Consider the following 57,671-nt stretch of genomic DNA (forward strand, 5'->3'; position numbering starts at 1 on the left):
GGCAGCCCCTGTGAGGCTGCTGCCGCTGTCCGTGATGTCCGTCATCAGCTTGCCTTCCGTAAGACAGCTTGATTATTATATCACCTTGGATCCGCTCTGTCAAGCACTTTTTTCTGCAGCTTCCTGCATGTGCCTGCCGCCTCTCTCTGACAGCTTGATTATTCTACCATCTTTTCCTTACTCTGTCAAGTGCCTTTTTAATATCCTTTTTCACCGCTTTCCGGTGTGGATATTTGCACTGACCGTCTCTCTCAGACAGCTTGACTAGTTTACCATCTAACACACCCTTTGTCAATAGAACAATTCAATAAAAAATAGAAAAATATTATTTGCATGTTTCCTACATTATATATGAATTTCTTATTTTTTTTATTTTTTGCTGTCAGTCAGTCATGTCCGAAAAATAAGATTCCTTATTTTTCAACGATTTTACCCCTTTTGCATTTTCACGTTTTATTGTATGAAAGTCCTGTGATTATGAGGTGACAGAAAATTCACATAACCTTGACAAATTTGAATTTAGCAAATATAATTAAGATGTGCTTGGGAAAGCACGGATTTTATTTTATTTTACTTAATTTTATTAAGGAGGACTTATTATGGGTAGAAAGATTCCTTTATGGCAATGTTTCGTTGTCATCTTAGCAATGGTTGGATTACTAATGTGGTCCATTTTAGTTGACAGAGGCGGAGAACCTCATATTGCACTTATCTTAGCTGCTTGCGTTGCAGGTATTATTGCAGTTTTAAATGGTTGGAAATGGGCCTATCTTGAAAAAGGTATTCTGGCAGCGATCAACAGATCTATGCAGGCCTGCCTGATTCTGGCAATCGTAGGGTGTATGATTTGTTCATGGATGGCTGCAGGTACCATTCCTTCCATGATGTACTATGGCATCAAGGTTATCAGCCCTGCTGTTTTCTTGGTTACAGCTTGCATCTTGTGCTCCATCGTATCTCTGGCGACAGGTTCATCCTGGTCCACAGCAGGCTCTATGGGTGTTGCCCTCATTGGCGTAGGTACCGCTTTAGGATTCCCTACGGCTATGACCGCAGGAGCTGTCGTATCTGGCGCATACTTCGGAGACAAGATGTCTCCATTATCAGATACAACAAATCTGGCACCTGCTATGGCAGGTTCCAACCTGTTCGACCACATCAAGCACATGATCTACACCACTGGTACATCACTGATTATTGCGCTAGTCGCATACACAGTAATGGGATTCATGTATTCGTCTGACAAAGAGGTTGACATGAGTACCCTGACAGAAATTACACAGTTTATCGAACGTTCTTCTAACATCAGTGTTTTGACTCTGATTCCGCCGGTATTCGTAATTGCAGCAGTTGCTCTGAAACTACCAGCACTGCCAGCACTGCTCGGCGGGGTGTTCATCGGTGTACCGTTCATGTTTTGGAACAGACCGTATATCGAGACTGCTTTGGATGGTGATAGTTTAGTTAATAACGTTTTCAATATCATGAACAACGGTATCCACATGGGTAATGTACCTGAAGGTGCTTCCGCAATCATCGAAGAATTATCAGGACTTCTCGGTCACGATGGTATGCAGAAAATGTTCTGGACCATCTCCATCATTCTCTGTGCTATGTGCTTTGGCGGTATCGTAGACTGCACTGGTATCATGGGATCCTTCGCAAATCTTCTCTTGAAGGTTGCTAAAGGCAGAGGCGGACTCGTACTGGCAACAGAATTCAGCTGCATCTTTGTAAACGCTATCTGCTGCGACCAGTACTTAGCACTCGTACTGCCTGGCAGAATGTTCAAAGAAGCATTCGAAGATATGAGATTGGCTCCAAAGAACCTGTCCAGATGTCTGGAAGACTCCGGAACCATCACATCCAACTTCTTCCCTTGGAACACCTGCGGAGCTACCATGAGAGATTTCCTTGGTGTAGGAAGCGGATACATACCGTATGCCATTTTGAACTGGTTGAATCCAGTTGTTTCTGTCATCTTCGGTTTCACAGGAATTACCATGACCAAGATGAGCGAAGAAGAATATGAAAAGATTCTGGAAGAAAGAGAAAAAGAAAAAGAAGAAGCTCTTGCAGCTTTGGAAGCTTAGCACTAAAAATCATTGAGAATAGAATAAAATCTATAAAAACAGGATGCATTTTTTATGCATCCTGTTTCTTACTCTTTATTGCAGAAATTCCCGATAAGTGATTATTTACGGAATCCGGCATCCAGTCTTCTATTAACCGCTCCATGCAAACTATGCCGATTCTATTTGCAGTAGGTTCTTTGGTTGGCACCTGGATATCAGACGCCGTCATACCAGCCATGATTTATTATGATTTGATAAGCCTAAACCTCCCATTCTTCTGATGGCCAGCTGCATCCTTTGCAGTATCATCTCCCTGTCTACATGTTCTTTTTGGATTACTGCAGAGAAAGCTTACGAAGATAGAAGACCGGCTCCGAAGAATCTGTTCTGATGCCTAGAGGACTCCGGAACGCTCATACCCAATCTGGAGCCATGAAGCACCTGCGGTGTTACCATGAGCACCTTTCTCAGCGTATCTCAGTGGGGTGCAGGCAGATATTGACCCTATGCTATCCTATGTCGGCTAAATTCGCTCATATTCATCTTCTATAGATTCACAGGAATCTCAATGGAGAAGACGAGCGACGAAGAATATGAAAAAATTCTGGAGTGAAGACAAAAAGACAATACGGATGCTTTGCAAAATATGGATGCTTAACAAATAGATGATAAATGAATAAAAATAGAGTGGCAGAATTCTGTCACTCTATTTTTATTTAATAGGGATTTCACTTATTCATTTTTTCCAAAGTACAATTGTCGTTAGGTTTCTAATTCTGATAAATAAAGATAAAGTCTATCAATTGTCTTTCGGAACAATTCAATTGGGGCAGCTAGGGATATCCTTAGCCAGTAATCATTTTCATTTGCCTTTTTTAGTGCAAATCCCGATTCAGTGAATACTGCGATCCCGGTTTTCTGAAGAAGATCTTTGCAAAACTCCAGTTCGCTAATGTGACAGCATGGCTTTAGCTTCACTAAGTAGTTAAAACCACCGTCCATCTGGGTGGATTCATATAAAAAAGGGAATAATTTTCTTTCTACATACTCCTTATTAGAAGCAAAAATTTTTCCCTGTGCAAGCATTTCTTCTTTGTATTTCTCATATTCATTCAAAAGGTGCTGATCCATTAATTCTAATACATAGTCTCTGATGACTTGAGAACATAACACTGTGGTGGAGAAAAAAATTCGCTTAAAGCAGCAAATGAGTCTTTTACACTCCTTCTCTGTCCGCCCATATTGTTCACTCAAATACAAGCAGCGAAAGAGCAATGTAAGCCATACAGCAATTGTTGGCGTATTGGGAGGATTCATGATACTGACTTGCTTCAATCTAACAAACTGCATCAGATCGTAGCAGCCCGCGATATAACCGATTCTGAAACCGGGAACACTTTCAGTTTTAGAAAAAGATGTTACAATAATGCTCTTTTCCAGCATTCTGTTTTTTAGAATGGACGGTTCTGGCGCAGTCACCTCTTTTTCGGACATGATAATATTACAAACGCAATCAAAGATACAGTATATTCCTTTTTGATGTAATATTTGCATAATCTCATCAAGTTCTCCATCTGTGTATTTTTCACCAGATGGATTACACGGATAGGAAAATACGAGAACATCGGGTTTAAATTGTTCAATATCCTCCTTCAATTCACTTACTGTAGGCATATCTCTATCAGACAGAGCAGACCGACTTTCTTGAAGCTGATAACCATATTGCGTCCCAAGAGTCATATAAAGAGGGTAAGTCATCCCAACCAGAAGCAGCTTTTCCTTACTGATCGAATGAAGGTAGGCAAGGGCAAGGTCTGCTGCCTGGCTTGCACCAATTGTCATACTGACGTCAAGGTCTGCTTTGAGAAATATATCTCCTCTTGAATACAGGAACCGCTCATAGAGAATGGCCGCATACTTCACCGTCTGAAATCCATCCAAAGAGGTATACTGTTGATACAAAAAATTCTCTTCAATTTCCTTCTGCATGGTCTCCTTCCATATTGTCGGTATGGGAAGATGATTGACGCCTGAAGAAAGCATCATATATTCATTTCTCACCGGGAGGTAAAACACTTCTTCATGGATTCTGAATTGACTGGATAAAAATAGATTTGGATTCCAAGGTTCCTCACTTTGTTTCCTTTTACTCATCTTTCCCTCCTCAAAAATTAAACTAGCTGAATATTCTGGTCAATAATTTGGTACATGTAATCCCCAATTCCCATCAGACTTTTTCTATGAGTGATGACAAGAATAGTTTTATTCTTCAGCTCTCTGATGGTATCAAAGATAATTCGTTCCGTTTCTTCATCTAGAGCAGAAGTCGGTTCATCAAAGATGATAATCGGTGCGTCTTTCAGCAATGCTCTAGCAATAGCCAATCGCTGCCGTTGTCCGCCAGAAAGCGTGTAACCTCTATCCCCCAGTTCGGTGTCCAGTTTACAAGGCATTTCCATGACTTCTTCTAACATTCCAGCTTTTTTCAGTGCTGAAAAAAGTTCTTCGTCAGTATATTGGTTCTGTTCCTCAGCCAAATTATCCCTAATGGTTTCATTGAAAAACAGGTTATCCTGAGATACTAAGGAAATATGTTTCCTCAAATAATCTAGATTGATATCTTCGAGAATATGTCCTCCGATCGAGAGCGATCCTTCCGTGGTATCCCAAAGACCAGTGATCAGATGAATCATCGTTGTTTTACCTTGACCGCTTGCGCCGACAATAACATGTGTTTTACCCGATTTCATCTTAACCTGCACCCTATCAAATATTTTCTTACCTGTTGGGTAAGAAAACCCCATATTATGAAACTCAATATCAAATTGCTCAAATACAGGCGTCTTCTGTCTATCCTGTATATCCACAGCACAATAAATCTTATCAATTCGACGGAGTGACGGCATCAGTTTATTTCCCTGAACTCGTAACGCTGCAACAATTCTACCAGGCTCAATCAAAAAATCCGAATACTGAATAAAGGCCACCAATACGCCAATGGTTGCCATTCCCTTAAATATTTTATATCCTTCATATGCCATAGCCGCTGCGATGGAAAGAATAATGAATCCTTCCAGTACACCATAACTGACATGGGATAAGGTCACAATCTTCTTATACGTCATTGACAAATTCTTTAACATCTGTCCATATTTTGTCCTGCACTTTTCCTTGATGCCGTGAGAAGCAATTAGCGCCGCATTGGAAACGAATTCTTCTGTCAATGAATTCTCTCGTGCCATTTCTTCCCGTAGCTTAGTATAATGATCATCTAATTTCCATTCCAAGTTATTTTGAACAAGAAGAATAAAGGGAATGAATATCAACAGAATCAACACTAAATCCCACTGTAGATAAGTCAGAATAGCAAGAATCGCCACTGATGTCGTTAAGTCCGCAACTGTTCTGTACACCTGATAAGTAAAAGAGGCTACTTCCATATTATCCTCCATAATCACTTCCATCATATCGCCGGTTTTGTTTTTAATATAGAATTCTCCCTTTTTCTCAAAAAAGAGATCCATTGTAATCTTTTCTAATTTTTTTGCGTATTGAAACTCCCTCTTTGATGTATAAATATTGATGATTGCACGCAGGACTGCTTTGGTTATGTTAATAACAAAAAACAACAAAGCGAGCTTAAAGAACCGGGACAAATCACCCGCATCCACCAAAGCATCAATCACATGTACTGTAATTAAGGGTAACAAAAACGTAACTCCGGCATAAATAATGAGTAAAACTAAATACCCACTCATAGTTTCATCATATTCTTTGGCAATCTGATGTGTACGTTTCAGCGCTTGCATAAATGTTCCACTACCACGTAATTTCATAATGTCATACTCTCTATTTATTAAGCATGAATCGGTGTATAAATTTGATATAGTTCATACACTGACCCACTTTCATATTACAACTCTACTGTACTTTGCAAAGGCCTATAGCTAGGCGGTGCACGCTCTAAACAAAAGGCCATTATCTCGTTGATTACTACTTTTCTATGGTCATCTTTATTATATCTTCATCAACTTTTAAAAGCAAAGGGCAGCGTATGAATTATAAGTGAGTCTATACACTGCCCCGCCTTCATGTTACAACTTTAATACACTGTGCACTTATGTCTACAAGGCGATGGATCACGCTTTAAACAAACAGCCATTTTTCCATCAATTACAGCTGGCTCTACGATCATCTTCATTGTGTGTTCCTCCTTTCTTCAAAACTTATAATACAATTTGTACTATCGTTACCCAAAAGCATCGCACTTCAGCTTGATGTATTCCTCTATCTCATATTTCCAGCTTTCACAAATTGGTTCACCCGCTTCTCGTCCGTTATATTGGCAGCCACCCATGCAAATCGGCAGAATATTGCATTCTCTACATTTTTTGAAGTCAAAAGGAGACCAAGTCATGTATTTGGTATAGTTTCGATTTGGATTTTGTGTTAACTGACTAAAATCCTCCAAGTCTTCTATATTTCCGATACTGTTTTTCTTGATACCGATATCATTCAGGCATTTATACATGTCTCCACCCGCATCTATGACAAAAGAGTAAAGATAGTCGGCACCGCAATTTATGCGAGTTGGCGCAGGATAGTCCGTTTGCATCTTCTTTGAAAACAGCAATTTTTCATAATTTACATAAGTACGGGCAAATTCTTCTGCACTCAGGCAGTTTTCAGAACACTCTTTGCTGCAATCTGTATTTGCCTCCACATGACCTAAGTAAAGGTTCTCCCCGAGTTTTTTTTCCATCATCAGTTCCAAAAGCTGTTCCAGTTCACCTTCCGTTTCCTTATCTACATTTATTCGAATCGATGTACAAATTCCTTGACTCTTTACAAGAAGTATATTTTCTACAATGCGGTCAAAGGTTGGTTCACCGCTGTTATTTATCAACTTCCGCTTCTGGTTATGTGTCTTCGGGAGTCCATCCAAAGTAATCTGTATAAAGGTTACTTTATATTCTCTTAACTTCTGAACAGTTTCTTCATCCAAGAGATAACCATTTGTAACCATCCCGGCTTCATAATCTACGTTTTCCTTTAGACAGATTTCTATCAACTGCTCTGACATACTGTAAATAGTTTTCTTTGCTAAAAGTGGTTCACCACCAAACCAAGTGATATTTATGTTTTGACCGTTCTTTGCAAAATTTGACGCCATAGAAATGATTTTTTTTTGAAGTTCCTTTGACATAATGCCCTTCTGTGTGCCTTCAAAACAATATGGACATGCAAAGTTGCAAGCCATAGTTGGCGCTATAACCAATCCCAACCCACTTTTTTCGTATTTCCCCAAGTTATAATTCATTTCAAGCTGCTGTAATTCATCGGTAGCGTCATCCACTAAAAAGCCTACTCTTTTCATTTCCTTCACCAGATCAGTCTCTTTCACCTCATTTCCTTGCCGAACTGTATCCAATATGTCTAATGCTGGTCTATCCAAGGCAGCAGTGGCTATCGTTCGGCTGTTAAACATCAAGTGTTCACCGTTATATATCACACTGATATTGTATCTTGATTCTTTCATGACGTACTCCTTCAACTAATATGAATGCTCCCAATGTCATAGTAAATAGCAACATATAAGAACTTCGTTTTTTTGCATGGGTGGCAAAATATATATTCAGAATTATTTACCAATTATACTATTGTCCGACTTGCATGGTTACTTTTTTGTCTAAATTTCAACATTTATCTAAATATTACGACATTTATCTTTAAATTAACATAGTTTACTGATGTGTTTTTTTTATGTTGTTAATGCTAAAATACTTGTCAATTTTTATAGGTAAAAGCTACTTTGTACATGAAAAAAGAGCAGGATTTCATACTGATGAAATTCTACTCTTATATAATTTAGTTTATATTATCTAAAGCTATAAAGACATTGAATAGATTCAAATCTGGATAATCAACTCACTCAGTGACCGCAGCTTTTCATTGCTCATTGGCTCCAGCCCCTTCAGTCTATAGTCGAGTCCCAGCTTCTCATACTTGTTTTCAGCCATGTTATGATATCCAAGCAATTCTACTTTCTTAACCGTCTTCATGTTGCTCAGAAAGCCATTTAAATCTTCGATATACGCTTTCGTATCATTCAGTCCCGGCACGATGACCTGTCTCACCCAGATCGGTTTTTCCAAACGGTTAATGACTTCAATCAATTTAAATAGAGGTTCTTGTCCGCGCCCGGTCAGCTCTCTGAAAACCGCAGCATCGGTATGCTTGATATCGAGAAGAAGCAAATCCGCCTCTGCAATAGCCGCCTCTGAATCTTCATCAAAGTAAGTTCCGCTGGTATCGATTGCACTCCCAATCCCCTCTGCCTTCAGCGCTATGAGCGCTTCTCTCAGAAATTTTCCCTGCAGCAGCGGTTCACCGCCAGAAAAGGTTACACCACCGTCCTCACCATAATAGGGTTTGCCTCGCTTTGCCCGGCTGACAATCTCGTCAATATTGACCTCTCTGCCTCCGCCGGTATTCCACGTATCTGGATTATGACAATAAGAACATCTGGCTGGACAACCCTGGAGAAAAAACACGGTGCGAATACCTGGTCCGTCCACTGCACCAAAGGTTTCTATCGAATGTAATCTGCCTTTATCCATTTTACGCGATGCTCCTATAATGCTTCATGGAAGGTTCTCTCGATGACTTCCTTCTGGTGTGCTCTGGACAGTGCGTTAAACCGCACTGCATATCCGGAAACACGAATCGTCAGGCTCGGATATTTGTCAGGATGATCATAGGCATCGAGCAGAAGCTCCCGGTTGAGCACATTCACGTTCAAATGGTGCGCGCCCTGTCCAAAATAGCCGGCAAGCAGCTTGACCAGCGTCTCCTTCCTGCTCTCCATATCCTTACCCAGCGAATCCGGTGTAATGCTGAAGGTATTGGAGATGCCGTCCTGACAAGTGTTCCAATCCAGTTTTGCCACAGAGTTAAGAGACGCGACTGCGCCCATTTCATCTCTGCAGTGCATCGGATTTGCACCTGGGGCAAATGGCGTTCCTGCCCTTCTGCCATCAGGGGTATTACCAGTTTTTTTACCATACATCACGTTAGAAGTAATCGTCAGCACAGAGAGAGTCGTCACTGCGTTACGATAAGCTGGCTGTTTTCTCAGTTCTGTGATAGCTTTTTCCGTAATCGCCACGGCGATGTTGTCAACTCTGTCATCGTCATTTCCGTATTTTGGGAATTCACCTTCCGTCTTGAAGTCGACAATAATACCGTTCTCGTCTCTGATTGGCATCACCTTCGCATGTCTGATTGCTGACAACGAGTCCGCCGCTACCGATAGCCCTGCAACGCCAAAAGCCATCAGTCTCTTTACTTCCGAATCCAGAAATGCCATCTGCGATTTCTCATAGTCGTATTTGTCGTGCATAAAGTTGATGATATTCATAATTCTGGCGTAAATACTTAACAGCCACTCAAGGTATATGTTGTATCTTCTCCATACCTCTTCATATTCCAGAGGGCCGTCGCCCAGGGGTTCCATCTGCGGCCCAACGTGTTCGCCAGTCCTTTCATCTATACCTCCGTTAATTGCGAGGAGTAAGCATTTAGCCAAGTTACATCTGGCGCCGAAAAACTGCATTTGCTGGCCCATCTGAATGGCTGATACACAGCAGGCGATAGAATAATCGTCGCCATAATGCGGTCTCATCTTGTCGTCATTTTCATATTGAATAGAGTCGGTGTCGATAGATACCTGCGCACAGAATTTTTTAAATGCGGCCGGCAGCCCTTTCGCCCACAGGACAGTTAAATTCGGTTCTGGTGCGGAACCTAAGTTGTAAAGGGTATGTAAAACTCTATAAGTATTCTTCGTTACACGGTGTCTGCCGTCAGAGCCCATTCCTGCCAGACCTTCCGTAATCCACATCGGATCACCGCCGAAGAGTTCGTTATATTCACTAGTCCTAAGATGTCTGGCGACTCTCAGCTTCAGGATAAAGTCGTCTATGAATTCCTGAATCTGTTCTTCTGTATATCTTCCTTCCGCCAGATCTCGCTCCGCATAGATGTCCAGGAAGGTGGAAATTCTGCCGATGGACATGGCGGCTCCATTTTCCTCTTTGATGCCTGCCAGATATGCAAAGTAGGTCCACTGAATCGCCTCTCTGACGTCAGTTGCAGGCTTGGAAATGTCGTATCCATATCCCTCGGCCATTTTCTTTATTTCTTTCAGCGCCACTATTTGATTGGAGACCTCTTCCGCAAGCCTGATGTTTTCTTCACTCATAATCGGCCGGGAAGAGATTCCGTCGTGGTCCTGCTGCTTTTGTTCGATTAATCGATCAATACCATAGAGGGCACATCTGCGATAATCGCCGATAATTCTTCCTCTGCCGTAAGCATCAGGAAGACCTGTGATATAGCCTAAATGGCGGGCTTGTCTCATTTCTGAAGAGTAAGCTTTAAAAACACCGTCGTTATGGGTAGTAATATAATCAAACATGTGGTCGATTTCCTCTGGTAGTTTTTGACCAAATTCTGCCAGTTCTTCTCTCACCATCTTGATTCCGCCAAAAGGACAAATACCTCTCTTTAACGGTTCATCGGTCTGTAAGCCTACGATCAAATCTTTGCCCTCGATAATATATCCCGGGCCAAAGGCATTGACTCTCATAATTCTGCTCGAATCGACCTTTAAAGTTCCGCCCGCTTTTCGTTCCTCTACAAGGAGTTCTTTGACCTTTTCGTTGCATTCCACAGTTCTTGCTGTTGGTCCTGCAAGAAAACTTTCATCTCCGTCATAAGGTGTATAATTCAGATTGATAAAATCATCCACGTTGACCGTATCCACCCATACGCCCTGTCTAAAACCTTCCCATGCTTTCTCCATTTTACTTCTATTCTCCTTTTCAATTCCAGCGCTTTATTTAATTAACGTATTAATGTATTCTGCCAAAAAATTACGGCTACTACAGCGGATCGTATTCCCTTACCGACGGTAACCGTTATTTCTATTTCATACTACCGTAGAAGAAGGCCTTTCGTCAACACCCTCTCCCAAAATTTTTATATTTTTTCCACATTATCTAATTATCGTTCGATACGTTACTAACAATATATCCTTATTATCATTTTTCCTTCGGATATTTTGTCTTTTATCTTCTTTATCTTCAAATTCTCGCTTTCCGGAATCAAGGTTACCTGGCTGCTGAAATCTCTTCTCACGATTTTGATCCGTTCTTTTTTCCGGTCAATCAAACGTGAACCCTGCAGCTCGTGTTCCGTAATCATCAGAGGAAATGCGCCCAGTCCGTCATCGAGAATCTCCAGGCTGTCCATGCAATGCCTCAGTCCCAGAGAGCAGTAAAGTCCCCGTGAAAAAGCGTTACAGATGTTCAATCCGTAATCCCCATAAACCGGCACCCCTGCCGCCAAAAACGCCTGCAGCCAACTGAGATTCCCGATATAGATTCCCCGGTCCCTATAATGCTCACAGATCGCATCAAAATGCGCCTCGATAAACTGGTCTTCTTCGCCCTTAGAAATGTTGGTAATGTACGGCAGCACCATCTTCTCCCGAGGAATTTCAGCGTAATGCTTCTCGTAGTCGACCAGCGGAATCAGTGCTACCTTGTCCACATCCAGAGCATTGAGATCGTCAGGCATTACGTAATTGCAAAAGGACTCCCAGTCATAAAAGTAAAATTCAAGGGTATTGCCGTGACTTTCTTCACTTATAAAATATGCCGAAAAGTTCCCTCCGCTGCGCCGCAGTACCAAGGCTTGTTCCATCTGTTCCAAGGCTCTCCTCCGCATATCGTTTATCGCCGATATTTGTATAATTCTGTCGATACCTTCCTCAAGGCGAATAGTTCTCGCCTCAAAAGGCGTGTTGCCGGTTTTTCGCAAAGCCTTCTCGATCCGCCCGCTATCCATCGCGCGATCTCGGCTTTCTTCAAAAGTCCCTTCCTTCACCGTAATTTCTTTGTCCGTCAGGGCGCTGTGCAGCGTCAGCTGTGCAAACCCTTCTTCGTCACAACAAAACTCCATGTCCACCGGCGTTCTGCGAAGATATTTTCCTTCTCTGAAGGTTTTGTTCTCAAAGGTCTTCCTAGCTGCTGCAAGCTGCTCCTTGGACGAAATCCTGTAAAGAGGATCGCCGTGCTCTACGTGACCTTTGATATCACCGATGCGGGTGAGACCGCTTTTTAGTTCTTTATAATAGGTGACCACATTGCCGGTCACGTTCTTCCCCTGTATTTCAACTCCATCGCCTATCGACAATTTATGATATAATTTGACATCGAAGAGGCTGCTCCCCTGCACTTTCTTCACGACCTTGCCAATCTTTATGCCGCGATGTTTAGGAATCTCTCCTGCCATCAACTCCTTGCCTGGATTTTCATAAAAGTAGCCTTCTGTAAAACCGCCTCGATTGAAAATCTGTTCCAATGCCTCTCGATCTTCCGCCGTGACGGTATAACTGCCCTTCACATAAAACTGATCCAAATACTTCCTGTAGATGGAGGTGACAATGGCTACATACTCCGGTGATTTCATGCGCCCTTCAATTTTCAGCGAAGCCACGCCTGCCTCAGCCAGTTCGCCGATATGATCGATCAAGCATAGGTCTTTGGGGCTGAGAGGGTGTTGAAAGATCTTGACCAATCTGCTGTCTTCATCAAAGCTCTTATACGGCAGCCGGCAGGGTTGGGCACACTCTCCTCTGTTTCCGCTCCTGCCTCCAAAATAACGGCTCATCTGACACTGTCCCGAATAGCAGATACAGAGCGCTCCGTGAACAAAAACTTCTATCTCTACTTCCGTATTCTGGCATATCTCTTTTATTTCCCCAAAAGACAGTTCTCTGGCCAAAACAACTCTCTCGTAGCCCAAACGTCCTGCCATTTGGACGCCGCGAAGATCGTAGACGGAACCCTGGGTTGATAAGTGCAGAGGAAAATCAGGCAGGTTTTCTCTGATCACGGCTCCCAGCCCTACGTCCTGTACGATTAAGGCATCCACGCCGATTTCGTAGAGAAACAAGACATACTCTAACGCCTTTTTCATCTCATCATCGGCAATTAGGGTATTCATGGTCACATAAACTTTTACACCTCTTTTATGGGCAAAGTCCACAGCATCTGTCAATTCTTTATCATCAAAATTTCCCGCGTTAATACGAGCGTTAAACAATTTTCCGCCCACATAGACGGCGTCCGCTCCGTTTTCTACCGCAGCAATAAATTGTCTCTCTCCGCCTGCCGGAACCAATAGTTCACATTTTTTCATCAAATTCGTTCCTATTCTTTCAATAATTTTTCACTATTTATATCATACTATTTCCAGGAGGTTCTGGCAACTATGTTAAAAATTCTGATTATCTTAGTTTTACTACTGGTCATCTTTTTATTGCGACATGCATTAGTACCGCTCTGTGTAGGCATTACCATTGCATATATCTTAAATCCTTTTGTTGACTATCTGGAGAAAAAATTTGGAGGGAAGAGATTCCTCTGCGTCATCGTCTCTTATCTGGCCGTAATTACGGCCGTCGCTTTTTTGATCTGGGGATTTGCCGATATTATTGCTGGCAAGATGGCAACAGGCTCTCTGCAGGAAGCCATCTCTTCACTGCAAGTCTATTATAATGAGTACAAAGGTGTGCTCAACGAACTCTTCGGTTTTTCCATCGAAGGCCCTAACATCAGCCATCTTCTCCAAAGCTTTGGCGGCGGGGCAGTAAAATTCCTCATCGGTATGATTGCCGGAATCTATCTGCTGAAGGACAAGGAGTTTTTCTTACGTCTGATGAATAAAGCCATGCACTTGCTTCTGGGGCAGAAAGTACATGGGGTGGTCAGAGAGATTCTCTTTGAAATAAACGATGTCATATCAGCGTTCCTGCGGGGCGTCTTTGTCGATTCTGTCATTGTCGCCTTCTTATCTTCCCTGGCTCTGGCCTCCATCGGCATCGATTTTGCGGTGTTTATCGGCTGCTTTGCCGGAATCGCCAACGTGATCCCCTATTTTGGGCCCATCATCGGCATCATTCCCGCAGTGTTGGCCGGCATGGCGGACGGCGGTATTTCGAAGGCCATACTGGCAGCCATTGCTTTGTTTGCCGTGCAGCAAGTGGAATGCAACTTCATCTATCCGCGTATCATCGGCAAATCAACTGGATTGCATCCGCTCTTTGTTCTAATTGCTGTTTCCATAGCGGGATACTTTGGCGGCCTGCTGTGGATGGTGCTGGCAGTACCCATAGCGGGCGTGGCGCGCGTCTTAATTTGTAAGTGGGCAGAAGAACAATAGCCAAAACAAAAGCTGTCCGTTGCCGGGCAGCTTTCTTTGTTCGGAAATATTATCTCTTGTTGCTCTTGCGCCAGATATTCTGTTCTTCTGCGGCTTTAATCAGCTCGTCGCTGAAATCAGGATGGGCAATGTTGATGAGCGCTTCTGCTCTCTCCCATGCGGTCAGTCCGGACAAGCAGGCTACACCATACTCCGTTACCATGTATGGCGCCTGGGTTCTCGGCGTCGTGATGACATCTCCGCCCGTAAACTTTCCGATGATGTTGGACGACATGCTGCCGTCTTTGTTTTTGTGCACAGAAGGCATTGCCAGGAAGGCCTTGCCCTGTTCGGACATATATGCGCCCGTAACAAAGTCTAGCTGTCCGCCCGTGCCGCTGATGTGGCGGGTTCCTGCGGTCTCTGAGCACACCTGTCCATAGAGGTCCATTGCGATGCAGCTGTTGATCGAAATGAATTTCTTAAACTGTCTGATGGTACATGGATCGTTGACATAGTGCATCGGCGCTGATAAGATATTCTGGTTGTGATCCAGGAACTCATAGAGTTCTGTGGAACCGTTACAGATGGAGAAGATTCCCTTGCCAGTGTTCAGTTCTTTTTTCCTGTCAGTCATCTTGCCGGATTGATACAGCTTCAGATATCCATCGGACATCAACTCGGTGTGCATACCCAGGTCCTTCAGGTCGGAATCTGCAATCAATGTGCCCAGAGCGTTAGGCATGCCGCCGATTCCGAGCTGCAGCGTGATACCGTCTTCCAGGTACGGAAAGATGTATTCCGAAATCTTCTTGTCAATATCGCTGGCAGGCGCAGCCGGTGCGATGCCAATCGGGCAGTTGTTTTCTACTACGTGGTCCACTTGTGAAATATGGATATGGTCAGCCTGTGTTCCAAAGATCGTCGGCATATTCTCATTGACTTCCAAAATGATGTGCTCTGCGCTTTCCAGCATCTCCTGCATGCAGCAGTTGGTCAGTCCGTAGTTAAAGTTACCCTGGCGGTCCATCGGTGAAACAGTGATCATCGCCACGTTGACCTTTGCAAAGCCTCTGGTGTAATAGGAACCGCAGTTTCTGAACAGCATCGGCTCGTAGTAAGTGTTACCCATAGCAGCGTATTTGCGGTCCAACCCCGAAAAATGCCATAGATTATATGTAAATGCTTCCCCTTCAGGATCCTGTTCTACGACTTGAACAGGCTTCATAGAAATCGCATGTCTCACCTTGACGTCTCTCAGTTCATCTTTCCTGGCGGCTAAGGCTGCATCCAGCGCTGCCGGGAAGGAACAAGTCTGACTGTAATCTACCCAATCCCCATCTTTCACAAGCTTGACAGCTTCCTCCGCTGTGCACAGCTTGGCCTTGTACTCATCATAAATACCCATAATAGTGGTTTCCTTTCTTATTGGTTAAATTGTTAACGGCGATTAGTTATAATTATAACAAATCGTGCATAAAAGTCAATGTAAATTCCATGTATACATTGAAATTTAGGCTTCTAAGCGCATTTCTTGGGATATCCGTCTGGTGCCCGCACAGTACACATTCCCAAATTTTCCAGATACGGTTCCTCTTTTTAGGCAATCATTGCGATGAGCATTCTTCCATCCAGGCTCTTCCATTCTGCCCTGTTTGCAAATCAGAGCCTGCTGGCATGCGAAGATATTCTCTGCCACGACGTAAGCCTTTGGAGTGCCTCCGTACCCTCGCCTTGTTAAATTGTTAACATTGTACGATACTAATTATAGCAAACTGACTCTATAAGTCAATAGACAGGTTTGTATACTTTGAAAATTTTCTGAACAATGCGCGATTTCTTCTGTGGCTGAAGCATCTGATTGGTCGGATATGGCAGCCCGCCATGTTAGGGGATTATATTCCAAAGCGACTTGCGCACCAAGCAGATTTTGAAAGCTTTTCCACCATGTTCAGGCGGAATAAGGCAGAGATACTTGCGCGACTCCCTTTGCAAAACCGGGCAAAATCCGATAATTTTACAAAAACTTCCAAATGTTGCGCATGTAAATTTCTGAAAATCGAAGAAACATGGCACTTTTGCACTCAGATTTGATAATCTGCGCAGGTGGCGGGTTGTAAACCAGGAAAACATGGCACAGAGGAAGTCAAGTCCAAATTTGTGTGTAAATTAATATCGGTATATGCAGGCGGCATTTGCCGCCTGCGAAGTTAACAACACTACAGCTTATCGGGCTGTAAGCTTCTTCATTTCATAATACTCCGTCATATCAAAGAGCTTCTGCGATGATGACCAGTCATTGTGGTCGTCAAGCAGGACGGCGCCTATCAGCCTGAGGGCAGACTCACGATTCGGGAAGATCCCGATGACCTTCTCCCTCCTGCGTATCTCCCGGTTCTCCCTCTCGATGATGTTGCTCGTCCTCAGTGAAACCCTGTATTTGCTGGGGAGGTTCATCACCGCCATCGCGTCCTCGAAGCCCTCGCTCAGCAGCTCCACTGCCTTTCCTGCCACATCCGCATAATCTGCAATGATCGAGTCCCTCTTCCCGCGTGCCATCTTTATGCTGGGTGCGGTGAACATCTCGCGCAGCTCGCTTGACAGGCCCTGCTGGTATTTCTTTGGCGTGGCGTCCATCAGGCTGCGTAGGAAATGGACCTGGCACCTCTGCCACGTGCTCCCCTCGAAGCTTTCCCCGGCAGCCTTCCGCAGCCCCTTGTGCGCATCGGAGACCACCATGTCCACCCCCGACAGGCCCCTGTCCTTCAGCCCTGTGAAGAAGTCCCTCCATGTCCCTTCCGTCTCCGCCCCGCATACGTCAAATCCCAGGACCTCCTTGCGGCCGCCCGGATTGATCCCCACTGCGATGAGCACCGCCTTGGAAACGATGCGCTGTTCCTCCCGCACCTTTATGTAGATTGCATCCGCCATGACGAACGGGCAGCTGGTGCCAAGGGGCCTGTCACGGAATTTCTTCACTGGCCCGTCAAGCTCCCGGCACATTTCCGAGACGGCTGATTTTGAGAAGGATTCGCCGCACAGCTGCTGGGTTATCTTCTGCACGTTGCGCGTCGAGACACCCTGGACCACCATCTCCATCATGGAAAGGATCAGGCCCTGCTCATTCCGCTTGTACTGGTCAAAAAGGACCGTTTTGAAGGGGAGGTCCCTGTGCCTGGGCACTTCCAGCTGGATCTTCCCGATCCTTGTCGTAAGGCTTCGTATACGGCTCCCGTTCCTGTAATCACTGCGTCCGTCGCTGCGTTCATAGCGCTCAGCGCCCAGCTGCTGCCTTGATTCGGCCAGCAGGGTCTGGTTCAGGATTTCCTCCATGATTTTTGCAAAGGCCTCTTCCTTCGAATCTTTAAAAAGCCCTACCAAAAAATCGTATTCTAGTGTAAAATTAATCTGAGCCATATCTATTACCTCCGGTTTTGTTTTTGTCGTTATTAACATTTTAACCGATTTAATAGATATGTGCTCTATTTTTTTAATTTACACCATTATACAGACTCTATCCACAGAGGACCTTTCACACATCCAGATAGTCCGCATTCTCTTCTCTCAGAAAAAATGTCGCAAACATTTTTTCAATACTGGCTGGTTGCGGACTGCGAAAACTGACAACTCAGCTCTTTGCCGAGAGGCTGCCAGCAACACATCTGTTTCTTTTTGCTCAGCGAGAATTCTGAGATATTTTTATGGTATAATAGTTCCACAATCTGTGCGGCGTTGCCTTTTTGCCCCGCAAGCGTAGCGAGTGGCCAGGCAAAACGGACAGCGCAGCGAACAACGTGAGCGGAGGAGTATGCGAAGCATACGTTGCCGTAAGGTAGGAACCATTGAATCATGACGTTCGATTCTATTTTCAGAGGTATCGTCATGGTATAATAGTTCCACAATCTTACGACGTTGTCGCAGAGAAGCGTTCATTGAATCATGTGCTGCGATTCTATTTCCAATGGAATGCACATGGTATACTATCCCCAAAGGAGACTTTGCCATGAAAAAAATCTTAGTGGTCGAAGACGACCTGATTTTAAATAAAACACTATGCTACAACTTGAGGAATTCGGGTTACCAGGTCCACTCTGCCAATACCGCAGGAGCGGCGGTCAAAGAAGCCGGCGCCGCCCATTTTGATCTGGTCGTATTGGACGTCAATCTGCCCGATGGCAGCGGCTTTGACCTCTGCCGCAGAATCAAGGCGGCAAATCCTGCGCCTGCCGTCATCTTTCTGACAGCCCGGGACATGGAAGAGGACATGCTGAGCGGCTTTGAACTGGGCGCTGACGATTATGTGACAAAACCTTTTCCGATCAGCGTCTTACAGAAAAAAATCGAAATCCTGTTGCGCAAAAATCCGCATCGCGCCACTGATGAAATCTATGACGATGGCGTTTTGTACATCAACTTTTCCGAAACGAGTGCCACATTGTCAGGCATCCCCATTACTTTTACCGCTACAGAATATCGCATACTCAGACTCATGACTGCCAATTCGGGCATCGTACTGACCCGGCAGGTTTTGCTGGAAAAGCTCTGGGACGTCAATGAAAACTTTGTTGATGAGCATGCACTGACTTCTGCCATCAGCCGAATCCGCAGCAAGCTTGAGAAGAGCGGCGGACAATATATCAAGACGGTGTACGGGATGGGATACATGTGGATCGGAGGTCTCAAAAAATGAGTTATTTATTTGCTGCAATCGCCTATTTCCTGACCAGCGGGCTGACGATCATCCTGCTCCGCAGACATTTTGTTCAATTTGCAGACGATATCATCAGGCAGCTGGACGAACTTCTCGCTGGCCGCCTGGAAGCAGATGCACTCAAATATCAAGACACGTTATCTGACAAAGTCCATCATCGAATGGTAAAACTGCATAAAATCATCACCAGCAGTCAGGCCCGCATGGCCGAGGAGCGAACACAGCTGCAAGAACTGGTATCCGACATTTCTCATCAAGTCAAAACGCCGATTGCAAACTTGAAGATGATCAACTCCACTCTTCTCGACAACGAAATGTCCTGCGAACAGCAACGAGAATTTCTCAAAACCGCTGACGGCCAGTTGGACAAGCTGGACTTTCTGATGCAGTCTATGATCAAAACTTCGCGGCTGGAAACCGGCGTCATCGCTTTGAAAAAGACGATGCAGCCGCTCTACGACACCCTGGCTTCTGCCCTAGGCGGCATTCTTTTCTCTGCAGAAAACAAGCGCATCCGCGTAACCGTGGACTGCCCAGAAAACCTGGCCGTCTCTCATGATCGGAAATGGACTGGTGAAGCCCTCTTTAACATTTTGGACAACGCCGTCAAATATACAGAAGAAGGCGGGTGCATCACGGTAAAAGTCCTCGATCAGGAGATGTACGTCAAAATAGAAATCTCCGATACAGGCAAGGGCATTGCCGAATGTCATCAGGCTGATATCTGGAAGCGATTTTACCGCGAAGAAGATGTCCACGACGTGGACGGCATCGGCATCGGTCTTTACGTGGCAAGAAAAATCATCACGCTACAGTCCGGTTATATCGTCGTCAGCTCCCAGCCTGGCGAAGGCGCCGCCTTTTCCGTCTATCTGCCAAAAAATTTTTAATTTCTTAAGGATTGCGTGATAATTCTGCGAGATTTTCCTTTTATAATGAGGCCATCAAAAGAAAGGTGGTATTGTTTATGAATATCCTACAGACAAAAAATCTAAAAAAGTATTACGGCATGGAGCCGAACATCACCAGGGCCCTGGACGGTGTGGATTTTTCCGTAGCAGAGGGAGAGTTCACAGCCGTCGTCGGCACGTCAGGTTCTGGCAAATCCACTCTGCTCCACATGTGCGGCGGCCTGGACGTGCCCACAGCAGGTGACGTGATTGTCAGCGGGCAGAATTTATCCCAGATGAATGACGAGGAATTGACTATATTCAGGAGACGCAATATCGGATTTGTATTCCAAAACTACAATCTAATTCCCATCCTCAATGTCTACGAAAACATTGTCGTGCCCGTCGATTTAGACGGCGATGAAGTCGATAAAGCCTACTGCGACGAAGTCATCTCCCTGTTGGGACTGACCGAAAAGCTGTCCGAAATGCCCAGCAATCTGTCAGGGGGCCAGCAGCAGCGCGTAGCCATCGCCAGAGCTTTGATCACAAAACCTTCTCTGATTTTGGCAGACGAGCCGACTGGCAACCTGGACAGCAAGACCAGCGCTGATGTACTCGGTCTTCTGCAAAGCACCAGCAGGCGGTTCAACCAAACCATCGTCATGATCACCCACAACAACGAAATCGCCCAGCTTGCCGACCGCATCGTCCGCATTGAAGACGGCACAATCGTGCAGTAAGGAGGCGGACAGGATGAAAGACATATTAAACAAAAACAATAACAACGGCCTGATCAAAAAATTAGCGGCACGGAGCTTGAAAAGCGCCAAGATGCGCAATACCTTTACCTTATTGACCATCATCCTCTCAGTCGCATTGATCAGCGGACTCGCTCTCTTCGTCTTCGGCGTCAGGCAGGCAGACAAGAACCAGTTGGACACGATGCAGCACGTCCTCTATCAAAATTTGAGTAACAGACAGGCTGAACATCTGCAGTCCGATGAACGAATTGCAGATTCTTTGATTTTAAAATCTGGCACCCGTGTCGGAGTGGATGATTACACCATTCAGCCTCTTTATATACAGCAAGCCGAAAGCACGATCGCTTCCCAAAAGGTGATAGAGGGAAGCTACCCCGAAAAGCTGAACGAAATCGCAGTCGATCAGACGTATATGAAGCAAATCGGCAAGGCGGCGAAACTCGGAACTGTCTTGGAACTGCAGAACTTTGACGGCGATACAGAGAATTTCCGCGTCAGTGGATTTTGTGACAGCGGTTCGTCATCCCGTATATATCCTATCCTGTTTTCTAAAGCTTACGCCGAAAAGGGACCTTGGCTGAAAGATCTGCCCTATACTTTAGGTGCAAAAATCGACGGCGCCAAGATGATGAGTGAAGATGATTTCTTGGAAACCATCACGGATATCGGCGCAGACTACGGCGTTGACAGAGCCAATATCAATGAAAATGCCAAGTTCACCACTTCACTGGTGATGAATACCCAGGAAATTATGACTGTCGTTATCATAGCCCTCTTCATTCTCTTTGTCAGCATCGTGGTCATCTACAGCATCTTCTATATCTCGGTCATGAGCCGCATCCGTCAGTTCGGCCAGCTGCGCACCCTTGGCGCTACGCCGAGACAGCTCAAGAAACTCGTCAAAAGAGAGGGCATGACCATGTTCCTCATCGGCGCGCCCATCGGCCTGCTTCTGGGAACTTTGTTCGGCTGGTTCATGGCGCCGGAGGGCTGGCTCTGGATCAATACCATCAGCGTAGCCGCCGTCACGCTGGCAGCAGACTTTTTTACCATTATGATCTCTGTCAGAAAGCCGGCTAAGATTGCTGCCTCCATCTCACCCATTGAAGCAGCAAAAGCCAGCGGATACACAAAGATCAAAGGGCAGTCCGCAGTCCTTCACCGGAAAATCACGCCATTCAACCTGGCAAGAATGGGAATCAAAAGAGATCGCAGGAAGTTCATCGTCACGGTATTCTCTCTCTGTATCAGCGGCATCGTCTTTATGGCGGGTGCAACCTTCCTTTCCTCCTTTGACAAGCTGGACTTTTCGAAACAGGGCTTCAACAGGTACAGCGAATATCAGATCTGGATTTCAGAAAATACGATCAATGCCAATGCCGAAGGTCTGACCGGGGTGCAGAAAAACAACCCTCTGGACGATGCTCTGGTCAAAAAGATCGAAGCCATCGATGGCGTAAAGAAAGTGATCAGTCAGAAGAAAATCCACGTCGATTACAGATATGAGAATAACCAACGCAGCGACGGCTTCGTACCCTTTACCAGAGAAGAGACGAAATCCATCAACAAGTATCTTGCAGATGGACAAAAGGCAGATTATGATCTGGCGGTAAAGGAAAAGAAAATCTATGTTCTCTCAAATGACACCGCCGAGAAGGTGCTGGGAAAGCCCTTTAAAATAGGCGCACCCATCGACATCACCTGGTTTGATGGAAAGGAAAAGCGCACGGACACCTTCACCATCGCAGGAGAACTTGACAAAGGTATCTATAATGACGACGATGCCTATCGAATCGTCAGTCTGGCCGGGTTCTTTGTCGTTCCCGAAGACACCATAAAGCACATGGTGAAGGAAGGCTTCAATTATAATCGCGTACTGCTGGTGGATACCGACTGGCCCGCTGCAGAAAAGCAAGTCACCGCTCAGCTTACCCGCCTGGTTGATGCAAACGACAAACTGTCCCTCGATACCCTGCGCCAGCAGATTAAAGAGGATGAGCAGATTACAGGCAGGCTGACCACCTTATTTCTAGGGCTCAGCGCCTTTATCATCCTCTTCAGCGTCATCAACCTGATCAATACCATCGTCACCAGCGTCATGTCCAGGCGGCAGGAGTTCGCCATGCTGCAGTCCATCGGCATGGGCAAAGGTCAACTGATCAAGATGATCCAGGGAGAAGGGCTGATTTTAGCGCTATATAACATTCTCTTTTCTCTGACTCTGGGAGGCGCATTGGGCTGGCTGATCATCTGGGCTCTGAGAGAGACCGGCGTAGGATATCTGTACTGGAACTACCCTCTGCTCTACGGTGCGGGCTACTCCCTGTTTGTCATCCTTCTGCCGCTCATCGTCTCTGCCATAGCCATCAAAATGGCGCAGAGCAAATCCATCGTCGAGCGGCTTCACGAGGCAGAGTAACGCAAAAGAGCAGTGCGGGCCCATAGGACATCAAAACGCTCCTCTGCTCCTCACAAATCGTTCCAGCCGGTTCATGCCTTCTTCCAGCACCTCCTGTGCGTAGCAGCAGGAAATCCTAACATGGCCTTCTCCGCCGAAGCAGCTGCCCGGAGTCAGCGCCAGTCCTGCCTCTGCAATCAGCCTCCGGCAGAAGGCATCCGACGTCATACCAAGCCCTGCGATGGAGGGAAAGACATAGAATCCTCCATCTGGCGGTGTCACCGCCAGCCCCATCTCAGAAAGCCGCCTGCAGACATAGTCGGTACGACGCTGATATGATTCCCGCATGGTCGAATAGTCAAAGGCCAGAGCTGCTTCACAGGCGGCCTGCACAAAAGAGGGAATGGAAACTACATTATATTGGTGCACCTTTTCAAGTATCGCTACAACCGGTCGGTCTGCCAACAGATAACCGGCGCGGAAGCCGGTCATGGCATAGGGTTTGGAAAAGCTCTGCACCACGATGAGCTGTGCTTTCAAATCCTCACAGGAAGCCAGAGACCGGTGAGTACCAAAAGCCAGTTGGCTGTATACCTCATCGCAGATGATAAACACCGGTTTGTCTTTGAAAAATTCATGGAGACAGGTAAGGGTCTCCTCCGTATAGACTGTGCCCGTCGGGTTGTTGGGTGAATTGAGGATGACCGCTTTTGTGCGGGTCGAATAGGCGGTCCGCAGCTGTTCCTCTTCAATCTGAAATCCGCTTTCCCTGGTATCCAGACGCACCGTTTTTCCGCCGCACATGGTTATGATGGACTCGTACAGACTGAAAGCAGGTACCGGCACGATAACCTCATCTCCCGGCTCAATAACTGCAAAGAGCGCATCAAAGAGTGCTTCCGTCGCTCCGATTGTGACAATGACTTCATTTGATTTATAAAAAACCCCTTTTTGATGTTCGTAATCGGCGATGGCTTTTCGCAGGCTGTCGTAGCCGGCATTGGGCGCATAATGGGTCAGATTGCTGTCTAAGGCGCGCTTCAGCGCTCCTTTGATGTCATCAGGTGTGTTGAAGTCCGGTTCCCCCAAGGTCAGACTGATACAGCCCTCTCTTTTCTGCGCCAACTGCGCAAATTCCCTGATACCGCTGCCGCTTAAGCGCTGCAGCGGTTCTTTGATTAAAGTCGTCATGTTCATGAGGTCTACAGCTTTCTCAGAGCATCCACAATCTCTGTCTTCCCTACAGTACCCTCATCCTTCATCTTCAGCACCCTTGCCGGTACCCCTGCAACCACTGCGCCGGCGGGAACGTCGCAGGTGACCACCGACCCGGCTGCGACGACGCTGCCCTTTGCCACTCGCACGCCTTCAATGACCACGGAATTGGCTCCGATCATCACATCATCTTCAATAACGACAGGCACTGCACTGGCCGGCTCTATGACCCCGGCCAAAACGCTGCCGGCGCCGATGTGGCAGTTCTTGCCGACAGTAGCTCTGCCACCCAGAATGGCGCCCATATCGATCATTGTATTTTCACCGATAGACGCCCCGATGTTGATCAGCGCCCCCATCATGATGACCGCATTTTTTCCAATCTCTACCTGCTCTCTGATCACAGCGCCCGGTTCGATACGGGCCGGTATCTCCTTCATATCCAGCAGCGGAATGGCGCTGTTGCGGCAGTCGTTTTCCACGACCACATCGTCAATCTTATCCTTTGCTGCCGAAAGCACCGGCGCTACGTCCTTCCAGTCCCCAAAGATGATTTCATCACCTGCGCCAAAGCGCCTGCATCCCTGAAATGCTTCCTTTGCAGCCCCTTCTTTCCATTTCAGGTACACCCTGACTGGCGTCTTCTTTTCTGATTCACTGATATATCTTATAATTTCACTTGCGTTCATGTGTTCCTCCTTCATATGAGTTGGTCAAAGGTGTAAAAGCCTTTGACCTGTCTAACCAATTTTTCCGCTCCCAAGAGAGCGCCCCTGGCAAAGATCTCCCGACTGGCTGCACAATGGGCGATTTGGATTTGTTCGTCCTGTCCAAAAAAAATCACCTCGTGACGGCCGGCCTCTGTTCCTCCCCGCAGAGAATGGACACCGATTTCCTGCCTTCCTCTGGCACCCTGCTCACCCCTGCCAATCACCCTGGTAAACCGCCCGTTTGGATCAATTTCCGATAGCAGGGTCTGGGTGGTGCCGCTGGGGACGTCTTTTTTCTGATTGTGGTGTGCTTCTATCAGTTCTGCTTCATAGCCGCTATCTAATAGATATGCAGAAAACTGCCTTAAAATCCGTCTTATTATGACAATTCCAGTAGAAAAGTTCGTACTGTAGAGCACCGGTGCATAGGCGGCCAGGGCACGAAGCTGTCTCTGCGCGTCCTCATCGAAGCCCGTCGTACCAGAGACCAGCGGCACAGCCATTCTTTCAACGTAAGCTGCGATGGCGGGCAGTGCCTGTGGCGAAGAAAAGTCGATCAAAACATCCACTGGCTGATTGAGTTTTTTTAGGTTTTCTATATTATCGGTGGAAAACACTGCTGCTACCTCCAATCCCTGGGCCAGCGCAAGTTCCCCTACCATGGTTCCCATCTGTCCATGACCAATTAAGAGAATTTTCATAACAGTTGCGCCTTTCTCATCGAAATCGCTAGTGTTTTTCTGGCAGATTCACTCATATCATATAGAGGCAGACGCATATGAGATTCACATTTTCCCATTAATGCGAGAGCTGTTTTTACAGGAATCGGGTTGACCTCAGAAAAGAGGCAGTGTATCAGCTCCAGGTATCTGAGCTGCATCTCCGCGGCCCCTTCCGTATCACCGTTTAGATAATCCCAGACCATGCGATGGGTTTCCGCCGGCAGTATATTGGCCAGCACGGAGATGACACCTGTCGCTCCAATGGAAAGCAGAGGCACTGTGATGTCGTCATTTCCGCTGTACATGACAAAGTCCTCCGATAAAAGCGCCGCGATCTCCATGGCATAACCCATATCCCCGGAGGCCTCTTTGATGCCTGCGATGCGCGGGTGTGCAGCGAGGCGCTTTACAACACTGACTGGGATGCTGCAGCCCGTCCTGCCCGGCACGTTGTACAGGATACACGGGATTTCCACCTGGTCGGCGATGGCCAGGAAATGGCGGACCATGCCCTCTTCGTTAGCCTTGTTATAGTAAGGCGCGATGAGGAGCAGGCCGTTTGCGCCAAGCTCCTGAAATTTCAGGCTCCGCTCCAGCATAGACTGCGTACAGTTGGAGCCGCTGCCTGCGATGACCGGAATCCTGCCCGAAACACGCTCCACGGTAAACTTGCAGACTGCATCGTCCTCTTCTTGTGTCATAGTAGAACTCTCTCCTGTAGTTCCAAGAATTACAATACCATCTGTTCCGGCAGCAAGATGCCAGTCGATCAGATAACCCAGACGTTCAAAATCCGGGTTTCCCTCCTGATCAAAGGGTGTGACGAGAGCGACAAGGGACCCTCTCAAATGATTTAGATTCATCTTTCTTTCCTACCTTTTCTGTGATTAGATAGGGAGTGCAAGATTCGCCGGCAAAAGAAAAAGCAGACCCGAAGGCCTGCTATGGATCACTCGATCATTTCTGTACACATAAAGAGCGCTCTAAAACAGCGTACAGACAATCAAATTTTCCGACAGCACTCCTGCAAGGGCTGTGATTGATAAACACCTTGCAGACAGTGTCATGGATATTCTCCATAACCCCACCCTGCGAGACATACCTGCCTGCAGAGTTCGGCGAGATTGCTGCTCTCTGTGATCGTCGCCCGTCGGCTCCCACAGAGGCGTCGTTCCCGCGACCTCTATCTTGAAAACTAGGTTAACATGAGTTTCTCCCCCTGTCAACCACTTTTTTGTTTGACATAAACAAATATTTGTTTTTTTGTTTGTGATAGTTTATAATTTTCTACAAATATCTGAAAGGAGCACCACCATGCTTGACTTGCTGAGACAATACAGGCGCGACCTGCACCAAATTCCCGAGCTGGATTTCGACCTGCCGGAAACTACCCGCTATATCAGAGACGCCCTCTCCAAATACGACTGCCGGATCCTGACGCCGTCCCCTTCCGCAATCTGCGCCTGGTTTGATTTTGGAAAGAAAGAGACGATCGCCTTCCGGGCGGATATGGACGGCCTGCCCATCGCGGAACGCACGTCAAAGCCTTATGCCTCCCGCCATACCGGCAAAATGCACGCCTGCGGCCACGATGGCCACATGTCCATGATCCTGGCCCTGGCAGAGCGCATAGAATCTCACAGAGAAGCACTGTCCCGCAACGTCATGCTGATTTTTCAGCCCGCCGAGGAGACAGAAGGCGGAGCGGAGTCCATCGTGGAAAGCGGCATCCTCACAGCCTGCCATGTGGTCCGCATCTTTGGCTGCCACCTATGGCCGGAATTGCCCGCAGGAACCGTCGGGGCGCGCCGCGGGGCGATGATGGCGAGAAGCAGCGAGGTGGAGGTTGCGGTCAAAGGCCGATCCGCCCATATCGCCAAGGCCCGCCAGGGCAGCGACGCCCTCTACGCAGCCGCTGCCTTCCTCACAGCTGCCTACAAAATGGAGCGGGAAGAAATCCCCGCAGGTGTTTACAGGCTGCTCAAGTTTGGTATTTTGCACAGCGGCACGGTATGCAACGCCATTAGCGCCGAGGCGTTCCTCAAAGGCAGCCTGCGGGTCTTTGAGCAGGAAACCTATGATCATATTCAAAGGCGCATGGAAGAAATCGCTGGACACATTGAAAGATCAACGGGCTGCACTTTTGAGATAAACCTTTCACAAGGCCATCCTCCTCTCTGCAATACGCCGGAACTCTTTGACCTGGTCGTGAGTCGCTGCCCGGATCAGATACAGCTTCTTGCGGAGCCTTCCATGACCAGTGAAGATTTTTCCTATTATGCCCGCCACTGCCCTGTATTTTTCTTTTTTCTGGGCTTAGGTGTCGACACGGCTCTTCACACAGACAACTTTGACTTTGATGAAGAAGTTCTGCTGTCCGGTCTGCAGTTTTTCGAAAAACTATTGCTAATCCCATAGAGCAAAAGCGGGCGTTTCCTGGAAAACACGCCCGCTTTTTTGTCACTATATATTAAGATTTCTAAGCTTCTTTTTTTCTTTTGCCTTCTACATCGTGTTTTTTCGCGAGCAGATCGGCATATTTCTCTTTTACAATATCAGTCCAAAGGTCCGCATTTTTGATGCCGCAGTCTGCTGGCTCAAATACAGGATCTAACCCCAGGTGTTTCTGTCTCTCGTAGTCCTTCAGCAGTTTCACCGCCTTTGTTGAAAGAATAATCAGTGCGGTAAAATTGATCCAGCACATGATGCCGATTCCGATATCGGCAGTATTCCAGGCAGCGTCAGAAGAGCGGGTCGCCCCAATCAGTACAATGACGACAATGACAGACCTGAATACATTGGTCATCACCTTTCTGATGCCTTCGCCTTTGTTCTTCAATATGTAAGAGATGTTCACATCTGTGTACAGTACGAAGGACAGCAAGGTCGTAAAGGCGAAGAAGAATACTGCAATGGCGATGAAAACAGATCCAACGCCCGGAAATACGGAGTCAATGGCTTTCTGTGTGAATCCGACACCTGCTGCCATACCCGGAACGCCTTCCGTAATAACGGTTTCTGTCTTCTCGTTTATGACGTTATACATGCCTGTTGATAAAATCATAATTGCTGTCGCCGTGCAGACGAAAAGAGTATCTACATATACAGAGAAGGACTGCGCCAGTCCCTGTTTTGCCGGGTGAGAAACCTCCGCTGATGCCGCCGCGTGAGCGCCTGATCCATAACCGGCCTCATTGGAATAAATACCTCGCTTAACACCCCACATCACAGTGCTGCCCCAGATTGCTCCGTAAACAGAATTCATCTTGAAGGCACTGCTGAAAATCAGTCCGAACATGGAAGGAATCTGTTTGAAATTAATGCCTAGGATGACTAACGCTAATACGATATAGATGATAGCCATGACTGGCACAACCAGTTCAGATACTCTGCCCAGCCTCTTGGCGCCGCCAAAAGCTACTACTGCCACACAGGCTGCCATCAGAGCGCCGCCAATCCATGGATTCAAGTTAAATGCGTTGTGTGCTGCATCGGCAAAGTTGAAGGCCTGGATGGTCGGCCCTGTGATACCGTTTGCCAAAATGGCCGCCAAAGCAAATACGACGGCAAAAACCTTGGCAACTTTGTTTCCGCCCATTCCTCGTTCTATGTAATAGGCCGGTCCGCCTTTGTACTCTCCGTCAATTCTCGTCTTGTAGACCTGTGCCAGGGCTGATTCAGAGAATGCTGTTCCTGCGCCGATAAAGGCGATAACCCACATCCAGAAAACAGCGCCTGGGCCTCCAAAACAGATGGCTGTCGCTACGCCGGCGATGTTGCCGACACCGACACGGCCGCCAAGGGCAAGGGCAAAAGCCTGGAAAGAGGACATGCCCTCTTTACTTGTTCTGTCCTCTCTTTTTCTGTCTCTGCCCAGCAGATAATGTACCATGTCTTTGAAAAGTCTGATTTGAGGGAATTTCATGCGAAGTGAAAAATAAAGTCCGGTTCCCAGCGCAAGGATGGTCAGTGGCAACGCCCAGATGATATTATACATCTGCGTTGTGAGGTCGTCTAAAAATGCTCCCATTTAGTTCTCCTTTCATAATTAAAATCCAAAATAATAACATATCGAGTAAAACTATCTTGTTATTAGATTAACAAAGCTTTTCAAAAAAACTCAAAAAGATTCAAAAAGAAACGGAGAAATATTCTGAATATTCCTCCGTAGTTACTTTTCGGTTACTATTTCGTTATAAAAGGGACTTTCGGTAGAGCAGAAGCCCCTCGATGAACTTGGAAATATTGACCCTGCCGCCTCCGCTGCTGCTGCCTTTGATGAAGTCCATCTCGTCTTTGATGTTCTTGAAGTCAAAGACGTAGTTGGCGTAAACCTGGAACACCTCGTTGCTGTAATCGTCAATCCCCAGATTGGCAACATTGGTCAGCCCTTTTTTGATGGCGCGGCGCATCCGCTGTTCCAGGTTTTTGGACGTCTCCAGTTTCTCCGCCGCGACACGGGTCAGCACCTCTTTGCTGTACTCCTCGTCATGTTCGATCAAATACTGGCAGACACTGAGGATATCCGAAGTCCCCTTCTCGCCCAGCATGCCCAGAAGTCCTAGAAAGACGTTGATTTCGCGCAGGACGTCCTCCCTTCGCGCAGGCTGGCGCGAGAGTTCCTCTGTTTCGGCGAACATGCCCCTGATGCCCGCCACCAGGCTGTTCATTTTGATCTTCTCCGACACGTTGCCCAGCACCTTCTCCACCTCGATGATGTTGACAGGCTTATTGATAAAAAATTCTACTCCGGCGTTATAGGCCTGTTCGATCATGTCTTTGTCTGCCACCTGGGAGATCATGACGAAGCTGGCCTTGGGGCGGACTTTTTTGATCTGTCCCACCAGCGCGATACCGTCCATTTTGCTCATCAAAAGATCGACCAGGATAATATCCGGCTGCAGCGCCAAAATCTCTCCGATAGCTTTCTCAGGATCTGTGGCGTAGCCAATGACCTCACCCAGGTCGCGGCTTTCTACGATATTCTCCAGGGTCTTTACCGTGCCGATCTCATCGTCAACTATGTAATACTTCATCTGATTCCTCCTCAAAAACAGTCTTTGGCATGGTGATCACAAAGTCGGTGTATTTGCCCTTTTCGCTCTGCACCTCGATGGTCCCGCAGAAGATGTTTTCCACGTAATCCTTGACCAGGGTCAGCCCCAGCCCCCGCTGCACATCTCCTGTCTCTGCATTGAACTTGGTGGAATAACCGTCAAAAAATACCGTCTCCAGTTCGTCCGCGTCGATGCCCGGCCCGTTATCTCTCACCTCCAGGACATAGTCATCTCCGTTTTCCCGCAGGGACAGGGTGACCTTCCCACCGCTTGAGCCGATGGCTTCCGCCGAATTGAGCGCAAGGTTTCGGATGACAGACATCATCTTGAAATACTGCCGCACATGAAAGTTCGCCCTGACTTTTGTCGTCAGTTCTACATTGTAGCCCCGGTTCTTGATGGTGCTCTGCAAATTGGCTTTCTCTATGGAAATGATGTCCTTCATGGCGAGACGCCCCTCGTCGATATCGTCGAGGAAGGTATCTTTGAGTACGTTGATGATGTTCAGGTAATCGCCTTTGATCTCGTGGGCGTTTTTGGAGATATCCAGCGAACACTCCTTCAGTTCCCGGGGCGCATTGATCGCCTCCATGGATTTGTAGAGGGAAAACGCCTGGCGCATGATATCCTCGATCTCGGCCGCGTTCTTCTCCATGACGTGGAGTTCGCTCTCAAAGATAGACGCCTGCACGATCAACTTCCGGTATTCCTTGTCATGCTCTTCTTTGATCAGCAGATTGGAATAGGTCTCCAACGCCAGCAAAATCACCTGGATCAGCACCGTCCTGCAGAAGGCGACGATGACGAGGGCAATCACCGTGTGAGCCGCCATGACCAGATGTCCCTGGATCAGGCTCCTGGTACTGAGCTCCGCGATGTTGGACAAAATGTCGCAGACAAATATGACGTAGGGGAAGTTGCGGATATCCTTTGGCGCCCTGATGATATATTTATAAATCAAAGGATAAAGAATCCCGTAGGTGAAAAAAAATGCCATGTCCGGGATGACCAGTATGGCTGTCAGGCCAGGCTGTCCACCCTCCAGCACCATGAAAAGCAGTCTGATCAGCGGCGAGAAAATGGCTGAGCAGAACGCCACATACCTGGGAGACAGGTCCTCGTAGCAGTAGATGAATATAGCCATCACTGCGACCGACATGGCGATGATGAATCCATCAGTGATGAAGTTGAATCGGATCTGCGACGCCAGGGATACGAAAATAGCGATGTATATCGTTTTCTTGATTTTTACCATGATTCTCTCTCCTTCTAACTATGATGATACCACAAGTAGGAAAAGAATTCCACGGCAGTACGATTGTAAATAAATTCTTTAAATGTTATAAAATGTATGTTATCATGTAATTACTGCTGAACCTTCAGCTAGTTTGCGGGAAGGAGGTGGTGCTAATTGCTAGATTTTATTTTGACGCTAGTAGTCTCTGTCATAGGCGGTGTAGCAGCCAGTTACATAGTTCGTTGGCTGGACAGAGAAAGATAGCCAGCAGTCAGCCAAAAGAAAAACCAGGTCGTACACGGCGACCTGGTTTTTTGGTGATGCTAATTCTTTGCTAGATTTTTATTAGCTATGTCTATATATTATCTCACTTCTATGGGGAAGTCAATTACTAAAATAAATTTATGAAACGCTAATCATGTATTTTGACAGTCAATCTGCTCGATACACGACTTTTCCGCCGACCATGGTCAGCACAGGGTTTGTCCCCAAAATCGCTTCGGGCTCGCAGGTAAAGATATCCCTGTCCAGCACGACCAGGTCTGCATAGTATCCCGCTTTGAGTCTGCCTTTGACGTCTTCGCGGAATTCGTGATAGGCGCTTTCCATCGTGTATGCGTCAATCGCAGTCTCTACGTCTACGCACTCTGCAGGATAAAAACCGCCTGCAGGCTGTCCTTTCAAATCTTTGCGAGTCACTGCGCAGTAGATGCAGGCAAAGGGATCCAGATCTTCCACAGGGCTGTCCGTTCCGTAAGAGGCATGGATTCCTGTCTCTGCAGCTGTTCCAAAAGCATAAGAGGTCTTCATGATTTCATCGCCGCAGCGGGTCGGCACCACGTGCATGTCGCTCTGCAGGAAAATTGGCTGATAGGCAACCAGCAGGCCGGAGGCTTTGATGTGCGAGAGCAGAGCCTCGTCGGTGATCTGGCAGTGAATCAGACTGTGGCGCAGCGGATTTTCTCCGCTGCTGCCGTTTGCCTCATCGTACATAGCGGCAACCCGCCTGATCGCTTCGTCACCGATGGCGTGAACCACCACCTGCATCCCGTGATCATGTGCACAGTGGATCATCTCCTGCATATACGCATCCGAATTGACCTCCACTCCGCGATTGCCCGGATCGTCAGCATAGTCAAAACCCAGCAGGGCTGTTCTGGCCCCGAGGGAGCCGTCCTTCAGCAACTTGAGCGGTCCTCGCCGAAACCAGTCGTCCGCGTAGCTTTCGCCAAATTGCGGACTTTCACAGTAGGCTCTGAGGCTTTCTGCATCGTCATAAAACATCTGCCCCGTATAGCGCAGCAGGCCCCTCCCCTCATCGTAGACCTCTTTCATGAGGGCGCAGCAGGCCTCCTGATCTTTGATCACATAGCCGATGTCGTTGGACTGCACCGTCGTGAGCCCCCTGGACACAGCATATTCCATGGCTCCTGCCAGCGCCTGTTTCAGTTCTTCCCTGGTCAGGTTCGGCACCAGATCCAGCGCCGCGTGAAAGGCCTTTTCCGTCAAAATACCTGTAGGCTCGCCGTTTTCGTCCACTTCGACGCCGGCACCCTCAAAACCCGTGTGCGCTCTGTCAATGCCCAGCTTTTTCAGGACATAGCTGTTGACACAGCAGGCGTGGGCGCAAACCCTCGTCAGGACGATGGGAATCTCCACAGATACCTGGTCCAGATCTGCCCGATTCGGCTTTCTCCTATGTCTCGGTTCCCAGGTTTCTTCATTCCAGCCCGCCGCAGTGAACCCCTTGCTATGAGGATTTTTCTCCAGGTATGTCCTGCACAGTTCCGTCAGATCTTCGGCGCGCCTCGCCTTTGTCAGATCGGGAAAGAACATGGCTCTGCCCATATAGAACAGGTGCATGTGGCTGTCGTTGAAGCCGGGAACTACCGTCTTCCCCCGGCAGTCGATCTTCTCCGCACCTGCCGCCGATGCCAGGACTTCTTCATCGCTGCCCACCATGCGGATGAAACCGTCCTCCTGGAGAAGCGCCTGGGCATAGCGGCCCCTCTCCACATATATTTTTCCATTGTACAATACTGTCTTTGCCATTTTTGCCCCGCCTTCTCTATTTGTCGGTGTCATACGCGCCCGTGACGATGTAATCGTCGGGATACTTTTTTCTCGGCCCATCCACGTGGGGATCCCAGGCGTAGACATCAAAGCCCAGATCATCGCTTGTGGCAAACCAGCGGCCTCTTTCGTCAATGCGCGGGAAATAGGCGGACATATGCTCTTCTACGCCCTTTTCTTCTGCCACCTCGTAAAAATGTGGCTTGGTCCGCATGATCACATGGTGGATAAAAGGCCTGCCGATGGCCTGTAAGTCCTGATAAAACGACGATTCCGGATCCCTCGGCTCAAAGAGCTCAATAGTGATTTCCCCGTAGTCGCACATGCAGATGCGGGCCTCGATTCCCTCTGCCGCTTTTCCGGCTTTCACCACCTGCTGTACATTTTCTGCATCCGTATAAAACTCTCTCCACGGGCCGATAATGCCATAAGATTTAAAGGTTTCCAGGGATTTTTCCATATCCGGCGTCAAAATGACGAAGCCCCCTACTCTTTCAAAAGACTGTTCCATCTTATTTTCCTCCTTTTTTCTCAGCGATGTCCTTCAGATAATATTTCCCCGGCGTGTTGAAGAACTCTTTGATCAGCTGCACCACATCGCCGTGAAGCATAAAGACGCCGATCATGTTGCTGATGATCAATAGAGCGAAGAAGAAGTCCAGGAAGCGGTATACAAATTCCAGTCCGCCGATGATGCCGAGGAACATGCCCACAAAGTAAACGTAACGGAAGATCTGTCCGAATTTGTAGCCGAAACAGTATTCTGCCGACTTGGTGCCCACCTGTACCAAAACGATCAAGGTAGAGATCACGAAGATCAGAATCAGCACCGTCAGGAAAATCGGTCCGGCAGAGCCGAATACGGAAGAGAACGCAATACCAGGCATGGTTGCCGCATTGCTTCCGTCGATCTTCATCCACGCGCCGCTGACGACACAGATCAAACCGGTAAAGGTGCAGACGATCATGGTGTCCACGAATACCTCAAAGACGCCGAAGAATCCCTGTCTGACAGGATGATCGACGGTAGCGGCCGAGTGGATAAACGGTGCAGCGCCGTCGCCTGCCTCATTGGAGTAGGCACCGCGGGCAGCACCCCACTGAATAGCTGCGGCGATGGTGGAACCGGCAAAACCGCCTACCGGCGCCATCGGCGTAAAAGCGCTCTTTACGATGACCGCCAAAGCATGAGGAAGCGCCGTCACGTTTGCACACAGGACAATCAAGCCGCCCACCACGTAAGCGATGACCATGATCGGCACCATCTTATCAGTAACCGCAGTGATTCTCTTGATGCCGCCAAGTGCGACCAGTGCGACAACAACGATAATGGCGATACCGGTGCCCATGGCAGGAAGGCCGATGGAAGTCGCATTCTGAATGGCAGAGACCATCTGTGCCGCTGCAGACGGAACGTTCTCAAACATCATGACCAAGGCAAAGATGAATGCCAGGGCAGCGCCCAGTTTCTTGTTTTTGATGCCCTTCTTCATATAGTACATCGGGCCGCCGACCCATTCGCCGACCTCGTTTTTTTCTCTGTATTTGATGCCCAGGGCAATCTCACAGAATTTGGTGGCGCAGCCCATAAAGGCGAGGATCCACATCCAGACCAGAGCGCCGGGACCGCCAAAGGCGATGGCGACAGGAACGCCGGCGATGTTGGAAGCGCCCACGCAAGCCGCCAGAGAAGCGGTACAGGCCTGGAATGGCGAGATACCGTCTTCTGTTTTCTTAAACATCTTGCCAAAGGTCTGTGAAAAAATATATCCGATATATCTGAACTGCAGGAATCCGAACCGTATGGTCAGGAACAATCCCCCGCATCCCAAAAGAATCAATAGGGGCGGCCCCCAGAGCCAGTTGGACATGGCGACAATGGCATCGCCGATCTTTGTCATAGTATCCATATTACACCTCCTGTGTCATCGTCTGAATCACGTTGTTGTATTCAGGGTTCTGCTCGAAAAGAATATTGTAAACGCCGCGGCCGTATTTTCTGAGAAATCTGCTGTAGCCGCTTTCAGCGTCCAGCGGCTGGATGATCTCAAAGACCACGTCACTGCCGTCGGTGTTCTGGGTAAAGCAGGCTTTTCGATAAAGCCCTTCCCTCTCTTCTATTTCTGTAAACGGGCCGAAGCCATAGGCCTCGTAAGCCTCCATCGTTTCTGTCAGATTCTCCACTACGACGAGAATTTTTTCCATGCGCAGGTACATCGGCTTCTGCAGATGGGATTCCGTCCCGTCCTCCAGTTGCACGTAAGCGCCTGTTGCCATGTGATCTCTCGGATAGACTCTTTTCTTCGTCTCTTCTGTCTGATCCCAGGTGAAAATGTTGAAGCCCAAATCTTTTCTGGTATCGTGCATCCTCATCACCTGTGTAAAAATATCGTCCTCGGAGAATTTGTGGTTATATAGCGAAAATTTCATGATTTCCTCTATGCCCCTCTCCTTGAGAACCTCATAATACCGTTTGGTCGGGGTAAACATGATGTCGCAGACGCCTTCTCCCTGGTTCTCGATAAATTCGCTCCAGACGGTGTTTTCAAGGGGCTGCAGCAGTTCAAAGGTCACACCGTCGATTTCATACATCAACGTGCCGAACCGGATGCTGTCCACTTTTTTCCCATAGAGTTCGCCGTTCTGCACGGACTTCTCTGTGGAAATAAAGGAACGCATGGGACCCATGCCGTACTTCTTACATACCGCCCCGGCCCGGTTGATATCTCTGACCGCAATGCCGATCTGTCCCATTCTGGTAAAACATTTTTCTGTCATTTGTCGCCTCCATAGCCTTTTTAACTTGCAGCTGCTGTCTTCTCATGTACATAACTATATTTTATTGACTTTTTCCCCTTTTTTCTGTGCTTATTTTTTGTATCTTTTCGGACAAAATTATGTTATCTAAAGATTCTGTGAAATTTTTAAGCTGCAAAAAGCAAAATAATCGGAGACGGAAGGCAAAAAAGTCTAAGAGAAGGCTGTTCAGCCTTCCCTGTCATTTTTTCGTGATGGATAAGATTCCTGCTTTTCCCGGTCCAATTTTGAACGGAAGTCCTTCTTCGTCCCGCCTCAGCATCGCAGCGCTTAGAGCCGGGCACAAAATATGCGTCATAGCTTTCGTGGACTCCGCCGGGAACTGTGAAAGAACGTCCAGAACAGAATTAGAAAACTCATATTCCAAGACGAGATATTCCCCTTCTTTATTGTCGAAGTCGATTTGAAATTCAACACCCTGTTCCAAAGAGCCATTCCAAGCCAGCAGAAGCATCGCGCCGTCCCCTTCCCTGTTCCGGCAGGCTGCCCAATTGTTGCCGTATTCCCAGCATCCTTTTGCGCAGTCTGCAGCCTGAATCATGTAATAGAGCGGCGTTTTGATGCGGCCCATGGCATAAAGTCCGTTCCATCCCCCTGGAGAGGACTGAAGTGGGACACGCCTGTCCTTCAATGCCTGCATCAGTTCTGCCGGCCACATCTTTGCATCTCCAAAGGAAAGCTTTTGTAAATCAGAATCCGCAATTTCAATTCTGATATTTGCAAAATCCCGCTCCAGCGCCTGCATCAGCTGCCCGGGATTCGCCAGCTTATGCAGCTCGTCCTTTGTCATCAGGACAGTGAGACCGTCCTGCGGTTTACTGCCTGACCGACTGCCCTCTTCTGCTGCAAATGAAAGATGCGTCGCTTTGCTCTGATAGAAGCCGCCATCTTTCCAGTATTGTCCTAACCGTTCTCTCAGGGCATCATCATAGGTGATTTCTCTTTGACGACTGTCTGCCAGCGCGTCAATCTCCTTCTGGGTCTTGTGATTTTTGCGAAAATCCGCTGGATTGGCGTAAAAGAACTTTTCAAAATACTTGTGAAAGTATTTCGGATCTGAGAAGCCGCTGTCATAGGCGATGGTCGTAATGCTCTTATCTGTTTCCAGCAAAAGGCGGAGAGCCTCTTCGCAGCGGACGTAATTCAAAATTTCCGTAAAGCTCATGCCAGTCAGCTGCTTGATGGTGCGGGAAAGGTAGGTCTGGCTGACGTGGATATGGTCTGCAAGGTCAGCCAAAGTCACCCGCTCTGCATAATGTTGATACACAAAATCGTATACGCCAAAGAGCCGGTCGAAAGTATGCTGATCTTTATAGTCGATGTAAGTCGTGCCGAGAAAGTTAAAGTGGTTTCGAATCAAAAGGAGCAACTGGGTAGCAATCTCGATGACCTGCTGCGACTCCCCATCGCCTTGATACTCCCTCACCATCTGCGCCAGGAGCACCCGCATTTTTTTCAAGTGGGGGATCTGTTCCTGCGTCCTGTACCCCGGATTCACATAAAGTCCCACGTTAAGAATATCTTTGATATATCTCTGAAAGTAAGGCAGGTCGATATAAAAGGACAGATAACGCAACTGCTCGCTGATCTTCCGCACCTTGTGAAAATCGGCATCGACGATCAGCATCAGGTCGTCCTCCCCATTGAGAAAATACTCTTTGTTGTTGAACGTAACCCCTGCTTCTCCCTCCAGAAGCCAGATCAGCTCCTGTGCATTTTTATGCATGTGGTAGGGCTGCGAATTGCAGCTTTCCATGATTACAATAGGCCCGTGACTGAAATTGATATCACTGTTCATATAGCGCCTCCTCTTTCATTCTTGGCAAGTTTAGTATAGCACAGGGAAAAAGGACGGACAAGGTTAAAGGATTCCAATATTTTCTATTTAATTCTATATTTTACAATAAATGTATGGTATTATATAATTACTGCTGAACCTTCAGCTAATTTGCGGGAAGGAGGTGGTATAAATGCAAGATATCTTGGTGGCACTCGCCGTCTCTGTTGCAGGAAGTGTAACAGCCAGTTACATATTTCAATGGCTGAACAGAGATAAATAGCCAGCAGTCAGCCAAAAGAAAAACCAGGTCGTTCACGGCGACCTGGTTTTTCTGTGGCACAAATTTTGTGCAAGATATCTTGGTTATCTCTGACTTACATTCTACTCTCATTCTATGGGGAAGTCAATTACTAAAATATATTTATGAAACGCTGGCGCACCATTACAATAACGTTATGCTTTTTGAGTGTTTCCAGCCATGCTCGCGTAACTGAATACTCATCTAATGCAGGTTGCTAGGGGGTATCTACGATTTCTGTTACTTTTCGCTGGAACCTCAAGGCTAAAAGCAGAGATTTAAACTATGAAAAGTAACCTCCTACAACACTTTTATACATTTCGCAAGCAGCAAGACCGTTTTCCAACAAAATAACCTTGAATCCTGCTATCGAGTTACGCAAAACTTACGGAACGGCATCAAAAAACCTAACCGCATCGTAAAAAACGTTCTGTATATACCCCTCTCCCCTATATGCCGACAGACCTGTGAAATCGTGTCTAGTTCTACAGCACGTTATACGAAAGCTCGGTGCCTTTCTGCTTCAATCTGATTGCGATAGCGAAGATTCTTGCGGTGTCCATGCAGGTATGTACCGCAAGTCCCCGTTCGATGGCAGCCCTTCTGATCGGAAAGGTGTCCGCCCCCACTTTGTTGATGGTCTTCGGCGTATTGATGACGATCTGGATTTCCTCGCCGATCAGAGGTTTTACATCGGCGTAGTCGATTTCCTGCGCCGGCACGCCGTGCTCTCCTAGGAAGACCGCCGTCCCCTCTGACGCGTAGAGCTTGAATCCGAGATTGGCATAGGTCTTCAAAACCTCCGCGCTCTCCGCCGTCTTATCGTGGTCCTTCAGGGAGACAAAGACGCCGCCTTCTGCAGGGATTTTCGTTCCTGCACCGAGGAATCCCTTGTAAATCGCCTTATCCAGATCCTGGTCGATGCCCAGGACCTCGCCGGTAGATTTCATCTCCGGTCCCACGGCCACATCCACGTCCGTCAGCTTGGCATCGGAGAAGACCGGAATTTTCACCGCATAGTAATCCTGCTTTTTGTAAAGCCCTGTGCCCCACTCCATGTCGGCCAGCTTTTTTCCAGTCATCGCCGCCACGGCAATTTTGACCATCGGCACCTTAGTCACTTTGCTGAGAATCGGTACTGTCCGGGAAGCACGAGGGTTGACCTCGATGACATAGATCGTCTCTCCGTCCCAGGCGTACTGGATGTTTACCAGACCCACGATGTGCAGCGCCTTGACAATCTTCTTGGTGTTTTCAATCAACTTGTCGATGACTTCCTGTGGCAAGCTGTAAGTCGGATAGACGGTGCAGCTGTCGCCGGAGTGAACGCCGGTGCGCTCGACATGTTCCATGATGCCCGGAATCAGCACGTCGTCGCCGTCGGCGATGGCATCTACTTCAATTTCCTTGCCCTCCACGTATTTGTCAATCAGAACTGGGTGCTCATGGGAGAGTTTTACCGCTTCCTTGAGGTATTTCAGCAGTTCTTCGTCGGAGTAGACCACCTGCATGGCCCTGCCGCCGATGACAAAGGACGGGCGCACGACCAGCGGATATCCCAGACGCTCCACGGCTTCGAAGGCTTCCTCTCTGGTTCTGACTGCGCAGCCCTTTGGCGTAGCGATATCCAGAATATCCAGGAGGTCAGAGAATTTTTCCCTGTCTTCCGCCAGGTCGATGTATTTGTTCTGGGTGCCCAGGATTTTGATGCTTCTGGCTGCCAGCTTTGACGCCAGATTGAGAGACGTCTGTCCGCCGAACTGGAGGATGACACCTTCCGGCCGCTCCTGCTTGATGACGTTCATCACGTCGTCGGTGTGGAGCGGTTCAAAGTACAGCTTGTCGGAGGTGTCAAAGTCGGTGCTGACCGTCTCCGGATTGTTATTGATGATGATGGACTCGTAGCCCAGGTCTTTCAGCGCCCACACGCCCTGGACGCAGCAGTAGTCAAACTCGATGCCCTGGCCGATCCGAATCGGACCGGAGCCGACCACGAGAATCTTATCGTGAGGGGTTTTGACGCTCTCATTCTCACCACCGTAGCTGGAATAGTAATATGGGGTCAGCGCTTCAAACTCTCCTGCACAGGTATCTACCACTTTATATACCGGATAGATATCGTGATAGAGTCTGATATCCTGCAGCACGTCTCTTGCCATGCCCGTCAGGTCCAGGATCTCGTCGTCCGTAAAGCCGCGGTATTCTGCCTCGCGAATCAAATCCGCGGTGATCTCCTCGGTCTGCAGAATTTTTTCCATCTCGATGATGCCATAGATCTTATGGAGGAACCAGCGGTCGATCTTCGTCCTCTCGAAGATTTCTTCCACATCGGCAAGGCCCCTTCTGAACGCCTCCGCGATGCAGAAGATCCGCTCGTCATCCTGCGCCATCAGCTTGTTCATCAGCTTCTCATTGTCAAGACCTGTGACGTAAGGCACTCTGAGGCCCGTACCCTCCACCTCTAAAGAGGCGATGGCCTTCAGCAAAGCGCTTTCAAAGGTTCTGTCGATGGCCATGATTTCGCCGGTCGCCTTCATCTGGGTGCCTAGCTTGCGGGAAGCCGTGCGGAACTTGTCAAAAGGCCACTTCGGGAATTTGACGACGCAGTAATCCAGGGCCGGTTCAAAACAGGCGCTGGAGCCTTCGGTCACGTAGTTCTTCAGTTCGTCCAAGCTGTAGCCGATGGAAATCTTTGCCGCGATCTTAGCGATAGGATAACCTGCCGCCTTCGATGCCAGCGCAGAAGAGCGGCTCACACGCGGATTAACCTCAATGACGATGTATTCGTCTTTGTCAGGATTCAGAGCAAACTGCACATTGCAGCCTCCTTCGATTTCCAGGCTTCTGATGATCTTGAGGGAAGAATCCCGCAGCATCTGATACTGGCAGTCGTTCAGGGTCTGGGTCGGCGCTACGACGATACTGTCGCCCGTGTGAACGCCCACCGGGTCCAGGTTTTCCATGCTGCAGATGATGATGCAGTTATCCTTGGCGTCGCGGATGACCTCGTACTCCACTTCCTTCCAGCCGGCCACTGACTTTTCCAGCAAAATCTGCCCGATGGCGCTCTTCTCCATACCCATCTTGCAGAAGTGCTCCAGTTCTTCCTGATTATGGGCGATACCGCCGCCGGTGCCGCCAAGGGTATAGGCAGGTCTGATGATGACAGGATAGCCGATCTGCTCAACAAAAGCCTGGCACTCTTCCATGGTGGTCGCAATGGTGCTGGGCGGGATCGGTTCGCCGATTTCCAGCATCAAATCCTTGAACGCCTCTCTGTCTTCGGCTTTGTGGATACTCTCTTTGTTGACGCCCAGCAGTTTAGCGCCGTACTTCTCGAACACGCCCTTTTCGTCTAAGGCCATGGCCAGGTTCAGGCCGGTCTGTCCGCCAAAGCCTGCCAGGACGCCCTCCGGCCGTTCTTTCGCCAAGATCTGCTCTACCGCATCCTCGGTGATCGGCTCCAGGTAGACTTTGCCTGCGATGGCGTTATCCGTCATGATGGTGGCGGGGTTGCTGTTGATCAAAATCGTCTCGATGCCTTCCTCCGATATGGCTTTGCAGGCCTGGGTGCCGGCATAGTCAAATTCGGCTGCCTGTCCGATGACAATAGGACCGGAGCCGATGATCAAAACTTTGTTCAGGGTAAAATCTCTAGGCATTACAGTCTTCCTCCTTCCATCAGATTGATAAATTTGTCGAACAGATATCCCGTATCGTTGGGTCCGGGGCTGGACTCGGGGTGAAACTGAACGGAGAAGACCGGCTTAGAGAGGTGCTCCATACCCTCTACGGTTCCATCGTTGAGGTTCAGATGGGTCACTTCCAATCCTTTGAGCACGATGCTTTCGGCCTTGACTGCGTAGCCGTGATTCTGGCTGGTGATGTAGCTTCTGCCGCTGTTCTTATCAAAGACGCCGTGATTACAGCCGCGGTGACCGTATTTCAGCTTGTATGTAAGACCTCCCTGGGCAAGGGCGATGAGCTGGTGTCCCATGCAGATTCCGAAGATAGGCATCTGATCCGGTCCGTAGTTGCTGTTGGTGATCAGCTTTTCTACGATGAGGATGGCTTCTTCTGCGGCCTCTGGGTCTCCCGGCCCGTTGGTCAGAAACACGCCGTCAGGCTTTGATGCCAAAATGGTCTTTGCCTTGGTGCCGTAAGGATAGATGGTCAGGTTGCAGCCTCTTTGGTACAGCTCGTTCAGGATGCTTTTTTTGACGCCAAAGTCCAAGACGGCTACATGATATTTGTTGTCGGGGTTCTCCCACTTCTCCACTGCAGTGACGCCGGCGTCTTTCATCTGATCGCCTCGCAGAAAAGCGTCCCGGCAGATCTTTTCGATGGTCTCCAGGGAAAGCGCCTCCGTGGTGATGACACATTTTTGATTTCCCGTATTTCGAAGCTTCCTGGTAATCTCTCTCGTATCCACATCATAGACGCCGGGTACCTTTTGTTCCGCCAGCCACTGGTCGATGTTCATCACCGATTTCCAGTTAGACGGTTTGAAACAAACGTCTGCCGCCACCACGCCGAAAGCGTGAATCTGCCCCGACTCGTAGTCCGTCTCGTTGATTCCATAATTGCCCAGCAGAGGGTAAGTCATAGTGATAATCTGTTCTTTATAGGACGGGTCGGTCAGGGTTTTCTGATAGCCGGTCATCGCCGTGTTGAAGACCAGTTCGCCGACTCTGGTTCCTTCAAAGCCAAATCCCTTTCCTTTATATATACTCCCGTCTTCCAAATAAATCGTTCCTTTCATCAAGAAGCCTCCAATCAATATTTCTAAGGAGAGAGTATACTATAGGAATTATAAATATGCAAGTATAAATTTATATTCTTGCATATTTTATTATTTTTATTAAAATCCCCTCTTGATTCTGCGGATAATTTGTGGTATATTACAGACATTGATTAATTTTTATTCATATATTCTAATATTTATATAATTTTGGAGGAAAGAACAATGGCAAAAGAGAAAATCGTCCTGGCCTACTCAGGCGGCCTGGACACATCCATTATCATCGCTTGGTTAAAGGAAAATTACGATTGTGAAGTCATCGCAGTCTGCTGCGACACCGGTCAGAAGGAAGACTTTGATGCGATAGAAAAGAAAGCTTATGCAACTGGCGCAGATAAAGCATACATCCTGAATATACAGGAAGAATTCATCACCGACTTCGTCTACCCGACCCTCAAGGCTGACGCGATTTATGAAAACGACTATCTGCTGGGCACTTCCATGGCGAGACCCCTGCAGGCCAAGAAGATCGTAGAGATCGCCGAGCAGGAAGGCGCCTTTATCATCTGTCACGGCTGCACCGGCAAAGGAAACGACCAGGTGCGTTTTGAATCCACCATTCACGCGCTGAACCCTGCTATCAAAATCATCGCCCCTTGGAGAATCTGGGATCTGAAATCCCGTGAAGAATGTATCGACTATGCAAAGGCGCACAACATTCCAATCGCGCAGACCGTCGAGAAGATTTACTCCAGAGACGAGAACATCTGGCACATCAGCCACGAAGGCGGCAATCTGGAAAACCCTTGGAATGAACACAAGCCTGACATCCACGTCCTCTCCAAAACACCGGAAGACGCGCCGAATGAACCTACATATGTGGAAATCTCCTTTGAACAGGGCGTTCCTGTGGCCATCAACGACGAAGAAATGGGACCTGTGGAACTTTTGACTGCCCTCAACAAGTTGGGCAGCGAAAATGGCATCGGCACCATCGATATCATCGAAAACCGTCTGGTAGGCATGAAGTCCAGAGGCGTATACGAGACGCCGGGCGGCACTATTTTGTTCGCAGCCCACAAAGACCTGGAAAAACTCATTCTGGACAGAGACACCCTGCAGTACCGGAACATCGTCTCCCAGAAGTTCGCACAGCTAGTCTATGACGGCCTCTGGTTCACACCGCTGCGTGAAGCCATTTCCGCTTTCGTGGACGAAACCCAGAAGCAGGTCACGGGCAAAGTGAAGATGAAGCTGTACAAAGGCACCGCATGGCCTGTAGCAAGCCAGTCCCCTTACTCCTTATATAATGAAGAGTTCGCTACCTTCAGCGAGGACGAAGTCTACGACCAGAGCGACGCAGAAGGATTCATCAACCTGTTCTCCCTGCCGCTGAAAATCAGAGCCATCCAGAAGCAGAACCTGGAAGGCATCCCAGAAGCGCAGAAAGCCCTGCCGAAGAAAGTATTCAAAGGCGGAGAGTTTGTGGAATAGGAGATATAACTTAGAAACCCCTAGAACATTTCGTTCTAGGGGTTTTGTTTGTATGGTTCCTCTCTCGTAATGGGCATCACTTATAATTTCTTTACTATTTTTTCATATTCTTCAAAGTCGATCCCAGCAGTCTTACAGGCTTCAGATAGTGTTAAACCATCATATGTCCTGAGTCTCTCTACAGCTACAAGAGTGCCTCTGATTTCATCTAACGGAACCTTGGCGTTAGACTCTCGCAAAAGCAATCCTTTATAATCATCATAAGACATCCCGATTGCTTCGCATGCTTTCTCTATAGTCGTATCCTTAGTCTTGGCAATATTTGCAACAGACATCAGGATTCCTCTGACTTCATCATCCGATATATATGCAGTCGGTTGGTTGTTTTTTACATCAGCTCTGTCTAATATATCCTGATCTGTGTAATGGATATTTCCCAGATAAGTGGATCCATCTCTATGAACTACCATCACATTGTCAAAAGTATCTATGAAGGTTCTCCCATTTTGGGTATACTTGTAGCCTACAACTTTTACAAATTCCACTTTTTCATCATAGGCATATTCGAATTTATGGCTTTCTTTTCCAGGCGCGAGTTTTTCTGACTTGTTTTCATCAGTTGCTTCAATGTAACTCAAATTTTTATCGCACGCATAAACTAATATTCCTTCTAGTGTAAATGAATCATCTGACATATTTTTTGCTTTATAGGATACTTTTTTTATTTCTGAAGAATCATCTTCAACGCCGGTAAAAGATAGAATAATCTTATCCTGAACTGAATTCAATACTGCCTCACTCTTATTATCACTTGGCTCTGAAGAACAAGCTACGAAACAGAAACATATTGCAGCAACCATGCATACCGTACATATTATTTTTTTCATATGCTTTACCACTTTTATCTCCTTTTGTACTATGTTTATTACAACTATTTTTAAAAGCACGCATCCTTTCCAATTACGCTCTTTATATACCAAACAAATTTTAGAGCCGAAATTCTGCTACATTCACGTCTTCCTTCCTATCATTTAATCAGAGTCCTCCTCGACATGATGTATATATTTACTGTACTTTGACTCCTCCAGTTTTATATAGATTTCGTCAGGGTGATCTTCGCTCGTAAAAATCTCTGTACCTACATCTAGCATATTGGCTGCAAAATTTCTCTCCACCATGGGGTCAAAACTCGACACCTTCTCTTTTACCGTCCCTACCAGCGAAAACCCCTCAGGCGGAGATTTTGCAACAATACCGATCTCGCCATAAACTCGATCATTGATACAGACCAGCGGTTTATATCCATATATCTCCTTTGCCGGGAAAGGGTCGCCAGACATAAACACCCCAAAAATCACACAGATGCATGCTGCCAATAGTAACGGCAGCAGCGGATTTTTTAAAAGTTTTTTCATTTTATTTCCCCAACTTCACTTTGCCGTAAAGATACCACTGAAAAAGAGCAAAGGCTGCCACTGCCAGGAATGCCGACAGCCAAAAGGTTCCCATTGCACTGGATAGGCCAAAATGCAAATCCATGGCGGCATCAGGTTCATAGATAGTCCATAGGTATCTTTTGAAATAGAGGATGGAATAGATATAGATCCCCAAAACTCCTGCAAAGGCTGCTTCTCCCAAGAGAGCATACCACCGTTTCGGCTTGTCCCCTAACGTCCAAATGAACAGAATCAGGATAACAAAGGGAATCCACAGGTAATGCTCCATCACAACCTCATATCCCCAAAACAAAGGTGCATTGTCACCTCGGTCGAACCACGGTAAAAGGCTGGAACAAAGCATCAAAACAAATGCAATTTTGAAAGAGCGTGTAATCGCTCTGTTTTTATCAATTTTAATTACCATACTTCTCCTCCCCCGTACTTTAACTCAGCCTCGCAGCAGCTGATAGATCTTGTACAGCAAAATCGGCGTTGCGACAATTGCTGCCGCGATTACGGCCTTAACTAAAAGCGCCACAATCATCAATAAACTTGGTAATATATCTAGCATAGTTTTTCTTTTCTCCTAATAAACCCTTCTCTCTTCATTTTATCCTATAATTTCATTCAGTCAATATATAGGCAACATATTTAAGAATTCTTAAGAAATGCCTGTGCGCCTCATACCACAATTCGTCCACACAACTAAAAAACGGAGTGAAAATTGAATAAGATCAATTTCCCTCCGCTCTATGTTTTTTATTTCGTCAATGCTGCCTGGTGCAGCTCCCGCAGTCCTTCCACCTCGTCGCAGACCGGTTTTAGATTACAGGACGAACAATCCATGACTAGGTTGTTGAAAATGTGATTCATCGATTTTGTAATCTGCTCCCCCTGGTGCGCCAGATTGGCAAGCTGCTCGTATGGAAAATCAGCCGCTGTCACAAAGATCAGCTTCACTGCCGCTGCCTTTGGATGGGTGTGATATCCTTTGAGAAAAGAGCGCCCCACCTTTTCAAAAGAAAGTCCCTGTTCGAGGGCTTTACGGCTGATGCGCACCGGCTCGCGCTCACTAGCCGCAGAAATCCGCATCATGTACCCCTCCGGGTTGACATGGTATCGCGTGTACTCCATCTTCCGCAGGTCGGAATAGGCTTCCGCCTCACCAGAAAAACACCCCTCTGGCACACGGATCAGCGTCAGCCTGGCATAGGGCACATCCCCTTCAATTTCAGAAAGATCCGGACCCAGCCGCCAGATTTCGTCCTGCGGCACGAAGCTTTGATCAGAAGTATAGAAGAGGCCGCTGACAGCCGGAAGATTCCCGCCGCCCAGCTCATAGGCCATATCCGATTTCAAGACCAGGTCAAATTCTCCGCTGTCACGGCAGGCCTCACCCCGGCATTCGCCCCGCACCATCTGTCCGCCTTCGGCAGATGCGATCAGCTGCAGCGCCTGCGAAATCAATTTGTCATATAACCGCATGGCAATCAGACCATCCTGTCTCGTTTAATTTTGTCATAATGAGGCGCCAGCAGATCCCCCAGCTTTGCAGCCATCTTCATGTCCAAATTAAAGAAAAACACCAAAAGACTAAGCAAAAACAATGCAACGACCACGCAGACGATAATCAATACTACTTTTAATATCATAATGCCATTCCTTTCTGCCGCGCAAACTCGGCTGCTCCCAAAGCGCCCATTAGCTGCGGGTCCACAGCCAGATCCACGACCCTGACCTTCAATACCTTTTCAATGGCTTGTTTCAATCCGCCGTTCTTGGCACAGCCTCCTGTCAAAGTCACGCTGTCCGTGACGCCCGCTTTTTTCGCCATGACAAAACACCGCTTCGCAACAGATACCTGGATTCCCGCTGCGATTTCCTCCATGGGTTTGCCTTCCCCGGCCAGGGAGATGACTTCACTTTCTGCGAAGACCGCACACTGGGCTGTGATGGGAATCACGTTTTTTGCCTTTAGGGACAGTGCCGAAAACTCGTCCAGGGACATTTCGAAGGCTCTGGCCATGGTTTCGAAAAATCTGCCAGTTCCCGCAGCACATTTGTCGTTCATGGCAAAATTCAGCACGGTTCCGTCCGTATCGATGGCGATGCCTTTGACGTCCTGCCCGCCGATGTCGATGATGGATTTGACCTCCGGGTTGACCACATGTACACCCATGGCGTGACAGCTGATTTCCGAAATGTTTTCATCGGCAAAAGGGACTTTATTACGTCCGTAGCCCGTTCCCACAAGGTAGGTCAGATCCTCCGCACTCGCAAGATCATCCACCTGGGAAACTGCAGCGTCCAGAGCCTCACGGGCGCTGAGCACCGGATTGATCCGGCTCTTGCTGATTACCGAAGCTCTGATCGCTCCGGTTTCATCTATAATTACACTCTTTGTATAGGTACTTCCGGCGTCACAACCGCCAAAATAGTTCATTCTCTTTTCCTCCAACATTAAAAGTATGACCCAGCAAATTGGGTTAGGACTCCATTATACGACTAGCGCCTTGCCGCTCACCGCTCTCTTCGCTCTCGCCTTGCGGGGCGCTAAAGCATAAGGACTGTCCATCAATTTGCTGCGCAAATTGGGACCAGTCTAGGCCGTAGAGTGCCACGCGCTAAAGCGCTGCACTCCTGACCGGGGTCCTACCTGCAATTTGCTGCGCAAATTGGGTTAGGACTCCATTATACGACTAGCGCCTTGCCGCTCACCGCTCTCTTCGCTCTCGCCTTGCGGGGCGCTAAAGCATAAGGACTGTCCATCAATTTGCTGCGCAAATTGGGACCAGTCTAGGCCGTAGAGTGCCACGCGCTAAAGCGCTGCACTCCTGACCGGGGTCCTACCTGCAATTTGCTGCGCAAATTGGGTTAGGACTCCCTACCAGCACTTGGCGTCATCGAAATCCTCCAGTGACGGGTCGAGGGGTTCTTCTCTCAGCACGGTGCGCATATAGCGATTAACTTCCATACGCATGTCTTTTCTCGATGCGTCCTCCGGTTTCATCAGGTTATGGGTTACCCAAATCAGGTGGATACCGTGCTTGCGGGCTTCCTCTTCAAAGATACCGTGATAGCCGCTCATGGCCTTGCATCCCATATGGGTGTACATGACCACCATATCCACGTTAAAGTATTCGCAGTAGCGCCAAAGGGCCTCCACGCCCACTTCGTATCCGCCGTTGGAGCGGTTTCTCATAATCATGTTCTCGTAAAGGTGTGCCAGATCGTAAATAGCCTGCTCTTTGTCCTCCGTATTGATTTCGTCCATAGAAACCAGGCTCAGCATATCCGCAATAGGCACGATGCCCCAGCAGTTCTGCATCCAGATCGGAAAGGCTGTATAGTAGGCAGCCTGCACGCCCCAGGTGATGGCACGATGGCGGACTTCTTTCACTACCGGCGCTTTGCGCTCAAAGGCCTGCATAGCCAGAGCCGTCAATTTTTCGTCCACCTTCAGGAAGTCGTCGTTTCTGCCGCCTGCCGCCTGATAGACACCGTAACGATACAGCGCCAGGTTGTCTCCGATAACCTGGGGATAAGGGGTGCGGGAAATCTCCAGCCACTCCTTGGCGTGTTGGGATTCTTTGTTAAACCGCTTCATGGAAGCAAAGAAAGCGTCCCAGTCAAAGGTTTCTCCGGTCTGCTCCTCGATAAAGTGGATGGCATTTTTGATCTCATCAGCAGCATATTCCTGTACACTTTCCTGCGTATGGCGGATCGGCACTGCCAGCTGGAAAGTCGGAATCTTGAAGCATCTGGCCTCGATGCCATTGCCCATGGCGCTTCCATCACAGGTTGTATTGCACTGCACCGCACACTTTCCAATCAGAGGAAAGTCGTCGTCGATGGCCAGCCCCAGTTCCGCCGCCGGCATCGGGCACACATCGCCCGGCACACCGTATTCGCTGGTTACGTCGATATAGTGAGATACGCCAGTCTGATTCATCATGGCGCTGGTATAGATGGCAGGCACCTCTACCGATACCCACTGCAGATTGGGGAATCCATTCATGATTTCACTCATCATGTTTTCATCAAGGAGCACGATTCGGTTACTCAGTTCTTTGTCGTTGCCGATGCGAGGGTCTGCCTTGAACACCGTGTTAACCATCTCGCACATGTCGGCTACGATAAGCCCCAATCCCATATGAGCCATGCGAAGCTGCTCTCCCCGCATGCCTTCCGTATGACGATCAAAGAAATCTGGTACCGCCAGATAGTTCAGCATCCAGCGATAGCGGAAAAAGCCTTTGATGTTTCTCGGCTTTGCCATGAACTTGATCAGGACCTTCCATATCTTCAGCCACTGGGTGTAGGCGTACCAGGTGTCCTTGAAACCGCGCCACTCCCGGCGCTTCCTTGCTTTCTTCCCGTTGTACAGCTCGCCCAGGCGACCGCTTCCTAGTTCTTTTCCCATTACTTCGCCCCCTTCTGCAGTTTCTTGATTTCGATGCTTTCCACAAAGGCCTGGATTCTGGTACGAATCTGTCCAGAGCTTCCCACCGAATACGGGTGGTCGATGGAGAGGATGGGGTAACCGTACTCCTGCCGCATGATATGGGTGGATGCGGCCTGTTCATATCCCCAGTAATCACAGAATTTCAGATATTGATAAATGATGCCGTCGGCCCTGTACTCCTTTGCCAGGCTGTCTATGTAAGCCTTGCGCTCTTCGATCTTCTCTGTATTCATGTAGCGCGGACACTGGCCCCGCATCATATACTGCCTGCAGATCTGCGTCAGGACATCCTCATCTTCTGTCAAAAGCAAAGGCTGCCGCTCTGGGAAGGAGCCGAAACAGAAACGGTCTACCGCCACGTAGGCGCCCGCTTCCTCCGCCAGCTTGATCAGCTCCGGACTGTCCAGCTCCGAGCCTGCCAGCAGAACACGGGCACGGAACGGACTTTTCTCGTCCGGCTTCCGCTGCCGCACCTCTGCCAAAGTCTCCTCCAGCTTCTCAATCAGAAGATCGTGGGGACAGCTGTAGGTGGCAAGACATAAAACTGCAAACTCATATCCTGTAATCGGCGGATTTTCTTCTTTGCGAAAAGACCCGATCTCCGTAATCAGTCCATTGATTCGGTTTTGATTTTCTACCGCCTGCCGCAAAGCCCCATCAGATACATCGATTCCGTACACCTCCGACAAAGGTGCAAGCACCCGCAGGCGCATCTGCCTGACGTAGTGGGCTAACGCCGTTTCGTCCGCCTTCATGGGAACGTCGGCATAGGATACAAAGAATTTTTCCTTGTTGCATAACTGCAGCTTCTCGATATTCTCTACGCAGCGGTTCATCTGGGCGCAGGCGTCCGGTGCCAGTATGCAGTCCAAAAATTCGTATCCGCCCTCTAAGGCTCTCTCCAGATAGGCGCGGCAGCCTTCGCAGAGAAGGCTGGTCATGTAGTAGGTGCCCATTTCGATGGAGCCGGTCCGCGGTGCGCGCAGACGCACGGCAAAGGTACCCGGCAGGTTGAGCAAAACCTCTGGAATCAGAGAGCAGACGCCGCCGATGGCGATGTCGCCCCGCTGCAGACCTTCTCTGACCAAGTCGTTGTTCACCTCTTCTAATAAGTTTTCGAAGTAATATAAATGTTTTAAATCTTTCACTGTTTCTCTCCTGTTTCGATAATTCCCAGAGCCGCCAAAGCTCCCGCCGCACCCCGGACAATTTCTGCCTCATCGGGCAAGAAAAAGACATTCTCCCCTAACAGGTCGAACTTCGCCAGCTGATCATCACTCTGGATATAGGCCAAGACAGGCAGCGCGCCTGTATCGACCAAATTCTTGGCTTCCGGCCCGGGAATGCGGTTGACGATTACACCCATCTCATCGTACATGACCAGACGGTCCGCCACACCTTTGATGGTCTGCACCACCTGTATCCCCTTGCGGCTGGCGTCTGTGATCAAAACCAGGTGGGTGACCTTCTCCATCACCCGGCGGTTGATCTGTTCGATGCCGGCTTCTCCGTCGATGACCACGTAATCAAAATTCTCCGACAGCATCTGGATCACATCCTTCAGATAGGAATTGATCTTGCAGTAGCAGCCGGCGGATTCCGGTCTCCCCACTGCGATAAACGCAAATCCATTCTGTTCGCTTACAGCGTCGTAAATTTGGTATTTTGCTTCCCCCAGAAGCTCGATAGCTGCCTTGGTCTGTCCGTCTTCCACAGTCTCCACTACTTCCATACGGATGTCGTCGATGGTCTTCCCCTCTTCAATCCCCAGGGCCGTGGCTAGTCCCACCGCCGGGTCCGCATCGATGGCGAGAATCCGCTTTCCGGGGAACCTCTTTGTCAGTATCTTTACCATGGCGGCTGCGATGGAAGTCTTTCCGACTCCCCCTTTGCCCGCCACCGCTATCATCGTTGTTTTTTGTTCTTCCTTCATCACGCTTTATACTCCTGTCCCAATATAGAATTATGCCATGTGCATTCCACTATGAATAATATCGGGGCACATGATTCAATGATTCCTACATTGCAGCAACGTATGCTTCGCATACTCCTTCGCTCACGTTGTTCGCTGCGCTGTCCGTTTTGCCTAGCCGCTCGCTACGCTTGCGGGGCAAAAAGGCGAAGCTGTAGGATTGTGCGTTCATTATACCACAATTCTCTTTTTCTGTGTAGAAGGAATGGGCATCCCCGCGGCAAGCGCATGAAACAAAGGTTGACACTCCTTCTTCACAACCCTGTGACAGCGGAAACAAAAAAAGTGCCTTCATTTTCAATTTTTTAATCCTTAATGGCACATTTTTTGATTATTGTAAACCAATCCGCCTTCATTCGCAAATTATTTTCCATTACTTGCGCATTCCAAAGATTCAGAACGAATAAAATTCCTTTATTTTACATTTATGAGATATTCTGTTTCAAACACGGTTCTACAGATCAAGGAAAGAGACAAAAAAAGAGAAATATGCTTGTTTTTCACACGTTTTGCAAAGGGAGTAATGCAAGTAAATTCAAAAAAATTAAAAATGAAGGCGCAGATACAGGTCTGGATAGCCTTTTGTGCCATAATATCCTGTTTTTTGTTTAATGAAGGCGCGCAATCTATTTCAGGAACCTATTCCAGGAATTTGCTGTGGGAGTCCCTTTGTTTTACCAAAATTTCCGAAAATTCACCTTCATAACCATCATCAAATATGATATGATAAAGGTATAGTATTTAATTAGGGAGATAAAAGAAGATGGACCTACACAAGCTGACAGAACACAAAAAGACTTTACTTTTTACTGCCATATTTATCATCGTCAATATTGCGGGGATATTTTTTATTAGTATTCACGAATCTAACGCAATTGACAAATACCTCATAGAAGAAGCCACTGACACTCGTGACGATTTTAATAACGTCCTTGCAGATTATAAACACTCTTTTCAGATTTTTACAGAAATGCTGTCGCGGGAAATCGAAAACAATCCCGATCCCGACCAAATCTGGAACTACCTGAAAACCATAGATACTAAAATGTTGGATATCGAAGGTGATACCTTCGACGGTCTTTACATGTATTATAAGGGACGTTACCTTTACAGTTGGGACACGCCTTACGCAGAGTACGAAAAGACGGGCTATGTTGCCACGGAGCGCCCGTGGTACAAGGACGCTGCTGCCGGAGAAGGCAAAATCGTCTTCACGCCGCCCTACATGAGCTACGCCAACCATTATATTTTGTCAACCATTTCTCAGCTGCAGCCTGACAAAGAAACAGTCTTCGCCTATGACATCAAAATGGGGAATATCCAGGATCTGATTCATTCCATGAATCGTTTCAAAGGTGAACAAGTTATCCTATATAATCAAAACGGTACGATTATCGGCAGCACCACCGAGGCCTATCTGGGGAGCAGTTTTCACGACTCCATCCCAGAGGCGAGGGCGCGAATTGATGAAGCCAAAGAAGAGTTGGCAGCTATCGACGAGAACGATGCCGACGAGATAGAAAAAGCAAAAGAGAAGATTGCCTCTGCCACTTCTTTTTACAACTTCCGAGAATCATTCAAGGATAATCTGCCACTGCTTGCGAAAAGCAATGACAAGGCTCACTCAATTACTATCGATGGCAGCCGCTATTACGGTTATCTGTTACAAGAAGATGATTACAGTTTTCTCGTGCTCATCCCATTCTTATCTATGCTCAAGGCAACCTTAGGTAATTGGCTGGTACCGCTGCTGCTCATCGAACTGCTGTTGATTTATATCCTGAATCAAATCAGCCGGGCACTTAAGAATCGGGAGTTAAAAGAGGCCTATGTAGAGCTGGGCCAGACACAGAAACGTCTGCAAATCGCATTGAAGGCCGCGCAGAAAGAAGCTGCCATCGACGAATTGACCGGCATGATGAACTTCAGTTCTTTCAAGAAAAACATGACTAAAATCCTCACCGAAATGGAACCAGATGACAGCGGAATCTTCATCATGATAGACGGCGACCATTTCAAACAGGTCAATGACAATTACGGTCACAATATCGGGGACGAAGTCATCAAATTGACTGCCCAGATGATTGTCGGACGTATCAGGACTATCGATATCGCTTCCCGTCTTCACGGCGATGAATTTGCAATCTTTGTAGCGGATACCGACGATTACTCTGTTGCACAGAGAATCATGAAAGATATCAATCAAACCCTGGCAAAAGAAGCCGCAAAACGGAATATGCCTGCCATCACCCTATCTGCTGGCGCGGTACTGGCAAAACAAGGAGATACCTATGTGGCTTTGTCAAAGGCAGCCGATGTGGCATTATATCGGGCAAAAGAAACTCATGACGGCGGATTTGCACATGAATAGATTACAAAGGGGACTGTCATTTCTGACAGTCCCCTTTTCTATGCACATTTCTTCTTTTCCTATTCTTTTTCCCATTTTGCATAGAGCGTATAGTCTCGGTCCGCATCCTTGTCAATATAGGTAATCTTCCTCGTACGGCCGCGGTCTATATACCAGCCTTTAAACTCATAACCCTTTTTTACCGGGTCTTTGAGGGTGACTCTTTCGTTATAGTAGACACGCGGACTTCTTCTGGCCAGTCTGCCGCCTTTGGTGTGATATTTGATCGAATAACCCACTGTAACCTTGCAAATGGCCCTGACACTGGGATTTGAGCGCTGGGATACAACGATATTAGTTCTGCCCGGACGGATGCCTTTTACAATGCCATCTGACGTCACCTTAGCCACTTTTCGGTTGGTAGATACCCAGCGAAAGTTCGTGCCTTTCCGGGTGGGCGGATAATAAAAGGCTTTCAGTCTCAGCTTTTCCCCTCTGCCGATTTTTGCGCCTTTTCGGTTCATTTTTAACTTGGGGAATGACGAGGAGTTCTCCACACCTGGAAAACGATTTCCCGTATCCATCACTTGCAATTTCAGTTCTTTAGAAGAACTGTCGCTTACATTCCCCTGATTTACTGAATCTATTGTCTGCCCAAATGCGTATATGGCCGTTGCCGTCAAAATCATACTGATCGATAACAAAGTGCAAATGAGCCTTCTTATTCTCTTCATGACCTTCTTCCCTTCTGTAATGATGCTGCTATTGTTGGAAATATTAATCTCTAAAAACATAGTAACATATTTTCCGGTAGAAAGTACACTCTTTTAAGAATTTTTAAGAATTAAAAGATTCTTCCAGGCCTTGTCTCGCCAGCCTGCTGATATCCAGTGCAGGGCCTATGGCGACACCCGCTTTGGTCTTCATATAGCAAAGCAAGTCCTCCAGCATATTAACCCGGCTGACACGGCCGATGCACTGGGGATGAAGTACCAGAGTCATCAGTCCGCCCTCATCGTACAGTCCGTCAAACTCACTCTGCCAGATTTCCTTTACATAAGACGGCGAACAGATCCTCCTTCTCTCCGGCATCTGCAGAGTAAAGAAGAAGTGAGACGTGTCATCATAAAGCCAGGAGAAAGGTAGTTCTATCAGTTTCTCGCCATCTCCACTTTCGTGATAATAAGGCCAGTCGCAAGCCATCGTATTAGAAGAATACTCAAAACCGCTAGCCATGACATTCGCAATCGTCTCTTCGGTCAAAATCGCTTCCGGCGCTCTGTAACCAAGCGGTTCTACCCCCAGCAGTTCTTTCATGATTCTCTTTGATTTCTCCACCAATTCTCGATCCTGCTCTGGGAAGTAGGTCGTCTCATGAAGATAACCGTGATAGCCGATTTCATGTCCTCGTCTGACGATTTCCCGACAGGTCTCTGTATGCTGCTCTATGACCCAGCCTGGAATGAAGAAGGTCGCTTTCAACTGCTGTCTGTCCAGCATATCCAAAATTCTCGGCACTCCTACATTGGGTCCATATGCCCCTTCTGCCATCAGATTCGGATTATTTTTGCTGTCCATGGTTCTGGAAAACCAGAAAGTCTCTGCATCTAAATCAAAGGTCAGGGCTACGCCCATTTTTATGCCTTGCGGCCAATTTTTTCTCATCTCATTCTCCTCCTGTTATGCTCTGTATTTACAATCGCCGTCGATATATGTTTCCAGCACCTTAATCTCTTTGATCTCATTCTCCGGCACGGTAAACACATCGTCAGACAAAATGACAAAGTTTGCCTGTTTGCCGACTTCCAGAGAGCCAAGCCGATCTTCATCTTTGGAAACATAAGCCCCGTAAATAGTATGCATCTTGACAGCCTCCAGTCTGCTGAGGCGCTCCTCTGAGTACCACCCGCCCTCAGGCTGACCTGTGAGATCTTTTCTCGTCACGTTGACCTGGATTCCTTCCAGCGGATTGACTGACTCAATGGGCAGGTCTGAGCCTGCTGCCAGCCTGATGCCCTGTTTCAGCATAGAGTTGAAACAATAGCTGGTCTTCATTCTGTCACCTACCCTGTCATCTGCAATACTCCAGTCAGAATGGATGTACATAGGCTGCACCAGACCGATAGCATCGACCACTTTATATTTTTCAAAGATTCGTTCATTCATAATCTGGCTGTGGATAATCGACGGCCT

The 57,671-nt window shown here is 47.8% G+C and carries 45 protein-coding genes (1 of these 45 running past the window's edge); 10 read left to right on the forward strand and 35 right to left on the reverse strand.

All coding sequences use genetic code 11. From position 1 onward, the window contains the following. On the forward strand, nucleotides 1–268 hold a 268-nt coding region (locus tag BN6539_RS22685), incomplete at its 5' end, for a hypothetical protein (protein ID WP_207645064.1). A 331-nt stretch (nucleotides 269–599) separates the two neighbouring features. Then, nucleotides 600–2,093, forward strand: coding sequence for a Na+/H+ antiporter NhaC (gene nhaC, locus BN6539_RS00345; protein WP_067532263.1), 1,494 nt, complete (start codon nucleotides 600–602; stop codon nucleotides 2,091–2,093). A gap of 744 nt (nucleotides 2,094–2,837) precedes the next feature. Here the strand turns inward: nhaC and BN6539_RS00350 are convergent. The 6 genes from BN6539_RS00350 to BN6539_RS00375 form a co-directional block, all read right to left on the reverse strand. After that, entirely contained in the window at nucleotides 2,838–4,229 is a 1,392-nt protein-coding gene (locus tag BN6539_RS00350) for a pyridoxal phosphate-dependent aminotransferase (protein WP_067532264.1), read from the reverse strand. A 17-nt stretch (nucleotides 4,230–4,246) separates the two neighbouring features. Next, the gene (locus tag BN6539_RS00355) at nucleotides 4,247–5,911 is read right to left on the reverse strand and encodes an ABC transporter ATP-binding protein (protein ID WP_082907273.1); all 1,665 of its coding nucleotides are present in this window, start codon (nucleotides 5,909–5,911) and stop codon (nucleotides 4,247–4,249) included. A 413-nt stretch (nucleotides 5,912–6,324) separates the two neighbouring features. Continuing rightward, nucleotides 6,325–7,614, reverse strand: coding sequence for a radical SAM/SPASM domain-containing protein (locus tag BN6539_RS00360; protein WP_067532266.1), 1,290 nt, complete (start codon nucleotides 7,612–7,614; stop codon nucleotides 6,325–6,327). Nucleotides 7,615–7,984: 370 nt separating this feature from the next. After that, a complete protein-coding gene (gene pflA / locus BN6539_RS00365; RefSeq protein ID WP_067532269.1) occupies nucleotides 7,985–8,695 on the reverse strand; it encodes a pyruvate formate-lyase-activating protein in 711 nt (236 codons plus the stop codon). 14 nt (nucleotides 8,696–8,709) lie between these two features. Then, nucleotides 8,710–10,941, reverse strand: a complete 2,232-nt coding sequence (gene pflB, locus BN6539_RS00370; RefSeq protein WP_067532271.1) for a formate C-acetyltransferase — start codon at nucleotides 10,939–10,941, stop codon at nucleotides 8,710–8,712. 218 nt (nucleotides 10,942–11,159) lie between these two features. After that, nucleotides 11,160–13,343 carry a peptidase U32 family protein gene (locus BN6539_RS00375; RefSeq protein ID WP_067532274.1) on the reverse strand — a complete coding sequence of 728 codons (2,184 nt, stop codon included), beginning with the start codon at nucleotides 13,341–13,343 and terminating at the stop codon, nucleotides 11,160–11,162. Between the two features lie 72 nt (nucleotides 13,344–13,415). Between BN6539_RS00375 and BN6539_RS00380 the strand changes: the two genes are divergently transcribed. Then, nucleotides 13,416–14,366, forward strand: a complete 951-nt coding sequence (locus BN6539_RS00380) for an AI-2E family transporter (protein WP_067532277.1) — start codon at nucleotides 13,416–13,418, stop codon at nucleotides 14,364–14,366. 49 nt (nucleotides 14,367–14,415) lie between these two features. Here BN6539_RS00380 and BN6539_RS00385 read toward each other — a convergent pair whose 3' ends face one another. Next, nucleotides 14,416–15,753, reverse strand: a complete 1,338-nt coding sequence (locus BN6539_RS00385; protein WP_067532282.1) for an acetyl-CoA hydrolase/transferase family protein — start codon at nucleotides 15,751–15,753, stop codon at nucleotides 14,416–14,418. Nucleotides 15,754–16,571: 818 nt separating this feature from the next. Then, entirely contained in the window at nucleotides 16,572–17,801 is a 1,230-nt protein-coding gene (locus BN6539_RS00395; RefSeq protein WP_242869357.1) for an IS256 family transposase, read from the reverse strand. Nucleotides 17,802–18,348: 547 nt separating this feature from the next. Here BN6539_RS00395 and BN6539_RS00405 point away from each other — a divergent pair. The 4 genes from BN6539_RS00405 (at nucleotide 18,349) to BN6539_RS00420 (ending at nucleotide 23,129) form a co-directional block, all read left to right on the forward strand. After that, entirely contained in the window at nucleotides 18,349–19,035 is a 687-nt protein-coding gene (locus tag BN6539_RS00405) for a response regulator transcription factor (protein WP_067532300.1), read from the forward strand. Further along, a complete protein-coding gene (locus tag BN6539_RS00410) occupies nucleotides 19,032–19,946 on the forward strand; it encodes a sensor histidine kinase (protein WP_067532302.1) in 915 nt (304 codons plus the stop codon). Before BN6539_RS00405 ends, BN6539_RS00410 begins: the two co-directional genes overlap by 4 nt. Before the next feature lie 77 nt (nucleotides 19,947–20,023). Continuing rightward, complete coding sequence (locus BN6539_RS00415; protein ID WP_067532303.1) at nucleotides 20,024–20,689, forward strand: ABC transporter ATP-binding protein; 666 nt, start codon at nucleotides 20,024–20,026, stop codon at nucleotides 20,687–20,689. Between the two features lie 13 nt (nucleotides 20,690–20,702). Continuing rightward, nucleotides 20,703–23,129 (forward strand): ABC transporter permease, encoded by a 2,427-nt coding sequence (locus BN6539_RS00420; RefSeq protein ID WP_067532306.1) that lies wholly within the window; start codon nucleotides 20,703–20,705, stop codon nucleotides 23,127–23,129. Nucleotides 23,130–23,159: 30 nt separating this feature from the next. Here the strand turns inward: BN6539_RS00420 and BN6539_RS00425 are convergent, their stop codons facing one another. Genes BN6539_RS00425 through dapA form a run of 4 tightly spaced genes read right to left on the reverse strand, consistent with a single transcriptional unit; the run spans nucleotide 23,160 to nucleotide 26,618 of the window. After that, nucleotides 23,160–24,299: a pyridoxal phosphate-dependent aminotransferase gene (locus BN6539_RS00425; protein ID WP_067532746.1), complete on the reverse strand. Its 1,140-nt coding sequence runs from the start codon at nucleotides 24,297–24,299 to the stop codon at nucleotides 23,160–23,162. 11 nt (nucleotides 24,300–24,310) lie between these two features. Beyond that, nucleotides 24,311–25,012, reverse strand: coding sequence for a 2,3,4,5-tetrahydropyridine-2,6-dicarboxylate N-acetyltransferase (gene dapD / locus BN6539_RS00430; RefSeq protein ID WP_067532309.1), 702 nt, complete (start codon nucleotides 25,010–25,012; stop codon nucleotides 24,311–24,313). Between the two features lie 11 nt (nucleotides 25,013–25,023). Then, a complete protein-coding gene (gene dapB / locus BN6539_RS00435) occupies nucleotides 25,024–25,734 on the reverse strand; it encodes a 4-hydroxy-tetrahydrodipicolinate reductase (RefSeq protein ID WP_067532312.1) in 711 nt (236 codons plus the stop codon). Next, entirely contained in the window at nucleotides 25,731–26,618 is an 888-nt protein-coding gene (gene dapA / locus BN6539_RS00440; RefSeq protein WP_067532314.1) for a 4-hydroxy-tetrahydrodipicolinate synthase, read from the reverse strand. Before dapA ends, dapB begins: the two co-directional genes overlap by 4 nt. Nucleotides 26,619–27,069: 451 nt before the next feature. On the opposite strand from dapA, the gene BN6539_RS00445 reads away from it, so the two are divergent. Next, nucleotides 27,070–28,173: an amidohydrolase gene (locus BN6539_RS00445; protein ID WP_067532317.1), complete on the forward strand. Its 1,104-nt coding sequence runs from the start codon at nucleotides 27,070–27,072 to the stop codon at nucleotides 28,171–28,173. 61 nt (nucleotides 28,174–28,234) lie between these two features. Here the strand turns inward: BN6539_RS00445 and BN6539_RS00450 are convergent, their stop codons facing one another. The 10 genes from BN6539_RS00450 to carA all read right to left on the reverse strand — a co-directional run bounded on the left by BN6539_RS00450 (nucleotide 28,235) and on the right by carA (nucleotide 43,779). Then, nucleotides 28,235–29,785 carry an alanine/glycine:cation symporter family protein gene (locus tag BN6539_RS00450; protein WP_067532318.1) on the reverse strand — a complete coding sequence of 517 codons (1,551 nt, stop codon included), beginning with the start codon at nucleotides 29,783–29,785 and terminating at the stop codon, nucleotides 28,235–28,237. Between the two features lie 163 nt (nucleotides 29,786–29,948). Further along, nucleotides 29,949–30,791: a response regulator gene (locus BN6539_RS00455; protein WP_067532320.1), complete on the reverse strand. Its 843-nt coding sequence runs from the start codon at nucleotides 30,789–30,791 to the stop codon at nucleotides 29,949–29,951. Beyond that, on the reverse strand, nucleotides 30,772–32,067 hold the full coding sequence (locus BN6539_RS00460) for an ATP-binding protein (RefSeq protein ID WP_067532322.1): 1,296 nt from the start codon (nucleotides 32,065–32,067) through the stop codon (nucleotides 30,772–30,774). The genes BN6539_RS00455 and BN6539_RS00460 overlap by 20 nt, the downstream gene beginning before the upstream one ends. 414 nt (nucleotides 32,068–32,481) lie before the next feature. Beyond that, nucleotides 32,482–34,101 carry an amidohydrolase gene (locus BN6539_RS00465; RefSeq protein ID WP_067532324.1) on the reverse strand — a complete coding sequence of 540 codons (1,620 nt, stop codon included), beginning with the start codon at nucleotides 34,099–34,101 and terminating at the stop codon, nucleotides 32,482–32,484. Between the two features lie 16 nt (nucleotides 34,102–34,117). Beyond that, the gene (locus BN6539_RS00470) at nucleotides 34,118–34,633 is read right to left on the reverse strand and encodes a VOC family protein (RefSeq protein ID WP_067532330.1); all 516 of its coding nucleotides are present in this window, start codon (nucleotides 34,631–34,633) and stop codon (nucleotides 34,118–34,120) included. A gap of 1 nt (nucleotide 34,634) precedes the next feature. After that, nucleotides 34,635–36,032 carry an alanine/glycine:cation symporter family protein gene (locus BN6539_RS00475; protein WP_330385042.1) on the reverse strand — a complete coding sequence of 466 codons (1,398 nt, stop codon included), beginning with the start codon at nucleotides 36,030–36,032 and terminating at the stop codon, nucleotides 34,635–34,637. A gap of 1 nt (nucleotide 36,033) precedes the next feature. Next, nucleotides 36,034–36,900 (reverse strand): VOC family protein, encoded by an 867-nt coding sequence (locus BN6539_RS00480; RefSeq protein ID WP_067532332.1) that lies wholly within the window; start codon nucleotides 36,898–36,900, stop codon nucleotides 36,034–36,036. Nucleotides 36,901–37,120: 220 nt separating this feature from the next. After that, on the reverse strand, nucleotides 37,121–38,737 hold the full coding sequence (locus tag BN6539_RS00485) for an AraC family transcriptional regulator (RefSeq protein WP_067532334.1): 1,617 nt from the start codon (nucleotides 38,735–38,737) through the stop codon (nucleotides 37,121–37,123). 765 nt (nucleotides 38,738–39,502) lie between these two features. Continuing rightward, the gene (gene carB, locus BN6539_RS00490) at nucleotides 39,503–42,679 is read right to left on the reverse strand and encodes a carbamoyl-phosphate synthase (glutamine-hydrolyzing) large subunit (protein ID WP_067532339.1); all 3,177 of its coding nucleotides are present in this window, start codon (nucleotides 42,677–42,679) and stop codon (nucleotides 39,503–39,505) included. Next, nucleotides 42,679–43,779, reverse strand: a complete 1,101-nt coding sequence (gene carA / locus BN6539_RS00495; protein ID WP_067532342.1) for a glutamine-hydrolyzing carbamoyl-phosphate synthase small subunit — start codon at nucleotides 43,777–43,779, stop codon at nucleotides 42,679–42,681. Before carA ends, carB begins: the two co-directional genes overlap by 1 nt. 204 nt (nucleotides 43,780–43,983) lie before the next feature. Here carA and BN6539_RS00500 point away from each other — a divergent pair, with 204 nt between their 5' ends. Then, on the forward strand, nucleotides 43,984–45,252 hold the full coding sequence (locus BN6539_RS00500; protein ID WP_067532345.1) for an argininosuccinate synthase: 1,269 nt from the start codon (nucleotides 43,984–43,986) through the stop codon (nucleotides 45,250–45,252). A gap of 80 nt (nucleotides 45,253–45,332) precedes the next feature. Here BN6539_RS00500 and BN6539_RS00505 read toward each other — a convergent pair whose 3' ends face one another. The 10 genes from BN6539_RS00505 to BN6539_RS00540 all read right to left on the reverse strand — a co-directional run bounded on the left by BN6539_RS00505 (nucleotide 45,333) and on the right by BN6539_RS00540 (nucleotide 53,089). Further along, entirely contained in the window at nucleotides 45,333–46,232 is a 900-nt protein-coding gene (locus BN6539_RS00505) for a hypothetical protein (RefSeq protein WP_207645066.1), read from the reverse strand. A gap of 51 nt (nucleotides 46,233–46,283) precedes the next feature. Further along, nucleotides 46,284–46,667, reverse strand: coding sequence for a hypothetical protein (locus BN6539_RS00510; RefSeq protein WP_067532349.1), 384 nt, complete (start codon nucleotides 46,665–46,667; stop codon nucleotides 46,284–46,286). Nucleotide 46,668: 1 nt separating this feature from the next. Then, nucleotides 46,669–47,115 (reverse strand): hypothetical protein, encoded by a 447-nt coding sequence (locus BN6539_RS00515; RefSeq protein WP_067532352.1) that lies wholly within the window; start codon nucleotides 47,113–47,115, stop codon nucleotides 46,669–46,671. Between the two features lie 24 nt (nucleotides 47,116–47,139). Further along, a complete protein-coding gene (locus BN6539_RS23070; protein WP_276326610.1) occupies nucleotides 47,140–47,262 on the reverse strand; it encodes a hypothetical protein in 123 nt (40 codons plus the stop codon). Between the two features lie 188 nt (nucleotides 47,263–47,450). Further along, nucleotides 47,451–48,176: a hypothetical protein gene (locus tag BN6539_RS00520; RefSeq protein WP_067532355.1), complete on the reverse strand. Its 726-nt coding sequence runs from the start codon at nucleotides 48,174–48,176 to the stop codon at nucleotides 47,451–47,453. A 5-nt stretch (nucleotides 48,177–48,181) separates the two neighbouring features. Continuing rightward, the gene (locus BN6539_RS22200) at nucleotides 48,182–48,343 is read right to left on the reverse strand and encodes a hypothetical protein (RefSeq protein WP_156524163.1); all 162 of its coding nucleotides are present in this window, start codon (nucleotides 48,341–48,343) and stop codon (nucleotides 48,182–48,184) included. After that, nucleotides 48,340–49,134, reverse strand: coding sequence for an acyl-CoA dehydratase activase (locus BN6539_RS00525; RefSeq protein ID WP_067532359.1), 795 nt, complete (start codon nucleotides 49,132–49,134; stop codon nucleotides 48,340–48,342). Before BN6539_RS00525 ends, BN6539_RS22200 begins: the two co-directional genes overlap by 4 nt. A gap of 441 nt (nucleotides 49,135–49,575) precedes the next feature. Beyond that, nucleotides 49,576–51,114 carry a 2-hydroxyacyl-CoA dehydratase family protein gene (locus tag BN6539_RS00530; protein ID WP_067532361.1) on the reverse strand — a complete coding sequence of 513 codons (1,539 nt, stop codon included), beginning with the start codon at nucleotides 51,112–51,114 and terminating at the stop codon, nucleotides 49,576–49,578. Further along, on the reverse strand, nucleotides 51,114–52,304 hold the full coding sequence (locus BN6539_RS00535) for a 2-hydroxyacyl-CoA dehydratase family protein (RefSeq protein ID WP_067532363.1): 1,191 nt from the start codon (nucleotides 52,302–52,304) through the stop codon (nucleotides 51,114–51,116). Before BN6539_RS00535 ends, BN6539_RS00530 begins: the two co-directional genes overlap by 1 nt. Beyond that, nucleotides 52,301–53,089 (reverse strand): ATP-binding protein, encoded by a 789-nt coding sequence (locus BN6539_RS00540; protein WP_067532367.1) that lies wholly within the window; start codon nucleotides 53,087–53,089, stop codon nucleotides 52,301–52,303. The genes BN6539_RS00535 and BN6539_RS00540 overlap by 4 nt, the downstream gene beginning before the upstream one ends. A gap of 802 nt (nucleotides 53,090–53,891) precedes the next feature. Here BN6539_RS00540 and BN6539_RS00545 point away from each other — a divergent pair. Then, on the forward strand, nucleotides 53,892–55,499 hold the full coding sequence (locus BN6539_RS00545; protein ID WP_067532370.1) for a sensor domain-containing diguanylate cyclase: 1,608 nt from the start codon (nucleotides 53,892–53,894) through the stop codon (nucleotides 55,497–55,499). 59 nt (nucleotides 55,500–55,558) lie between these two features. Here BN6539_RS00545 and BN6539_RS00550 read toward each other — a convergent pair whose 3' ends face one another. From BN6539_RS00550 to BN6539_RS00560, 3 genes are all read right to left on the reverse strand, one after another. Next, complete coding sequence (locus BN6539_RS00550; RefSeq protein WP_182435608.1) at nucleotides 55,559–56,212, reverse strand: InlB B-repeat-containing protein; 654 nt, start codon at nucleotides 56,210–56,212, stop codon at nucleotides 55,559–55,561. Between the two features lie 103 nt (nucleotides 56,213–56,315). Continuing rightward, the gene (locus BN6539_RS00555) at nucleotides 56,316–57,143 is read right to left on the reverse strand and encodes a polysaccharide deacetylase family protein (protein WP_067532376.1); all 828 of its coding nucleotides are present in this window, start codon (nucleotides 57,141–57,143) and stop codon (nucleotides 56,316–56,318) included. Nucleotides 57,144–57,158: 15 nt separating this feature from the next. Then, on the reverse strand, nucleotides 57,159–57,671 hold the 3' end of the coding sequence (locus BN6539_RS00560; protein WP_067532378.1) for an amidohydrolase. The gene runs 1,104 nt beyond the window's last position; 513 of the gene's 1,617 nt are visible here — the last part of the coding sequence; its start codon lies off the right edge, out of view — the gene reads right to left on this strand; its stop codon occupies nucleotides 57,159–57,161.

The organism is Emergencia timonensis, assembly GCF_900086585.1.
Classification (GTDB): Bacteria; Bacillota; Clostridia; order Peptostreptococcales; family Anaerovoracaceae; genus Senimuribacter; species Senimuribacter timonensis.

What these genes read in the sequence shown, in the direction of transcription:
- nhaC (WP_067532263.1), top strand. Translation starts at nt 600, where the DNA reads ATGGGTAGAAAGATTCCTTTATGGCAATGTTTCGTTGTCATCTTAGCA.
- BN6539_RS00350 (WP_067532264.1), bottom strand. Translation starts at nt 4,229, where the DNA reads ATGAGTAAAAGGAAACAAAGTGAGGAACCTTGGAATCCAAATCTATTT.
- BN6539_RS00355 (WP_082907273.1), bottom strand. Translation starts at nt 5,911, where the DNA reads ATGAAATTACGTGGTAGTGGAACATTTATGCAAGCGCTGAAACGTACA.
- BN6539_RS00360 (WP_067532266.1), bottom strand. Translation starts at nt 7,614, where the DNA reads ATGAAAGAATCAAGATACAATATCAGTGTGATATATAACGGTGAACAC.
- pflA (WP_067532269.1), bottom strand. Translation starts at nt 8,695, where the DNA reads ATGGATAAAGGCAGATTACATTCGATAGAAACCTTTGGTGCAGTGGAC.
- pflB (WP_067532271.1), bottom strand. Translation starts at nt 10,941, where the DNA reads ATGGAGAAAGCATGGGAAGGTTTTAGACAGGGCGTATGGGTGGATACG.
- BN6539_RS00375 (WP_067532274.1), bottom strand. Translation starts at nt 13,343, where the DNA reads ATGAAAAAATGTGAACTATTGGTTCCGGCAGGCGGAGAGAGACAATTT.
- BN6539_RS00380 (WP_067532277.1), top strand. Translation starts at nt 13,416, where the DNA reads ATGTTAAAAATTCTGATTATCTTAGTTTTACTACTGGTCATCTTTTTA.
- BN6539_RS00385 (WP_067532282.1), bottom strand. Translation starts at nt 15,753, where the DNA reads ATGGGTATTTATGATGAGTACAAGGCCAAGCTGTGCACAGCGGAGGAA.
- BN6539_RS00395 (WP_242869357.1), bottom strand. Translation starts at nt 17,801, where the DNA reads ATGTTAATAACGACAAAAACAAAACCGGAGGTAATAGATATGGCTCAG.
- BN6539_RS00405 (WP_067532300.1), top strand. Translation starts at nt 18,349, where the DNA reads ATGAAAAAAATCTTAGTGGTCGAAGACGACCTGATTTTAAATAAAACA.
- BN6539_RS00410 (WP_067532302.1), top strand. Translation starts at nt 19,032, where the DNA reads ATGAGTTATTTATTTGCTGCAATCGCCTATTTCCTGACCAGCGGGCTG.
- BN6539_RS00415 (WP_067532303.1), top strand. Translation starts at nt 20,024, where the DNA reads ATGAATATCCTACAGACAAAAAATCTAAAAAAGTATTACGGCATGGAG.
- BN6539_RS00420 (WP_067532306.1), top strand. Translation starts at nt 20,703, where the DNA reads ATGAAAGACATATTAAACAAAAACAATAACAACGGCCTGATCAAAAAA.
- BN6539_RS00425 (WP_067532746.1), bottom strand. Translation starts at nt 24,299, where the DNA reads ATGACGACTTTAATCAAAGAACCGCTGCAGCGCTTAAGCGGCAGCGGT.
- dapD (WP_067532309.1), bottom strand. Translation starts at nt 25,012, where the DNA reads ATGAACGCAAGTGAAATTATAAGATATATCAGTGAATCAGAAAAGAAG.
- dapB (WP_067532312.1), bottom strand. Translation starts at nt 25,734, where the DNA reads ATGAAAATTCTCTTAATTGGTCATGGACAGATGGGAACCATGGTAGGG.
- dapA (WP_067532314.1), bottom strand. Translation starts at nt 26,618, where the DNA reads ATGAATCTAAATCATTTGAGAGGGTCCCTTGTCGCTCTCGTCACACCC.
- BN6539_RS00445 (WP_067532317.1), top strand. Translation starts at nt 27,070, where the DNA reads ATGCTTGACTTGCTGAGACAATACAGGCGCGACCTGCACCAAATTCCC.
- BN6539_RS00450 (WP_067532318.1), bottom strand. Translation starts at nt 29,785, where the DNA reads ATGGGAGCATTTTTAGACGACCTCACAACGCAGATGTATAATATCATC.
- BN6539_RS00455 (WP_067532320.1), bottom strand. Translation starts at nt 30,791, where the DNA reads ATGAAGTATTACATAGTTGACGATGAGATCGGCACGGTAAAGACCCTG.
- BN6539_RS00460 (WP_067532322.1), bottom strand. Translation starts at nt 32,067, where the DNA reads ATGGTAAAAATCAAGAAAACGATATACATCGCTATTTTCGTATCCCTG.
- BN6539_RS00465 (WP_067532324.1), bottom strand. Translation starts at nt 34,101, where the DNA reads ATGGCAAAGACAGTATTGTACAATGGAAAAATATATGTGGAGAGGGGC.
- BN6539_RS00470 (WP_067532330.1), bottom strand. Translation starts at nt 34,633, where the DNA reads ATGGAACAGTCTTTTGAAAGAGTAGGGGGCTTCGTCATTTTGACGCCG.
- BN6539_RS00475 (WP_330385042.1), bottom strand. Translation starts at nt 36,032, where the DNA reads ATGGATACTATGACAAAGATCGGCGATGCCATTGTCGCCATGTCCAAC.
- BN6539_RS00480 (WP_067532332.1), bottom strand. Translation starts at nt 36,900, where the DNA reads ATGACAGAAAAATGTTTTACCAGAATGGGACAGATCGGCATTGCGGTC.
- BN6539_RS00485 (WP_067532334.1), bottom strand. Translation starts at nt 38,737, where the DNA reads ATGAACAGTGATATCAATTTCAGTCACGGGCCTATTGTAATCATGGAA.
- carB (WP_067532339.1), bottom strand. Translation starts at nt 42,679, where the DNA reads ATGCCTAGAGATTTTACCCTGAACAAAGTTTTGATCATCGGCTCCGGT.
- carA (WP_067532342.1), bottom strand. Translation starts at nt 43,779, where the DNA reads ATGAAAGGAACGATTTATTTGGAAGACGGGAGTATATATAAAGGAAAG.
- BN6539_RS00500 (WP_067532345.1), top strand. Translation starts at nt 43,984, where the DNA reads ATGGCAAAAGAGAAAATCGTCCTGGCCTACTCAGGCGGCCTGGACACA.
- BN6539_RS00510 (WP_067532349.1), bottom strand. Translation starts at nt 46,667, where the DNA reads ATGAAAAAACTTTTAAAAAATCCGCTGCTGCCGTTACTATTGGCAGCA.
- BN6539_RS00515 (WP_067532352.1), bottom strand. Translation starts at nt 47,115, where the DNA reads ATGGTAATTAAAATTGATAAAAACAGAGCGATTACACGCTCTTTCAAA.
- BN6539_RS23070 (WP_276326610.1), bottom strand. Translation starts at nt 47,262, where the DNA reads ATGCTAGATATATTACCAAGTTTATTGATGATTGTGGCGCTTTTAGTT.
- BN6539_RS00520 (WP_067532355.1), bottom strand. Translation starts at nt 48,176, where the DNA reads ATGCGGTTATATGACAAATTGATTTCGCAGGCGCTGCAGCTGATCGCA.
- BN6539_RS22200 (WP_156524163.1), bottom strand. Translation starts at nt 48,343, where the DNA reads ATGATATTAAAAGTAGTATTGATTATCGTCTGCGTGGTCGTTGCATTG.
- BN6539_RS00525 (WP_067532359.1), bottom strand. Translation starts at nt 49,134, where the DNA reads ATGAACTATTTTGGCGGTTGTGACGCCGGAAGTACCTATACAAAGAGT.
- BN6539_RS00530 (WP_067532361.1), bottom strand. Translation starts at nt 51,114, where the DNA reads ATGGGAAAAGAACTAGGAAGCGGTCGCCTGGGCGAGCTGTACAACGGG.
- BN6539_RS00540 (WP_067532367.1), bottom strand. Translation starts at nt 53,089, where the DNA reads ATGAAGGAAGAACAAAAAACAACGATGATAGCGGTGGCGGGCAAAGGG.
- BN6539_RS00545 (WP_067532370.1), top strand. Translation starts at nt 53,892, where the DNA reads ATGGACCTACACAAGCTGACAGAACACAAAAAGACTTTACTTTTTACT.
- BN6539_RS00550 (WP_182435608.1), bottom strand. Translation starts at nt 56,212, where the DNA reads ATGAAGAGAATAAGAAGGCTCATTTGCACTTTGTTATCGATCAGTATG.
- BN6539_RS00555 (WP_067532376.1), bottom strand. Translation starts at nt 57,143, where the DNA reads ATGAGAAAAAATTGGCCGCAAGGCATAAAAATGGGCGTAGCCCTGACC.